Origin of the sequence: Aeromonas sp. s3 (assembly GCF_040907805.1) — a bacterium.
GTDB classification, from domain to species: Bacteria; Pseudomonadota; Gammaproteobacteria; order Enterobacterales; family Aeromonadaceae; genus Aeromonas; species Aeromonas dhakensis.
In genome coordinates this window covers 1-53,945 of sequence record NZ_JBFOCQ010000034.1, presented here as the reverse complement: position 1 = coordinate 53,945, position 53,945 = coordinate 1, and the positions used below count along the sequence as shown (strand labels likewise).

Annotated in this window: 59 protein-coding genes and 4 tRNA genes (1 of these 63 running past the window's edge); 38 read left to right on the top strand and 25 right to left on the bottom strand. The window is 61.2% G+C overall.

All coding sequences use genetic code 11. The features are described from left to right. The 11 genes from nudF to parC form a co-directional block, all read left to right on the top strand. Positions 1-350 carry the 3' portion of an ADP-ribose diphosphatase gene (nudF, locus tag AB5Y98_RS20985; protein ID WP_025201112.1) on the top strand. Its footprint begins 292 nt before the window's first position, so the window shows 350 of its 642 coding nt (coding positions 293-642); its start codon lies off the left edge, out of view; its stop codon occupies positions 348-350. 1 nt (position 351) lies between these two features. Continuing rightward, positions 352-798: a DUF1249 domain-containing protein gene (locus AB5Y98_RS20980; protein ID WP_368232858.1), complete on the top strand. Its 447-nt coding sequence runs from the start codon at positions 352-354 to the stop codon at positions 796-798. A 26-nt stretch (positions 799-824) separates the two neighbouring features. After that, positions 825-1,643, top strand: coding sequence for a 3',5'-cyclic-AMP phosphodiesterase (gene cpdA / locus AB5Y98_RS20975; protein WP_011707475.1), 819 nt, complete (start codon positions 825-827; stop codon positions 1,641-1,643). Positions 1,644-1,652: 9 nt separating this feature from the next. Beyond that, positions 1,653-2,240 (top strand): YqiA/YcfP family alpha/beta fold hydrolase, encoded by a 588-nt coding sequence (locus AB5Y98_RS20970; RefSeq protein WP_043164550.1) that lies wholly within the window; start codon positions 1,653-1,655, stop codon positions 2,238-2,240. A 2-nt stretch (positions 2,241-2,242) separates the two neighbouring features. Then, on the top strand, positions 2,243-2,866 hold the full coding sequence (locus tag AB5Y98_RS20965; RefSeq protein WP_368232856.1) for an NUDIX hydrolase N-terminal domain-containing protein: 624 nt from the start codon (positions 2,243-2,245) through the stop codon (positions 2,864-2,866). A gap of 37 nt (positions 2,867-2,903) precedes the next feature. Then, on the top strand, positions 2,904-3,305 hold the full coding sequence (locus AB5Y98_RS20960) for a GFA family protein (protein ID WP_043171324.1): 402 nt from the start codon (positions 2,904-2,906) through the stop codon (positions 3,303-3,305). 66 nt (positions 3,306-3,371) lie between these two features. Further along, positions 3,372-3,641: a DUF1656 domain-containing protein gene (locus tag AB5Y98_RS20955; RefSeq protein WP_051773537.1), complete on the top strand. Its 270-nt coding sequence runs from the start codon at positions 3,372-3,374 to the stop codon at positions 3,639-3,641. Further along, positions 3,634-4,500 carry an HlyD family secretion protein gene (locus AB5Y98_RS20950; RefSeq protein ID WP_350247843.1) on the top strand — a complete coding sequence of 289 codons (867 nt, stop codon included), beginning with the start codon at positions 3,634-3,636 and terminating at the stop codon, positions 4,498-4,500. Before AB5Y98_RS20955 ends, AB5Y98_RS20950 begins: the two co-directional genes overlap by 8 nt. 1 nt (position 4,501) lies before the next feature. Continuing rightward, positions 4,502-6,511, top strand: coding sequence for an FUSC family protein (locus AB5Y98_RS20945; RefSeq protein WP_368232854.1), 2,010 nt, complete (start codon positions 4,502-4,504; stop codon positions 6,509-6,511). A gap of 114 nt (positions 6,512-6,625) precedes the next feature. Continuing rightward, on the top strand, positions 6,626-8,524 hold the full coding sequence (gene parE, locus AB5Y98_RS20940; RefSeq protein ID WP_368232853.1) for a DNA topoisomerase IV subunit B: 1,899 nt from the start codon (positions 6,626-6,628) through the stop codon (positions 8,522-8,524). 109 nt (positions 8,525-8,633) lie between these two features. After that, on the top strand, positions 8,634-10,928 hold the full coding sequence (gene parC, locus AB5Y98_RS20935; protein ID WP_368232851.1) for a DNA topoisomerase IV subunit A: 2,295 nt from the start codon (positions 8,634-8,636) through the stop codon (positions 10,926-10,928). 91 nt (positions 10,929-11,019) lie between these two features. Here parC and AB5Y98_RS20930 read toward each other — a convergent pair whose 3' ends face one another. Beyond that, the gene (locus AB5Y98_RS20930) at positions 11,020-11,469 is read right to left on the bottom strand and encodes a hypothetical protein (protein ID WP_164465029.1); all 450 of its coding nucleotides are present in this window, start codon (positions 11,467-11,469) and stop codon (positions 11,020-11,022) included. Between the two features lie 117 nt (positions 11,470-11,586). Then, a complete protein-coding gene (locus AB5Y98_RS20925) occupies positions 11,587-12,504 on the bottom strand; it encodes a LysR family transcriptional regulator (RefSeq protein ID WP_368232849.1) in 918 nt (305 codons plus the stop codon). 87 nt (positions 12,505-12,591) lie between these two features. On the opposite strand from AB5Y98_RS20925, the gene AB5Y98_RS20920 reads away from it, so the two are divergent. Beyond that, positions 12,592-13,836: an MFS transporter gene (locus tag AB5Y98_RS20920; RefSeq protein ID WP_368232848.1), complete on the top strand. Its 1,245-nt coding sequence runs from the start codon at positions 12,592-12,594 to the stop codon at positions 13,834-13,836. Between the two features lie 156 nt (positions 13,837-13,992). Here AB5Y98_RS20920 and AB5Y98_RS20915 read toward each other — a convergent pair whose 3' ends face one another. The 3 genes from AB5Y98_RS20915 to AB5Y98_RS20905 all read right to left on the bottom strand — a co-directional run bounded on the left by AB5Y98_RS20915 (position 13,993) and on the right by AB5Y98_RS20905 (position 15,788). Continuing rightward, complete coding sequence (locus tag AB5Y98_RS20915; protein ID WP_368232846.1) at positions 13,993-14,568, bottom strand: disulfide bond formation protein B; 576 nt, start codon at positions 14,566-14,568, stop codon at positions 13,993-13,995. Positions 14,569-14,577: 9 nt separating this feature from the next. Continuing rightward, a complete protein-coding gene (locus AB5Y98_RS20910) occupies positions 14,578-14,736 on the bottom strand; it encodes a DUF5993 family protein (RefSeq protein ID WP_010636050.1) in 159 nt (52 codons plus the stop codon). Between the two features lie 128 nt (positions 14,737-14,864). Beyond that, complete coding sequence (locus AB5Y98_RS20905; protein WP_368232845.1) at positions 14,865-15,788, bottom strand: LysR family transcriptional regulator; 924 nt, start codon at positions 15,786-15,788, stop codon at positions 14,865-14,867. 152 nt (positions 15,789-15,940) lie between these two features. Here AB5Y98_RS20905 and AB5Y98_RS20900 point away from each other — a divergent pair, with 152 nt between their 5' ends. Then, positions 15,941-16,363, top strand: a complete 423-nt coding sequence (locus tag AB5Y98_RS20900; RefSeq protein ID WP_368232843.1) for an ester cyclase — start codon at positions 15,941-15,943, stop codon at positions 16,361-16,363. Positions 16,364-16,559: 196 nt separating this feature from the next. Then, entirely contained in the window at positions 16,560-16,772 is a 213-nt protein-coding gene (locus AB5Y98_RS20895; RefSeq protein WP_005305294.1) for a hypothetical protein, read from the top strand. Between the two features lie 128 nt (positions 16,773-16,900). On the opposite strand, the gene AB5Y98_RS20890 is transcribed toward AB5Y98_RS20895, so the two are convergent. The 6 genes from AB5Y98_RS20890 to AB5Y98_RS20865 all read right to left on the bottom strand — a co-directional run bounded on the left by AB5Y98_RS20890 (position 16,901) and on the right by AB5Y98_RS20865 (position 20,369). Next, the gene (locus AB5Y98_RS20890; RefSeq protein WP_279971676.1) at positions 16,901-17,275 is read right to left on the bottom strand and encodes a hypothetical protein; all 375 of its coding nucleotides are present in this window, start codon (positions 17,273-17,275) and stop codon (positions 16,901-16,903) included. A 59-nt stretch (positions 17,276-17,334) separates the two neighbouring features. Continuing rightward, a complete protein-coding gene (locus tag AB5Y98_RS20885; RefSeq protein WP_010636053.1) occupies positions 17,335-17,586 on the bottom strand; it encodes a hypothetical protein in 252 nt (83 codons plus the stop codon). A gap of 238 nt (positions 17,587-17,824) precedes the next feature. Further along, a complete protein-coding gene (locus AB5Y98_RS20880; protein ID WP_368232841.1) occupies positions 17,825-18,727 on the bottom strand; it encodes a hypothetical protein in 903 nt (300 codons plus the stop codon). Positions 18,728-18,738: 11 nt separating this feature from the next. After that, positions 18,739-19,506, bottom strand: coding sequence for a hypothetical protein (locus tag AB5Y98_RS20875; protein ID WP_005335887.1), 768 nt, complete (start codon positions 19,504-19,506; stop codon positions 18,739-18,741). Positions 19,507-19,518: 12 nt separating this feature from the next. Further along, positions 19,519-20,061 (bottom strand): hypothetical protein, encoded by a 543-nt coding sequence (locus AB5Y98_RS20870; protein WP_368232840.1) that lies wholly within the window; start codon positions 20,059-20,061, stop codon positions 19,519-19,521. A gap of 23 nt (positions 20,062-20,084) precedes the next feature. Further along, positions 20,085-20,369, bottom strand: a complete 285-nt coding sequence (locus AB5Y98_RS20865) for a DnaJ domain-containing protein (protein ID WP_024943298.1) — start codon at positions 20,367-20,369, stop codon at positions 20,085-20,087. A gap of 288 nt (positions 20,370-20,657) precedes the next feature. Between AB5Y98_RS20865 and AB5Y98_RS20860 the strand changes: the two genes are divergently transcribed. Next, entirely contained in the window at positions 20,658-21,086 is a 429-nt protein-coding gene (locus AB5Y98_RS20860) for an EF-hand domain-containing protein (RefSeq protein ID WP_279462381.1), read from the top strand. 75 nt (positions 21,087-21,161) lie between these two features. On the opposite strand, the gene AB5Y98_RS20855 is transcribed toward AB5Y98_RS20860, so the two are convergent. From AB5Y98_RS20855 to AB5Y98_RS20840, 4 genes are read right to left on the bottom strand one after another with little or no spacing between them, the layout of a single operon-like run. Then, positions 21,162-21,686, bottom strand: coding sequence for a thioredoxin domain-containing protein (locus AB5Y98_RS20855; protein WP_216988964.1), 525 nt, complete (start codon positions 21,684-21,686; stop codon positions 21,162-21,164). A gap of 3 nt (positions 21,687-21,689) precedes the next feature. Continuing rightward, positions 21,690-22,445: a DsbA family protein gene (locus AB5Y98_RS20850; RefSeq protein ID WP_019838984.1), complete on the bottom strand. Its 756-nt coding sequence runs from the start codon at positions 22,443-22,445 to the stop codon at positions 21,690-21,692. Between the two features lie 10 nt (positions 22,446-22,455). Beyond that, complete coding sequence (locus AB5Y98_RS20845; protein ID WP_368232837.1) at positions 22,456-24,510, bottom strand: protein-disulfide reductase DsbD family protein; 2,055 nt, start codon at positions 24,508-24,510, stop codon at positions 22,456-22,458. A 54-nt stretch (positions 24,511-24,564) separates the two neighbouring features. Continuing rightward, positions 24,565-24,945, bottom strand: a complete 381-nt coding sequence (locus AB5Y98_RS20840) for a hypothetical protein (protein ID WP_368232835.1) — start codon at positions 24,943-24,945, stop codon at positions 24,565-24,567. Between the two features lie 177 nt (positions 24,946-25,122). Between AB5Y98_RS20840 and AB5Y98_RS20835 the strand changes: the two genes are divergently transcribed. From AB5Y98_RS20835 to pspG, 4 genes are all read left to right on the top strand, one after another. Beyond that, positions 25,123-25,851, top strand: a complete 729-nt coding sequence (locus AB5Y98_RS20835) for a 1-acylglycerol-3-phosphate O-acyltransferase (RefSeq protein WP_211030297.1) — start codon at positions 25,123-25,125, stop codon at positions 25,849-25,851. 206 nt (positions 25,852-26,057) lie between these two features. Further along, on the top strand, positions 26,058-26,720 hold the full coding sequence (gene pspA, locus AB5Y98_RS20830; RefSeq protein WP_017765345.1) for a phage shock protein PspA: 663 nt from the start codon (positions 26,058-26,060) through the stop codon (positions 26,718-26,720). A gap of 2 nt (positions 26,721-26,722) precedes the next feature. Next, positions 26,723-26,929: a PspC domain-containing protein gene (locus AB5Y98_RS20825; protein ID WP_054543515.1), complete on the top strand. Its 207-nt coding sequence runs from the start codon at positions 26,723-26,725 to the stop codon at positions 26,927-26,929. Between the two features lie 42 nt (positions 26,930-26,971). Continuing rightward, a complete protein-coding gene (pspG, locus tag AB5Y98_RS20820; protein ID WP_010636066.1) occupies positions 26,972-27,190 on the top strand; it encodes an envelope stress response protein PspG in 219 nt (72 codons plus the stop codon). Here the strand turns inward: pspG and AB5Y98_RS20815 are convergent. Beyond that, positions 27,181-27,579 (bottom strand): GIY-YIG nuclease family protein, encoded by a 399-nt coding sequence (locus AB5Y98_RS20815; RefSeq protein WP_324040216.1) that lies wholly within the window; start codon positions 27,577-27,579, stop codon positions 27,181-27,183. The genes pspG and AB5Y98_RS20815 overlap by 10 nt on opposite strands. A 44-nt stretch (positions 27,580-27,623) precedes the next feature. On the opposite strand from AB5Y98_RS20815, the gene AB5Y98_RS20810 reads away from it, so the two are divergent. Next, a complete protein-coding gene (locus AB5Y98_RS20810; protein ID WP_017765343.1) occupies positions 27,624-28,358 on the top strand; it encodes an ABC transporter substrate-binding protein in 735 nt (244 codons plus the stop codon). Here AB5Y98_RS20810 and rarD read toward each other — a convergent pair. Beyond that, positions 28,340-29,248, bottom strand: coding sequence for an EamA family transporter RarD (gene rarD, locus AB5Y98_RS20805; RefSeq protein ID WP_043171301.1), 909 nt, complete (start codon positions 29,246-29,248; stop codon positions 28,340-28,342). The genes AB5Y98_RS20810 and rarD overlap by 19 nt on opposite strands. 102 nt (positions 29,249-29,350) lie before the next feature. Between rarD and AB5Y98_RS20800 the strand changes: the two genes are divergently transcribed. Continuing rightward, positions 29,351-29,932, top strand: coding sequence for a uracil-DNA glycosylase family protein (locus AB5Y98_RS20800; protein ID WP_201990318.1), 582 nt, complete (start codon positions 29,351-29,353; stop codon positions 29,930-29,932). 10 nt (positions 29,933-29,942) lie between these two features. Here AB5Y98_RS20800 and AB5Y98_RS20795 read toward each other — a convergent pair whose 3' ends face one another. After that, entirely contained in the window at positions 29,943-30,800 is an 858-nt protein-coding gene (locus tag AB5Y98_RS20795) for a DMT family transporter (RefSeq protein ID WP_005305226.1), read from the bottom strand. 91 nt (positions 30,801-30,891) lie between these two features. Here AB5Y98_RS20795 and AB5Y98_RS20790 point away from each other — a divergent pair, with 91 nt between their 5' ends. Then, entirely contained in the window at positions 30,892-31,782 is an 891-nt protein-coding gene (locus AB5Y98_RS20790; protein ID WP_117405547.1) for a LysR substrate-binding domain-containing protein, read from the top strand. Positions 31,783-31,891: 109 nt separating this feature from the next. Here AB5Y98_RS20790 and znuB read toward each other — a convergent pair whose 3' ends face one another. Both znuB and znuC read right to left on the bottom strand, forming a co-directional pair. Continuing rightward, positions 31,892-32,671 (bottom strand): zinc ABC transporter permease subunit ZnuB, encoded by a 780-nt coding sequence (znuB, locus tag AB5Y98_RS20785; protein ID WP_368232833.1) that lies wholly within the window; start codon positions 32,669-32,671, stop codon positions 31,892-31,894. A 21-nt stretch (positions 32,672-32,692) separates the two neighbouring features. Continuing rightward, positions 32,693-33,457, bottom strand: a complete 765-nt coding sequence (gene znuC, locus AB5Y98_RS20780; protein WP_010636073.1) for a zinc ABC transporter ATP-binding protein ZnuC — start codon at positions 33,455-33,457, stop codon at positions 32,693-32,695. Between the two features lie 94 nt (positions 33,458-33,551). On the opposite strand from znuC, the gene znuA reads away from it, so the two are divergent. Continuing rightward, positions 33,552-34,466 carry a zinc ABC transporter substrate-binding protein ZnuA gene (znuA, locus tag AB5Y98_RS20775; protein WP_216973423.1) on the top strand — a complete coding sequence of 305 codons (915 nt, stop codon included), beginning with the start codon at positions 33,552-33,554 and terminating at the stop codon, positions 34,464-34,466. An 85-nt stretch (positions 34,467-34,551) separates the two neighbouring features. Then, positions 34,552-35,226, top strand: coding sequence for a transglutaminase-like cysteine peptidase (locus tag AB5Y98_RS20770; RefSeq protein ID WP_017788145.1), 675 nt, complete (start codon positions 34,552-34,554; stop codon positions 35,224-35,226). Here the strand turns inward: AB5Y98_RS20770 and AB5Y98_RS20765 are convergent. Then, positions 35,221-36,162 carry a TAXI family TRAP transporter solute-binding subunit gene (locus tag AB5Y98_RS20765; protein WP_216973422.1) on the bottom strand — a complete coding sequence of 314 codons (942 nt, stop codon included), beginning with the start codon at positions 36,160-36,162 and terminating at the stop codon, positions 35,221-35,223. The genes AB5Y98_RS20770 and AB5Y98_RS20765 overlap by 6 nt on opposite strands. Beyond that, positions 36,162-37,454, bottom strand: coding sequence for a LapD/MoxY N-terminal periplasmic domain-containing protein (locus AB5Y98_RS20760; RefSeq protein WP_368232831.1), 1,293 nt, complete (start codon positions 37,452-37,454; stop codon positions 36,162-36,164). Before AB5Y98_RS20760 ends, AB5Y98_RS20765 begins: the two co-directional genes overlap by 1 nt. Positions 37,455-37,713: 259 nt before the next feature. On the opposite strand from AB5Y98_RS20760, the gene mepM reads away from it, so the two are divergent. After that, complete coding sequence (gene mepM / locus AB5Y98_RS20755) at positions 37,714-39,051, top strand: murein DD-endopeptidase MepM (protein ID WP_005305203.1); 1,338 nt, start codon at positions 37,714-37,716, stop codon at positions 39,049-39,051. A gap of 66 nt (positions 39,052-39,117) precedes the next feature. On the opposite strand, the gene AB5Y98_RS20750 is transcribed toward mepM, so the two are convergent. Then, positions 39,118-40,062, bottom strand: coding sequence for a D-2-hydroxyacid dehydrogenase (locus tag AB5Y98_RS20750; protein ID WP_017778336.1), 945 nt, complete (start codon positions 40,060-40,062; stop codon positions 39,118-39,120). A 162-nt stretch (positions 40,063-40,224) separates the two neighbouring features. Here AB5Y98_RS20750 and AB5Y98_RS20745 point away from each other — a divergent pair, with 162 nt between their 5' ends. After that, positions 40,225-40,806, top strand: coding sequence for a YjaG family protein (locus AB5Y98_RS20745; protein WP_005305197.1), 582 nt, complete (start codon positions 40,225-40,227; stop codon positions 40,804-40,806). Positions 40,807-40,854: 48 nt separating this feature from the next. Here AB5Y98_RS20745 and AB5Y98_RS20740 read toward each other — a convergent pair whose 3' ends face one another. Next, on the bottom strand, positions 40,855-41,334 hold the full coding sequence (locus AB5Y98_RS20740) for a MarR family winged helix-turn-helix transcriptional regulator (RefSeq protein WP_005305194.1): 480 nt from the start codon (positions 41,332-41,334) through the stop codon (positions 40,855-40,857). A gap of 164 nt (positions 41,335-41,498) precedes the next feature. Here AB5Y98_RS20740 and AB5Y98_RS20735 point away from each other — a divergent pair, with 164 nt between their 5' ends. Both AB5Y98_RS20735 and AB5Y98_RS20730 read left to right on the top strand, forming a co-directional pair. Beyond that, positions 41,499-42,026 (top strand): hypothetical protein, encoded by a 528-nt coding sequence (locus tag AB5Y98_RS20735; RefSeq protein ID WP_017765335.1) that lies wholly within the window; start codon positions 41,499-41,501, stop codon positions 42,024-42,026. Positions 42,027-42,035: 9 nt separating this feature from the next. Then, the gene (locus AB5Y98_RS20730) at positions 42,036-43,634 is read left to right on the top strand and encodes a BCCT family transporter (RefSeq protein WP_017778335.1); all 1,599 of its coding nucleotides are present in this window, start codon (positions 42,036-42,038) and stop codon (positions 43,632-43,634) included. 72 nt (positions 43,635-43,706) lie between these two features. Here the strand turns inward: AB5Y98_RS20730 and mutS are convergent, their stop codons facing one another. Then, on the bottom strand, positions 43,707-46,289 hold the full coding sequence (gene mutS / locus AB5Y98_RS20725) for a DNA mismatch repair protein MutS (protein ID WP_124249310.1): 2,583 nt from the start codon (positions 46,287-46,289) through the stop codon (positions 43,707-43,709). Between the two features lie 218 nt (positions 46,290-46,507). Between mutS and pncC the strand changes: the two genes are divergently transcribed. The 10 genes from pncC to AB5Y98_RS20675 all read left to right on the top strand — a co-directional run bounded on the left by pncC (position 46,508) and on the right by AB5Y98_RS20675 (position 53,930). Continuing rightward, positions 46,508-46,999 (top strand): nicotinamide-nucleotide amidase, encoded by a 492-nt coding sequence (gene pncC, locus AB5Y98_RS20720; protein WP_017778334.1) that lies wholly within the window; start codon positions 46,508-46,510, stop codon positions 46,997-46,999. Between the two features lie 80 nt (positions 47,000-47,079). Beyond that, positions 47,080-48,144, top strand: coding sequence for a recombinase RecA (gene recA / locus AB5Y98_RS20715; protein WP_005305178.1), 1,065 nt, complete (start codon positions 47,080-47,082; stop codon positions 48,142-48,144). Between the two features lie 41 nt (positions 48,145-48,185). Then, entirely contained in the window at positions 48,186-48,695 is a 510-nt protein-coding gene (locus AB5Y98_RS20710; protein ID WP_368232955.1) for a regulatory protein RecX, read from the top strand. Between the two features lie 397 nt (positions 48,696-49,092). Further along, positions 49,093-51,717 carry an alanine--tRNA ligase gene (alaS, locus tag AB5Y98_RS20705; protein ID WP_017778332.1) on the top strand — a complete coding sequence of 875 codons (2,625 nt, stop codon included), beginning with the start codon at positions 49,093-49,095 and terminating at the stop codon, positions 51,715-51,717. Between the two features lie 16 nt (positions 51,718-51,733). Next, the gene (locus AB5Y98_RS20700) at positions 51,734-52,981 is read left to right on the top strand and encodes an aspartate kinase (RefSeq protein WP_368232829.1); all 1,248 of its coding nucleotides are present in this window, start codon (positions 51,734-51,736) and stop codon (positions 52,979-52,981) included. A 93-nt stretch (positions 52,982-53,074) separates the two neighbouring features. Further along, positions 53,075-53,263: a carbon storage regulator CsrA gene (gene csrA / locus AB5Y98_RS20695; RefSeq protein WP_005305164.1), complete on the top strand. Its 189-nt coding sequence runs from the start codon at positions 53,075-53,077 to the stop codon at positions 53,261-53,263. Positions 53,264-53,477: 214 nt separating this feature from the next. Continuing rightward, positions 53,478-53,570 (top strand) — tRNA-Ser (locus AB5Y98_RS20690). Positions 53,571-53,573: 3 nt separating this feature from the next. Next, a tRNA-Arg gene (locus AB5Y98_RS20685) sits at positions 53,574-53,650 on the top strand. Between the two features lie 100 nt (positions 53,651-53,750). After that, a tRNA-Arg gene (locus AB5Y98_RS20680) sits at positions 53,751-53,827 on the top strand. 26 nt (positions 53,828-53,853) lie between these two features. After that, positions 53,854-53,930 (top strand) — tRNA-Arg (locus AB5Y98_RS20675). Positions 53,931-53,945 lie beyond the last annotated feature (15 nt).

Sequence of the window (53,945 nt, the reverse complement as noted above, 5' to 3'; positions counted from 1 at the left end):
GCATCATAGATGAAGGGGAGACCGCCGAGGCCGTGGTGCGGCGCGAAGCGGTGGAAGAGGCGGGCATCGAGGTCGGCCGCTGCGAGCACGCCATCAGCTATCTGGTGAGCCCGGGTGGCAGCACCGAACGGATCGAGGTCTACGTGGGCGAAGTGGATGCCAGCCAGGCCGAGGGGATCCACGGTCTGGCGGAAGAGGGGGAAGACATCCGGGTCCACGTGGTGAGCCGCGAGCAGGCCTATGCCTGGCTCAAAGAGGGGCGCATCGACAACGCCGCCTCGGTCATCGCCCTGCAGTGGCTGGCCCTCAACCACGGCGAGCTGCAGGCCCGCTGGCTGGCGGGGCGCTGAGGTGGCGCTCGTTCATACCCAGGCCAAGCGCTATGTGCCTGATTTGATGTCCTTGCAGCGTACCTGCGAGGTCAACTACATGACTTTGATGAAGCTGCTGCCACCAGGCGGCAGTGTCGGCGCCGTACGTCGTTATCAGGTAGGCAACGGCCTGCAGTTCCAGCTCACGGTGAGCGAGGAGAGCCGCTTCACCAGCCAGGTGATCCTGGCCCAGCACAACCCGGAATTGCCGAGTTATTTGCAGGCCCGGATAGAGATTCGTTTGTACCATGACGTGCGGATGGCGGAAGTGTGTGCGGCGCAACAGATTTCAAGGTTGCAACCACGTTATGATTATCCCAATAAAAATATGCACCAGCGGGATGAAAAGGAGCAGGTAAACCTGTTTCTGGCCGATTGGCTAAAATTTTGTCTCAGACATGGTACCAGCCTGATAAACATCCTCTAGTTGAACTCATAAAAAGAAGCGTGATTTTGGAAACAGAGCTACCCCAGGCGCAGGACGGCAGTGTGCGCCTGTTGCAAATTACCGACACCCACCTCTTCGCGAGTGCCGAGGGGCGGCTATTGGCCGTGCGCACTGCCGAGAGCCTGGCTGCCGTGCTGGAACGGGTGCAGGCCAATGACCACCCGTTCGATCTGATCCTCGCTACCGGGGATCTCTCCCAGGATCACAGCCCGGAGTCCTACCAGCGTTTCGCCTCCATGATGGCGCCGCTGGCACGCCCCATCTACTGGCTGCCCGGCAACCACGACGACGGTCCTTTGATGACCGAATACCTGCACGCGGCCGGCATCAGCGAGGCCAAGCAGCTGGTGGGCGAACACTGGCAGGTGATCCTGCTGGATACCCAGGTGCGCGGCAAACCCCACGGGGTACTGGGGGATCACCAGCTGGCGGCGCTGGATCAGGCGCTGCGCCAGCATCCCGAGCGCCATGCCTTGATCGCCCTGCATCATCAGGCGGTGCCGGTGGGTTGCGCCTGGCTCGATCAGCACAACCTCAAGAATGCCGACGACCTGTTTGCCGTGCTGGCCCGTCACCCGCAGCAGAAGACCATATTGTTCGGCCACGTCCACCAGGAGTTTGACGAGGTGCACCGCGGGGTGCGGCTGATCGCCAGCCCCTCCACCTGCATCCAGTTCAAACCGCTCTCTGATGGCTTCGCGCTGGACGAGTCCGGCCCGGGCTGGCGCTACCTCACCCTCTACCCGGATGGCCGCATCGCCAGCCAGGTATGGCGTCTGCCGGTGGGGCAGTTCGTGCCCGACCCCAATGCCACCGGTTATTGAGGAGTCGCGATGAAGCCCGTTCTCCTCTACCTGCACGGTTTCAACTCCTCGCCCGGTTCTGCCAAGGCGCAGCAGATGGCTGCCTGGGTGGCTGAGCACAGACCCGATATCGAGGTGGTGATCCCGGCCCAGCCCAACACCCCGGCGGCGGCCTGGGCGGCCATTGAGCAGACCATTGCCGATCTGCAGAGCCGTTATGGCAACGAATTCAAGCTTGGCGCCGTGGGCAGCTCCCTCGGCGGCTTTATGGCGACCCGGGTCAGCGAGCGCTACGGCTGCCACGCCGCCCTGATCAACCCGGCGGTGCGCCCGCACGAGCTACTCTGCGACTACCTCGGTCCCCAGACCAACCCCTACACGGGGGAGCAGTATCAACTGCTGCCTGAACACATGGATGAGCTGCGAGCGCTGGCGGTACCGGTGAGGGCCCCCGAGCGACTCTGGGTACTGCAACAGCAGGAGGACGAGGTGCTCGACTACCGCAAGGCGCTGGACGAATACCGTTTTGCCCGCCTCTCGCTGGAGTGCGGTGGCGACCACGCCTTCGTGGCGTTCGAGCGCTACCCCGCCCAGATCGTCCGTTTCCTCGGGCTCTAGCCATGCAGCCGCCGCTGGCCACCTTTCTGGAACAGGTGCTGGCCACGGCGCAGGCGGGCCTCACCTACTCCAACGATCCCTTCGATATCGGCCGCTTCGAGGCGCTGCGCGCGGCCACGGTGGCGCTCATCGCCAGCCAGAGCGAGCTGGCGCCAGAAGCCCTCAGCGACTGGATCGCCCTCGATCGCGGTTATCCCACCCCCAAGCTGGATGTGCGGGCCTTCATTCAGAACGATGCTGGCCATATCCTGCTGGTGCAGGAGCGCAGTGACGGCTGCTGGACGCTGCCGGGGGGCTGGTGCGATATCGGTGACTCGCCGGCGGAGGCCGTGGTGCGCGAAGTGGTGGAGGAAACCGGCCTCGAATGCCGGGCCGTGCAGCTGCTGGCGCTGTTCGACAAGCTCAAGCACCCTCATCCGCCCCAGCTGCCCCACGCTCACAAGGCTTTCTTTCTGTGCGAGGTAACTGGCGGCGCTCTGCTCACCGAAACCGATGAAACCAAAGGGGCGGGGTTCTTTCCCATCGACAACTTGCCCCCGCTCTCCCGCCATCGGGTGGTGGCGTCCCAGCTGCGCCCCCTTTATGACCATCTGCTGCAGGGGCGGCGAGATACCCTGTTTGATTGATTGGTTCGGAACCTGAACCCGTCTGCAAGGAGGCAGCATGATCAAGCGCATCGGCAATACCCCCATTCAGGAGCGGCACAAGGCCAGCTGCCACTGCGGTGCCGTGGTGCTGGAGCTGACCCTGCCGGATGGCGTGGTGGATCCGCGCCGCTGCGACTGCTCGCTCTGCCGGCGCCGGGGCGCCATCGTCGCCTCGGTGCCGCTGTCCGGCATCCGCATCCTGCAGGGGGAGGAGGTGCTGAGCTGCTACCAGTTCAATACCCGCACCGCCAAACACTACTTCTGCAGCATCTGCGGCATCTATACCCACCATCAGCGCCGCTCCAATCCGGCCCAGTATGGTTACAACCTCGCCTGCCTTGAAGGCGTCAACCCGTTCGAGCTGGGCGAGGTGCCGCTGCTCGACGGCATCAACCATCCGGCGGATCGGCTGGTCTGACCGACAGGGTCTCATCTGCTCCTGTAGCGCCCTGCGGGGCTGTGATAGTCTTGCCAGACCCGCCGCATGGCGGGCCTTGAGTCCGCATTATCTCGCTTGCCAACAGGGAGCCCGCTTGTGACAACTTCAGCACTGCCGGATCTGATCCTGGGCGCCTCTCTCTACTTTCCGCCCCTGTTCAAGGCGGTTCTGCTCGGCCTGCTGGGCTGGCTGCCGGTGCACCACCTGCTGCGCGACTGGCTCTACGGCGGGGATGTCTGGCATCCCCTGCTGATGGATCTCTCCCTGTTTATCCTCGCCGTCAGCGGCGCCCTATGGATATTGCTACATGGCTAAATCACCCCTCGCGACCCTCAAATACTTCTCTACCCTGCTGGTCTGCGCGCTGGCGCTGGCGGCGGGCTGGTGGCTGTGGAACTACTACATGCAGGGGCCCTGGACCCGGGATGGCAAGGTGCGGGCCGAGCTGGTCAGCATCACCCCCGAGGTGTCGGGCAAGATCGTCAAGATAGCGGTGAAGGACAACCAGCTGGTCAAGGCGGGGGAGGAGATCTTTACCCTGGATCCCGAGCCCTACCGGATCGCGCTGGACAACGCCCAGGCGGCGCTGGCCAAGGCCAAATCGGATCTCGACAAGGCAGAGCACGAAGCGAGCCGGCGCAGCGGCCTGTCGCGCAGCGTCATCTCCGCCGAGGCGGTGGACGAGGCCCGCCTCAATGCCCAGGCGATGAAGGCGGCCTACCAGGTGGCCCAGGCCAATCTGGAGCAGGCCAGATGGTCGCTGGCCAAGACCCGGGTTCATGCTGCGAGCGACGGCTACATCACCAACCTGCAGACCCGGGTCGGCAACTATGCCAGCGCCGGCGTGCCGCTGGTGGCGCTGGTAGACATCCACTCCTTCTACGTGCAGGGCTACTTCGAGGAGACCAAGCTCAGGCACATAGCGCCGGGCAAACCGGCCGAGGTGGTGCTCTACAGCGGGGAGCAGCGGCTGCGCGGCGAAGTGGAGAGCATAGGGCGCGCCATCCACGATCAGAGCGTGGAGGGGGCCGACAACCTGCTGCTGGACGTCAAACCCAATGTGCCCTGGGTGCGGCTGGCCCAGCGGGTGCCGGTGCGGATCAAGCTGCTGGAGGTGCCGCCCGAGCTGACGCTGATTGCAGGCACTACCTGCACCATCACCATAGGAGAGTAAGGTGGCCGCCTCGCTCTGGCGCCAGACCCCCTGGGGCAAGGCCAATGGCGGCCAGTGGCGCTACGCCCTGCGCAACAGCCTGGCGATGTGTCTGTCGCTCTGGCTGGCCTTCGTGCTGGAGCTGGATTCCCCCTACTGGGCGATGACCTCAGCGGCCGTGGTAAGCTTTCCCACCGTGGGCGGGGTCATCAGCAAGAGTCTGGGGCGGGTGGTGGGCAGCTTGATTGGCGCCATGGCGGCAGTGGTGATCACCGGCCTTGGCATCAGCGATCCCTGGCTGTTCAGCTTCCTCATCGCGCTCTGGCTGGCGCTGTGCACCTATATCTCCAACCACCATCAGAACAACGTCTCCTACGCCTTTGCGCTGGCGGGCTACACCGCCGCCATCATCGCCTTCTCCTGCGTCAACGTGACCGACCCGCAGCACATCTTCGACATCGCCCAGGCGCGGGTGAGCGAGGTGATCATCGGCATCCTCTGCGGTGGCCTGTTGATGATGATCCTGCCCAGCACCTCCGATGGCGAGACCCTGCTGCAGTCGCTGCACAAGACCCAGGCCCGCCTGCTGGAGCATGCCCAGCTGCTCTGGCTGGGGGAGGCTAGCCCGGAGGTGCGCACCGCCCACGAGGGGCTGATCGGCCAGATCCTCACCATGAACGTGCTGCGCATCCAGGCTGTCTGGAGTCACCATCGGCTGCGCCGCCACAACCGGTTGCTCAACTTCCTGCTGCACCGCCAGCTGCGGCTCATCAGCCTCATCTCCAGCCAGCGCCGCATGCTGCACAACTGGTCGGAGCAACCGGAGGGGCTGCAGGCGTTGCTGGAGCGGCTGCTGGTCGAGCTGGGCCAACCCGGCTGTGACAAGTACCGCATCGCCCGGCTGCTGGCCCCCTTGGTGCCGACGGCGGCCAGCGACTACCGGCTGCACACCTTCTGGCGACGGCTGCGCCACTTCTGCTGGAGCTATCTGGAGTGTCAGCGCTGGCTGGATCGGCTGGCCCATTACGACGATCAGGAGTGGCCGGCACCGCCGCGCCACTCTTCGCTCACCAGCCACACCGACACGCTGGAGGCGGCCTACAACGGCGGGCGCACCTTCCTCTGCGTGCTGCTCGGCTGCGCCTTCTGGATCCACAGCCAGTGGGATGCGGGCAGCTCGGCGCTGACCCTGCTCTCCATCTGCTGCGTGCTCTACTCGGCCACCCCGGCGCCTGCCAAGGGGGCCAACACCATGCTCAAGGCGATCCTGCTGCTGAGCCTCATCTGCTTCGCGGTCAAGTTCGGCCTGATGATCCGGCTCGACGACTTCTGGCTCTTCTGCGCCCTGCTGTTCCCCGTGCTCATCACCATGCAGCTGTTCAAGCAGCAACAGCCCAGGCAGGCGGTGCTGTGGGGCCAGCTTATCGTGCTGCTCGGCTCCTTTCTCGCCATCACCAATCCGCCGAGCTACGACTACTTGCAGTACATCAACGGCAGCCTAGGGCAGGCGCTGGGGGTGATGAGCGCCGGACTGGCGTTCCAGCTGCTGCGACCGAGCTCGGATCGGCGCAAGAGCCGCCGCCTCATCCGCTCCCTGCGCCGCCACTTCATGGATCAGCTGGAGCCGGCCCCGCGCCAGAGCGAGAGCCAGTTCGAATCGCTCATCTATCACTGCATCAGCCAGCTCAGCCAGAGCCAGGATCAGACCGCCCGCCTCTGGGTACTGCGCTGGGGCGTGGTGCTGCTCAACTGCAGTCACATCGTCTGGCAGCTGCGCCAGTGGCGCGGAGAGGATCAGCCCCTCTACCTGGTGCGCGACAACTGTATCCGCTCTCTGCAGGGGATCCTCACCGAGCAGGGGGTGCAGCACGCCTCTCTGGATCGCACCCTGGCCGAGCTGCAGCGGATCAGCGCGGCCCTGGCCAACCACAGGGAGCCGACGGCGCGGGAGCTGGCCGGCATGGTGTGGCGGCTGCACAGCTCGCTTTCCCAGTTGCAGCAGGCGCTGCCGGTGGCGGCTGAGGCGCGCTGAACGGGCCGGCGGGGCGACTTACCCCGTCCGGATCAAGCTTTGCCGCCGCCGGGTTTGTCCAATACCCTCCCAACGAGTAAGATTCTCCCCAAACGTCAATTCGCAAGGCCCTCCATGTCTACTCAATACAATGCGGATGCCATTGAGGTCCTCAATGGCCTTGAACCGGTGCGTCGCCGCCCCGGCATGTATACCGACACCACCCGGCCCAATCACCTCGGCCAGGAGGTCATCGACAACAGCGTCGACGAAGCGCTGGCGGGTCACGCCCGCACCCTGGAGGTGACCCTGTATGAAGACCAGTCCCTCGAGGTGATCGACGATGGTCGCGGCATGCCGGTCGACATCCACCCGGAGGAAGGGGTGTGCGGGGTGGAGCTGATCCTCTGCAAGCTGCACGCGGGCGGCAAGTTCTCCAACAAGAACTACCAGTTCTCCGGCGGTCTGCACGGGGTGGGTATCTCGGTGGTGAACGCCCTCTCCGAGCGGGTCGAGGTGACGGTGCGCCGCGATGGCCAGGTCTATGACATCGCCTTCGAGAAGGGCGAGAAGGTGCAGGAGCTGACCATCACCGGCACCTGCGGGCGCCGCAACACCGGCACCCGGGTGCGCTTCTGGCCGGAAGCCCACTACTTCGATTCGCCCCGTTTTTCGGTCTCCAAGCTGGAGCACCTGCTCAAGGCCAAGGCGGTACTCTGCCCGGGTCTCACCATCAAGTTTCTCGACAAGAACACCGGCATCAAGCTGGAGTGGTGCTATGAAGATGGCCTCAAGGATTACCTGGTCGATGCGGTCAAGCAGTTCACCTGCCTGCCGGAGCAGCCCTTCGTCGGCACCTTCAGCACCGAGCAGTCGGCGGTGGACTGGGCGCTGTGCTGGCTGCCGGAAGGGGGTGAATGCCTCGCCGAATCCTATGTGAACCTCATTCCCACCGCCCAGGGCGGAACCCACGTCAACGGTCTGCGCCAGGGCCTGCTCGACGCCATGCGCGAGTTCTGCGAGTTCCGCAACCTGCTGCCGCGCGGGGTCAAGCTGACCCCGGAAGACATCTGGGATCGCTGCGCCTACATCCTCTCCATCAAGATGCAGGATCCGCAGTTCGCCGGTCAGACCAAGGAGCGGCTCTCCTCCCGTCAGAGCTCGGCGTTTGTTTCCGGCGTGGTGAAGGATGCCTTCAGCCTTTACTTGAACAGCAACACCGAGCTGGCCGAACAGCTGGCGGAACTCTGCATCTCCAGCGCCCAGCGCCGGATGCGCGCCGCCAAGACGGTGGTGCGCAAGAAGATAACCCAGGGCCCGGCCCTGCCCGGCAAGCTCACCGACTGCGGCTGCGCCGACCCCATGCAGGGGGAGCTGTTCCTGGTGGAGGGTGACTCTGCGGGTGGTAGTGCCAAGCAGGCACGGGATCGGGAGTTTCAGGCCATCATGCCGCTGCGCGGCAAGATCCTGAACACCTGGGAGGTGGAGGCCGGTCAGGTACTCGCCTCGCAAGAAGTGCACGACATCTCGGTAGCCATCGGGCTCGACCCGGACTCCGACGATCTCTCCGGCCTGCGCTACGGCAAGGTATGCATTCTGGCGGATGCGGACTCGGACGGTCTGCATATCGCCACCCTGCTCTGCGCGCTCTTTGTGAAGCATTTCCGCGCGCTGGTGGAGAAGGGGCACGTCTACGTGGCCATGCCGCCGCTCTACCGGATCGATATCGGCAAGGAGGTCTACTACGCCCTCGACGAGGACGAGAAGAACGGCGTGCTGCAGCGGGTCGAAGCCGAGAAGAAGAAGGGCAAGGTGATGGTGACCCGATTCAAGGGCCTGGGTGAGATGAACCCGAAACAGCTGCGGGAAACCACCATGGATCCCAACACCCGCCGCCTGGTGCAACTCACCATGGGCGCGGAAGGGAACGAGGGGGATGAGACCCTGCAGCTGATGGACATGCTGCTGGCCAAGAAGCGCGCGAGCGATCGCCGCGAGTGGCTGGAAGAGAAGGGCAACCTGGCGATCATCTAGGTCAGCCCGCTCTCATCATCATCCAAGCCATCGGCTGGCCCGGACAGGGCCAGCAAGCATTTAGCCGGAGTCGCCCTGTGGCGGCTCCCGAACCGAAAGAGATAATCACATGAGTGATGCTATCGAGCTCAGTCTGGACGGGGTAGAGCGCCAGCCAATGCGCACCTTTACCGAACAGGCTTACTTGAACTACTCCATGTACGTCATCATGGATCGGGCCCTGCCGCATATCGGCGACGGCCTCAAGCCCGTGCAGCGGCGCATCATCTACGCCATGAGCGAGCTGGGTCTGTCGGCGCTGTCCAAGCACAAGAAGTCCGCCCGTACCGTGGGTGACGTGCTGGGCAAGTACCACCCCCACGGCGACAGCGCCTGTTACGAAGCCATGGTGCTGATGGCCCAGCCCTTCTCCTATCGTTACCCGCTGGTGGACGGTCAGGGCAACTGGGGGGCGCCGGACGATCCCAAATCCTTCGCCGCCATGCGTTATACCGAGGCGCGGCTGTCGCGCTTCTCCGAGCTGCTGCTCTCCGAGCTCGGCCAGGGCACGGTGGAGTGGACGCCGAACTTCGACGGCACCATGAAAGAGCCGGTGGTGCTGCCCGCCCGCCTGCCGCACATCCTGCTCAACGGGGTGACCGGCATCGCGGTGGGGATGGCGACCGATATCCCGCCCCACAACGCGCGGGAAGTGGCCCACGCCTGCGTGGAACTGCTGGACAACCCCAATGCCGGTCTGGATGCCCTGATGGCCCATGTGCAGGGGCCGGACTACCCGACCAACGCCGAGATCATCACCCCGCGCGACGACATCCGTAAAATCTACGAGACCGGCAAGGGCTCCATCAAGCAGCGGGCGGTGTGGAGCGAAGAGGATGGCGACATCGTCATCACGGCGCTGCCTCATCAGGCCTCCGGCGCCAAGATCATGGAGCAGATCGCTGCCCAGATGGTGGCCAAGAAGCTGCCCATGGTCACCGATCTGCGGGATGAGTCGGACCACGAAAACCCGACCCGCCTGGTGATAGTGCCGCGCTCCAACCGGGTGGATGTGGAGGGGCTGATGGCCCACCTGTTCGCCACCACGGACTTGGAGAAGAACTACCGGGTCAACCTCAACATCCTGGGTCTGGACAACCGTCCCCAGGTGAAAGATCTCAAGACCATCCTCACCGAGTGGCTGAGCTTTCGCCGCGAGACGGTGCGCCGCCGCCTGCAATATCGCCTCGACAAGGTGCTGGCCCGCCTGCACATCCTCGAAGGCTTGCTCATCGCCTACCTCAACATCGATGAGGTGATCGAGATCATCCGCACCGAGGAGGAGCCGGGCCGGGTGATGATGGAGCGTTTCAACATCAGCGAGACCCAGGCCGAGGCGATCCTCGAGCTCAAACTGCGCCACCTGGCCAAGCTCGAAGAGTTCAAGCTGCGCGCCGAACAGAACGAACTGGCGGAAGAGCGCGACAAGCTGGAACTGATCCTGGGTTCGGAGCGCCGTCTCAGTACATTGCTCAAGAAAGAGATCCTGGCGGACGCCGAGAAGTACGGCGACGATCGCCGCACCCCGCTGGTGGAGCGCGCCACCGCCGTGGCACTGACCGAGAAGGAGCTAACCCCGAGCGAACCGGTCACCGTGATCCTGTCCGACAAGGGCTGGGTGCGCGCCGCCAAGGGCCACGACGTGGACGTGGAGGGCCTCTCCTACAAGGCGGGGGACGGTTATCTGGCCCACGCCCATGGCCGCAGCAACCAGCAGGCGGTGTTCCTCTCCACCCTGGGGAGAACCTACTCGCTGGAGGCCCACACCCTGCCCTCCGCCCGCAGCCAGGGCGAGCCGCTCACCGGTCGCTTCGCGCTGGGGGCCGGTGAAGAGGTGCGTCATCTGGTGATGGGTAACGAGGGCGAGCCGTATCTGATCTGTTCCGACGCCGGTTACGGCTTCGTCTGCAAATATGACGACCTGATCGGCAAGAACAAGAACGGCAAGGCGCTGCTGACCGTGCCGGAAGGGGGCATCGTCATGGCTCCCCAGAAGATAGGCGCGCCGGACACGGATCTCTGCATGGCCATCTCCAACGAGGGTCGCATGTTGCTGTTCCCGCTGAGCACATTGCCGGTGCTCGGCAAGGGCAAGGGCAACAAGCTCATCAGCATTCCCTCTGCTCGCGTGAAGGCGCGGGAGGAGTTTGTGGTGATGGCCGCCGTCATCCCGCAGGGCCAGTCGGTTACCCTGTTTGCCGGCAAGCGCAAGCTCACTCTCAAGCCGTCCGATCTCGACTACTACCGTGGCGAGCGCGGCCGCCGCGGTGCCAAGCTGCCCCGCGGTTTGCAGCGGGTCGATCGTATCGAGATTGAACCCGTCGTCGGCGCCGAACCGGTAGCCGGGGAAAATCAGGAAGGGTAATTAATATAGAAGGGCGCGAAAGCGCCCTTCATTAATATAAGAAAAATATAAGGGGAGTTGATATGCTAGGAGTAGCATATCAATGAAAATTTCATTGAATATATAATACTATGTTCCTGATCATGAAGTCATCAACATCAGTTGTTCCGGTTGCATTTTTAGCTTCTATTGTAATGATGTTGCTTCCCTTGTTAAAGTATCGTCTGTCAATTACAAAAGAATACGGCTTCCATTCATTTTCGGATATGTTGTTAGGGTCTGTAAATTTTGCATAAAATTGATTATTTATATAAATGTGATTTCCATGGAGCCCATTTGTTGATGGTGATACTTGATAGGCATCAAAAGAAAGAATAATGTAATTATCTGGTTTTGGAGATAATTCAAAATCTAACTCTATATTTTTTCCTACGGGAGTAGGCGCATCCCATGACGCCATGTAATTATCACCTACATGTAATATGCTATCTGTTAGCTCTAATCTACCTGCACTTACGGAACTTGATATCATAAATAATGATAGTAATAGTGTTTTTCTCATGTTTGCTCTCCATTTATCATGGTGGTTTGATAGAAAAATAAATTGAATTATAAGTTTTATTTGGAGGGGTTCAATAGAGTATTGATTTTGTTTTCCTAAGTTGTGATGTGTGTCAACTTATAGTAGCTGTTTATAATTCACGATGTTTTTCCTTATGAAATCAATAAATACTCGTGATTTAGCCGGTAGATATTGGCGATTTGCATAAACAGCAAACAACTGCAATGGGGCGGCGGGTAACTCAAGTTCAATTTCGACCAAGCTGCCATTATCAATAAACTCTTGGCAAGATACCTTGGCCAGAATGGCAAACCCGACTCCGGCGAGCGCGGCTTTTAGCGCCAGCTCACCACTATTGACCCGATAGTGTTCGTTGACCTGAACGGTGGAAAATTCAGCGTCGGGACGAGCGAACTGCCACGGCATGCCTTTCAGGGCACTTACCGTGGTGATGCAGGGGAGATCCTTTAGCTGGGTCGTGTGGTTGGGCAGCCCGCATCGCTGAATAAGAGCAGGGGAACCAACTACGGTACAGGGAATGGTGGTCAGATGGCTGGCGATATAATCGCTGTCATCCAGCTTTCCTCTGTGAATGATGACGGCTATATCCAGATCTTCCCTTAATGTCTCAAATCCTGACAGGTTGGTAATGCAGCTGATCTTTATTTCGGGATGCTGGCAGGCAAAGTCCGCTATCGCAGTACCAAGCAGTCTGGGGCCGGCTTCATTGGGAATGCACAGGCGCAGTGGCCCTTTCAGCTGGATCTGCTGTGATGTCAATTCAGCTTCGGTTTGCTCCAGTGATTCCAGCAAGGGTTTTACTCGGGAATAGAGCAGCTGGCCCGCCTGGGTGAGTTTCATATGCCGAGTACTGCGTTCAATAAGCTGGAGTGACAGTCTATCTTCCAGCTGCGCAATACTCCTGCTGATGTTTGAAGTCGGTATTTCAAGGGTCTTGGATGCACCGATAAAACTGCCCTGTTCAACCACGGAAATAAATATTCTTGATGAGGTAAAGTCCAGGCCGGTGCGCATCCATTGTCCCTGATATGATAACAGTCTGTGCCATTCTAAAGGATAAAAATAGAGGATGGTAGTGGGTATGCTGTCTGCCTCCAAATATTGAGCGCGAACACTATGGCATCAGAAAAAAACAAATCAGGTAATAAACCTTATTCTAACGGTGCAGTGATGGATATGGGGTGCGTCTGGCTGGCCACCTTTATCCAATTGGTGAGTGCGTTGGACTTTATGATGATTATGCCGCTTGGGCCTGATTTATCTCGTGCGCTAGGTATCAGCCCAACCTATATAGGATATTTGGGGGGAGGGTATGCACTGGCCGCCGCATTATCATCCTTATTATGTGCCAGATATATTGATCGATTTGATAGAAAACAGGTGGCATTGCTCTCATTGCTGGGGGTCACCCTGTCCACCTGGGCATGCGCGCTGACGTGGAATATGGAAAGCCTGTTCTTTACCCGTTTGCTGGCCGGCATATTTGCCGGTCCGGCAACGTCGATAGCGATGGCGATCGTCGTGGATGCGACGCCAGTACCACAACGTGGTCGAGCGATGGCGATAGTGATGGGGGCTTTCTCGTTGTCAGCCATTGCCGGTGTCCCCCTGGGGCTGGAGCTGGCCATGTTGAAAGGGTGGAGCGCCCCCTTTTATGCCGTTGGCGGATTGGGCTTGTGCGTCAGCGTGCTGGTATCTATGCGGCTGCCGAATATGACTGCCCACCTGGGGCGAGAGCAGAAGGTCTTTTCAATCACGGAGATGTTGAAACGCGCCGTGGTGTGGCATGCATTCATGGCAATCGGGTTGGCTATTTTCAGTACCTTCTTGATTGTCCCGAACATGGCCACCTATTTTCAGTTCAACCTCGGTGTGCCTCGCGGCGATATGAGTCAGTACTATGTCATGGGCGGCGTGGTCAGCGTACTTGCGATGCAGTTGGGGGGCTATTGGATGGACCGGGTTGGCCCAATGCACATCACCATGTGGCTGGGGGGATTGATTATCGCCATTGTCTGGGATGGTTTCCTGGGTTCCCCCTTGTTGCCGACCATTGTTGTTTTTACCCTGTTCATGGTGGTGACGTCGACACGGACGATTACCGCTGCGGCGGTGACTAGCCAGGTTGCAGAGCCCGGGGAACGAGCAGGGTTCATGTCATTGCAGAATGTCTTCCAGCATATATTCAGCGGTTCGGCCGCCGTCGTCTCTTCGATGCTGTTGACGGATGTCGATGGTCACCTGGGCAATATGACTACCCTGGCCTGGCTGGTGATAGCGCTGACGCTGGTGCAGCCCATATTTCTCCATCGGCTGCTGAAACGGTTAAGTGTGGTGACCGAGTAACATCATGTTTTATTCATGACGAGGCAGCAGGGTCGCAGGCTTGATTGGCGAGGTATGAAGATTGCTAGTGAGTGCAATGCGCCGCGCTTGTTGTGCCTTTCGGCAAGATAAGACGGCCATAAAAAGTGGCGGACTGGCCGCCACCTTTGAGGGTTGTTAACGCTGGCTCAGCAGCTCATAGACGACCGGATTATCGGCGCACTGCCCTGCGCCGCACTCCAGTACGGTAGAGATCAGGTTTGCCGCAATCAGCAAGACAAACAGCAGGGAGGCCATGCGTCCCCAGCGTGCCAGAGCCAGTTTGGGCAGGGGAATAGCGAGCCCGTCCCGCACCATCAATATCAGGGCGACGGCCAATATGATCAGCAGGGCGCTGATCAGCGACCAGCTATAAAAGTGCAGCCCGAGAAAGGTGGAACCATAGCCGGGATCTCCGGGCAGAATATGCAGCAGCACCTGCCGGGCGCCGATCATGGCGGTGGTCAGCGCGCCGACAATCACGACGCCGTAGTGGGCCCCTTTTGCGCCAAATTGCAGGTTGAACATAAAGCCGAAACCGGCGACCACAAGGCCTACCCGCTGCAATAAACACAGGGGGCAGGGCAGCTCGGCCAGATAGAGCTGGTAATAGAAGGCGACGATCAGGGTCAGGCAGATGCCGGCCAGCCCCAGCGTATCGAGCAGTTGGGGCAGGTCACTCTTCGCGGCTGTTGAGGAGGTCGAAAGGCTCATGGCGGGCTCCTAGAACGAGAGGGTGAGCGGGTCGGTCACATGGTGCATAAAGGAGAGCAGGGTCACTACCAGCAACAGGGCCCAGAGCAGATAGGAGGCTCCTCGCTTGTTCATCAAGATGCTGATCCCCGTTATCAGTGCCAGCAGGAAGGGTAAAAACATATACATGTCATCTCTCCTTATCGTGGTGAGCCGGGCTCACAAAGCCTTGAGTATATAGTGAGCGGACGGTTTCCAGATAGCGCCCACCGAGACCGGATAACCGGTAATAAGCCATTATGGGGAGGACAACAGGGTCAGCAAGATAATGCCTCGCGCCAGCACTGTTCATAATCGAACTGTTGAAACTCCTCCTTGATAAATTCGATAAATACCCTGGTCTTGGACGGGATAAAGAGTCTATTCGCATAAGCCATGCCGATGGATAGATCGGCTAATCGCCAGTCGGTGAGCACAGGTTTAAGACGCTGGCTGCGTAGCTCGTCATAAATGGCATAAACGGGCTGTGCCAGGATCCCCATTCCGTTTCTGGCATTGGCGAGCAGGATTTGGGCATCGTTGGACTCAATGGTAGGGGTGGTTGGCACCCGTAATTTTATCGAGCCATTCATCATGGTCAGCTCTTTGGGATTGTGGTGGCTGTAGAGCAACAGCTGATGTTTTGTCAGATCGTGCGGCGTCTGCGGGTCGCCATAACGCTCAATATATTCGGGAGAGGCCGCCAGAATACGTGGTGCTACTGCCAATGGCTGAATAACAAGACTGGAGTCCGGCTCTACCTCTCGTGAGCGAATACTGATATCAATATTGTTTTCGATAATATCCAGATAGCGATTATTGGCGATCAGCTCGACCTGAATGCCGGGATATTTAGCCATGAATTTGGGGATCAAGGGGGAGATGACATTCAGCATCAGTGACAGCGAGGCCGTCAATTTCAAGATCCCGGTTGGCATTCCTGTTTTGATGTTGACTTCATCAATGGCTTCTCGCATCTCATTCAGCGCTGTTTTGCAGCGGGTATAGAAGTGCTCTCCTATTTCGGTGACAAACAGGCGTCGGGTCGTTCGCTCGACAAGCCGTGCATTGAGTCGCTGCTCCAGCGCAGCCAGATGCCTGCTGGCGGCAGGGTTGGACAAACCCAGTGTATCGGCGGCCTTACTGATGCTCCCCAATTCGACAACCTGCACAAAGACCTCGTATTCAGTCCATTTATCCATGGATTATTCCTGATTTTATAAAAGAGATTTCCTGTTATTGCATTTATCATCACTTGCCATGTTTGTAGTATGGCGGCCTGGCAGTCACAGATATTCTATGCATCATATTTCTTAGTTAAATTAAAAGTCAATTAATAAGGTTGGAATCATTTATGAACAAGAACGTCGACACAGTTATCAACTATTTCAAATATTGCGTGGATGGCAAGGATGTTGCGAGAGTGAGTGAGTATTTTTCGGATGATTTATGTATATTCAGGCCTGACTGTGCAGAGCCAATTAAAACACTTGAGCAATTCAAAGAGTCATTGTCCGCCTGTGTGGTCGATCGGTATGAGTCCATTGAGACCACCTTTCAAAAAATAATGAGCTCGGAAGATGAGGTATTCGTTGCATTGACCCACGTAGCGAAAGACTCAAATACCTGGAAAGGGTTTGATGTCACCGGTAAGGATGTGACCTGGAGTGCCTTGACCTATTTCAGGTTCAATGCTGAGGGCAAGGTAGTGGAGGAGATCGTTGAGCGCAACGAGCTGGCTATGGCCAAACAGCTGGGAATCGTTGATTTTGCGTGAAGCAGGCGAGATTGCTGATGTCAGATGTGAACTATCAGGGATAGCTGTCTTCAGGGCCAGAATCTGACTAGCGCAGTATGGTCATCTATGGGTGAAAACAGGCTACCACGGTGCTTCTGACAAATGTCGATAGCGTCGCGCTCATCGCTCTGCTCGCTAAGCTTGAAGGGTGTAGCACAATGCCGGGAGGCCAATCATGGAAACAGAGAAAGCCATCGGGCTGATCGAGGCCCACGGAGTCTTTCACGGGGATCACTACAGCTTCAACAGCGGCGAGTTCGTGCAGTGGTGCCAGGAAGATGTCCACCAGACCCTCAGCCTGGAGCAGGCCAATCACGAGTTGGCGCCCTTCTGCATCCGGGTCGGTTTCGCCGAACCGGTCCGGTCGTGGCGTTACTATCTCACCTGAACTACCTCACCTGAGATGTGACGCAGAGGGAGGGACGATCCGAGCGATGCGGTGAGTCAGTGAAAAAGGAGCCGACAAGGCTCCTTTCTTGTGATGGGCTGGGCGCCGGGCGAAGGCGGGGAGTAGCCCTAGTTGTCGAAATTCCACTGTATGGGCAGCTCAAGATCGAAGACGAGCTGATCCCCGTCGAGGGTAAAGGCCACGCTGGTCTGGTGCTGGTCGTATTCGTCGATAAGCCGGCAGCTCTCGGAAAAGTTGGATTCGTAGCTGAGGCGGGCAGTGCCGCCGGTGCGAGCCTCGTCGAGTTCCACCCCCAGCACCCGCAGCGGCTCTTTCTGGCTGAGCTTGACCCGGCTGTCACCCACATCCACCAGCCGCTCCAGCAGGGGGAAGAAGTCCTGCTTGTGGGCCTCAATGGTCCGGGCGATGGCCTGCTCCAGCTCGGCGCGGCTGGCAAGGGGGCCATCCAGCGTGTAGCGGGTCTGTATCCTCTCCTGGGTCATGAACGGTTCCTCTTTGGGGGTTGCCGGCGGGAGCTTCTTCCTTGGCTGCGATGTGGCGCTCAGGCGGGGATGCGGCCATTGCGCACCAGGGCCCGGCGGATGTTTTTGCACAGCTTGCCGAAGCGCTGGATCTCGTCGAAGGAGGGCGGGATGCCGCGATCGATCTGATATTGCCAGTAGCAGAGGTCCGTATCCACCAGCTCCATCAGCTTCTTGGGGCAGCCGATGCAGGTGTTGTCAGGCCCGCACTTGAAGGTATCCGGTTGGTAGAGCGGAAACTCCGCCTTCACGGCGTCGATGATCTGCTGCATCGCGGTGATCCTGTCGGGCTTTCTGCTCACTGCCTTGCCCCCCTGCGGCTTGTATGGGGGAGTCATTATATCCCTGTCAAAAATGGGGCCAATGACGCTTACGGGGTAGTTTTCTGCCGAGCTCGCTGTTCACGGCCAGGGCTTGTGCTGAAAATGGGACGCTGGATAGCACAACGCCCGGCAAGCCGGGCGTTGTGGGAGGAGAGGCAAGAGCCGTCCTGCAAGGGTGCATGGCCCCTTAGAAGTCGTGATAGAGCGGCCAGCCGAGCAATGGGTGCTTGAGACCGGCGCGCATCTCCATGTTGTCGAGCTTCTCCGGGGAGGCGTCCTCTTTTTGCAGCTGCTGGTACTGGCGTACAAACCCAAGGGTGTGCAGCAGGTTCGGCACAAAGCCCGGGCTCAGCTCCTGGCGCAGGGCGGCGGCCATGTCGGCGGGCAGCGCGCTCAGCATCAGGGTGAGCTGGGCGGCGAGGTAGTCGGTGTCGTACCAGTCCTCATCGAGGACAATCTCTCGCGCAAGTCGGCGCTTGAGATCCTGCTTCACCTTGAGCGGGGCCGCGCCACTGCCCTTGCCACAGAGGATGCGGTAGAGCAGGGCTTCGGCCAGCTTGTCCTCCATGGTGGGGTGGTCGCTCTCGCAGGCGAAGAAGTGCTGGTCGATGAGCTCCATCAGGCGGCTCTTGTTGTGCTCGGTCAGCGCCTTCTCGTACTCCTGCCACCCTTGCCACTCTTCCACGTCCGGCGGGCTCGAGATCTTGTCCAGCAGGCGGGCATCCACGTCACCGTAGAGGCTGTTGCCAGCCTGCTTGGGACTGACGGTGATGAGCATCGACCAGCCCTTCTGGAACGGCTTGATGGGGCCTTCCGGCGCCTGCAGCAACGCCAGCGCCTTGGCCGGATCCCGCGCCGAGAGCTCCTGCAGGCCGAGGCTCACCACGCCGATGACGTCGTGGGCGGCCTGCTCCAGCAGGTGCATCTTGTACTTGTTGTAGTACTTGTCGGCGAATTTCAGGCTCATCAGCACCGCCTTGCCCTTGATGGCGGCCAGCTGTTGTTCGGTCAAACGTTCATTGTCGCGGCCAAAGCGCAGCACCTGGGTCAGAAAGGGGCCCTGGTTAGCATCGCGAATGACTAACTGCATGAATGGGCTCCTTAATCCAGAAAGCTGAACATGTCGTCGACGTCGCCGTACTCGTCTTCCTCGACCTTGTTCTTCTCTTTGGCCTGCATCACCAGTTCGGCGGCAAACTTGTTGATGATGCCGTCCCAGGTGGAGTGCTCATTGCGCAGCAGCGCCTTGATGGCTTTCTCCACCTCGGGGGCCAGCTCGCGAATTAGCATCAACAGGCTGCGCGGGTCGTCCAGCGCGTAGTCGTGGACATCCTCGCTCTGCTGGCGCTCGCTGTAGCGCAGGGACTCTTCGAGATCTTCCTCTTCGGCGTGCAGCACGTCGCGATAGCCTTCGTCCTCTTCATAGCGATCGCCGCGATAGAACTCGATAAAGGGGATGGCGAGGTAGAAGAGACCGGCCGGATCCTCGGCCACGCACTCGAGGATCTCGCGCTGCTTGGCTTCGCTATCCTGGGTGCGGATCAGGTAGTTGAGGAAGTCGAAGGTGTGCTGCTGCAGCTCGTCGGCGTTGTTCTTGATCGCCTCTTCCCAGTAGAGCGGCTGCTGGCAGACGATGTCGCGGATCCGCTCCGGGGTCATCAGCTCGGAGATGATGGAGGGGAAGGAGATGTCGTGCTGGCCGTTAATCTGGGTCAGAGTAACGATATCAATGTTTTCAATCACTTCTGCCAGCTGGTCGTCAGACATGGTCTTGGCGATCAGCTCGAACTTCTCGCTGGCCTGCTTCGGCTCGATAACGGCCAGCTCTTTGATCTCGATGGCGGTAATTTCTATCAGACTGTTGCTCATGCCTTGCCCCAATTAGAAACGGACTTCGTCGTACATATCCTGCTCGCCGTCGTCATCGCCATAGCGGTCATTGCCGCCATGGTAGTCGGCGTCGGCATCTTCCCCGTCTTCATCTTCTTCGTCGCGCAGATCAACGTCGTCATCGCCGCGGTGGCTGCCGCGCGGCAGCGGGTTGTCGAGCAGGAACAGCACGGCGCAGGCTTCCATCAGCTGATCTTCGCTCTGGGCCCGCACCGCCTTGACCAGCGGCAGGGCGGCGTTGTTGAAGCCGACGCTTACCTTGAACTCGTCCCAGCTCGGCTGCTCGCCGCTGGTGAGCCACTTGTTCCACTGCCCCTTGGCCTTGGGGGGGAACTGCACCCGGCCATAGAGGGCCAGCGGCAGGTATTCGGGCATGAATTCCAGCATGCTCATGTCGGCCAGCAGCAGGGCTTTCATCTGGTCGGTGAACTGCTCGAGCCCCTTGGGGTCATCCTGATCCCGGTAGGATTCGATATTCTCGCTGGCATCGCTTTGCAGGGCCTTGAGCCGTGCCTGGTCCCATTTTTTTTGCATAGTCGCTCTTCTTGCCTGGTGGCTCAGGGGTAGAACTGGTCCCACATCTCCTGCATGGCAGCAGCGGGATCGGTCACGATGACGTTGTTGAAATCCTTGATGAAGGCGGCCCGCTGTTTCGGATCGGACAGCACTTCATAAGCCTGCTTTACCTGGTGCAGCCGGGCGGCTGCCTGCTCTTTCTCTTCTTCGCTCGCCCCGTGCAGCTTGTCGGGGTGGTACTGGTTCGACAGCCGACGATAGGCTTTTTTGATGTCGTTTTCACTGGCATTGGACTTGACGCCCAACACCCGGAAGTAGTTGTTCATGACGGATCCTGCCTCACTGGCATCGTGGAATTGACCCTGCGCTGGCCTGGCGGCGGGGATCTTGGCAAACCAGGCTCGGCAAAAACCCGACATTTTAACGCAAACAGGCGGCCATCGCCATGAATAGGAAGAAAAGTAACCAGGGGGAAGCGCGGTCGGTGCACCTTGCGATCTGCCTCCCGGTAGGGGGTGGTACCGGGGCTACACTACAGGAGGCGCCGGGCGTTGCCCTGGCGATCTTCAGCAGGCCTCGGTCGGGCCGAGACCCTTACTAAGGAATGGACAGCCATGCTCAAATTTTATCTTCTGCCAATGGTACTGCTGGGCGGCCTTGCCATCGCCGCCGATGAGAGCAGCGACGAGCCCTTGATGTTCATCAAGGGGGACATCACCAAGGCCCAGTTTATGGAAAGAGCCGAGCAGCGTTTTGCCCGGCAGGACACCGACAAGGATGGCACCCTGTCGGTGGCCGAGAGAGAGGCCGCCATGGCCAAGATGCACGAGGCGATGCAGCAGTCCGGCCAGGCCATGCCGGGCAAGATGGGAAACATGGGCAACATGAGGCCGATGCAGGACACGACCAAGGCGCAGTTCATGGCGCGCCATGAGGCCCTCTTCACCCGGATGGACAAGAACGGGGACGGGGTACTCGACGAGGCCGAGCGGGCCAGCGCCAGGGGGCGGCTCGGTCAGGGCGCCATGGCGCCCACGAAATAGGCTTGTCAGCTTTCAGATGAAAAAGAGCCCGGTCGTGATACCGGGCTCTTTGCATACATTGCTGGGCTGACTGGATTACCAGCCGGCCCACAGCAGGCGGGCCTTGAGCCCGAGCCACGAGCTCCAGCCGGTGGTGCTGCTCACCAGCGTCCCATCCTTGATGACGAGGAAGGTGGGGGTGACCCCCACCTGCCAGCGGGCGGCCAGATCTCCCCGCTCATCGTTGTGGGTGGGAAAGGCGAGCCCCTTCTTCGCCATCCCGGCGCGCAACTGCTCATCGCTGCCGGAGCGCAGCGCCACCGTCAGCACGTTCTCTCCCTCCTGCCACAGGCTCTCCACGGTCGGCGTGGTGAAGCGGCACACCCCGCACCAGCTGGCCCAGTAGTAGACCAGCAGCGGCTTGCCGCGGCTCTGCTCGGCCAGACTGGTGATGGTGCCATCCTGCAGGGTGAAGGGGGCCTCCATGGCCCCCGCCGGCAGGGTTGGGCTGCGCCACAGATCCAGCAGGGTGGAGATGACCAGCGCCATCAGCAGCAGCCAGAGCGCCTCCTTGCCCCAACGGCGCCAGCGGGGTGCCTTTACGACTGCATCCTCCGCCATGGCTTAGCTCCGCTTGGCCAGCTCGGCCTTCACCAGCTGCTCCAGCTCGTCATAGGGGAGGGCGCCCGGCACCAGCTGGTTGCCGATGAGCGTCGCCGGGGTGCCCTGCACGCCAAGGAGCGTGCCGATGCGCAGGCTGTTGCGCAGCTCCTCGGTGGCCTTGGCATCGGGCTTGAGGGCCGTGTTGCCGGTGGCCGCCAGCGCCTTGTTGATGTCCGCCTCGGTCAGCATCCCCTGCTTGCTCATCAGCTTGTCGTGCAGGGCGAGGAAGCGGGCCGGATCCTGTTGCCACAGGGTGAGGCTGTACTGGGCCGCCTTGGCCGAGCTCTGCCCCTTGAACGGCAGCAGCTTGACCACCAGCCCCAGATCGTCGGGATAGGCCTCGAGCAGCTTGGTCAGGCGGGGATCGAACTGCTTGCAGTAGGGGCAGTTGTAGTCGGTGAACAGCACCAGGGTCAGCTTGGGATTCTTGGCGCCCAGGCGCGGGCTGGTGGCACTGTTGAACAGCACATCCTGATTGCCCTTGATGAAGTTGCCGAGCTGGGCCTCCTGGGCCGCGGCGTTCTGCTTCTCCCAGGATTCGGCCGCCTCGTCGAGGATCTTGGGGTTGGCGACCAGGGTCTCGCGAATGAGCTCCTTGATGCGCGCCTCCTGCTCCGGGGTGAAGGGGGCCGCCTGCAACAAGGGGGCACTCAGGGTGCCGGCAAGCAGGGCGGTGCAGAGGGTCAGGGTGCGCAGTTTCAGAGTACGCAGGGTCATGGGATTCTCCTTAAAAATGAGGGGCATCGGCCTGGACGAGGCCGGCCTGATGCAACACGTCGAGCAAGTCGGCCTTGTCCAGCAGGGGTGAGAGGATCTCTCCCTCTGGCAGGCCGGGCCCGTAGATCTGGTTGAAGGGCACGGCGGCCGCGCCGCGCTGGCGCAGGAAGGCAGAGATGGCATCGCTCGGCCGGCTCCAGTCGCCACGCAGGGCCACCACGTCCGGAGCCGTCAGGGCGCTCTGCACCTCGTCACGCAGCAGCACGTTGTACTTGTTGGCCTTGCAGGTGACGCACCAGTCGGCGGTGACGTCGACGAAGACCCGCTTGCGCTGGGCCAGCGCATCGACGATGGCCTGCTCGGAGAGCGGTTGCCAGGCGATGCGATCGACCCTGCCCGACCCCTGCGCCGTGAGGGCGCCCCCCAACAGCAGGGCGCCGCCGATGAGGGCCGAGAGGGAGAGGGCCAGCGTGAAACCGCGCATGCCATAACGCCAGATGATGCCAATCAGCAGCACCAGCAGCATGGCGGCCATCAGCCAGCCGGTGGCCGTGCTGCCCAGATGGTTGCCGAGCAGGCTCGCCAGCCAGAGGCTGGAGCCCAGCATCATCAGCCCGAGCAGGATGCGCAGCCGCCCCATCCAGCGGCCCGGTTTGGGCAGCCAGAGGGCGAGGCGCGGCAGGGCCGCCACCAGCAGCCAGGGCAGGCTCATGCCAAGGCCGAGCGCCGTGAAGATGAGCCAGAGCTGGGCGAGGGGTGCCGCCAGCGCAAAGGCCACCGCGGTGCCGAGGAAGGGGGCCGAGCAGGGGGTGGCCAACAGGGTGGCGAAGCTCCCCTGCAGGAAGTGGCCACCGAGCCCCTTGCCGCCGCTGGTGGCGAGGCGAGTGTTGAGATTGCTGGGCAACCTTATCTCGAACAAGCCCAACAGGTTGGCGCAAAACAGCAGGGTCACCGCCACCATGAAGCCGATGAATCCGGCGCTCTGGAACTGGATCCCCCAGCCGACCGCGCCACTCATTCCAAAACTAGGGGCGCGCAGCAGGCTGCTCATGGCCGCCAGCACCCAGAAGGAGGCCATGATCCCGGCACTGGCGGCGAGGAACTGCTTGCGTACCTGTCGCTGTTCGCGCTCCTGCTGCTGCAGCACGGTACCCAGTTTCAGGGCCAGCACCGGCAGCACGCAGGGCATCAGGTTGAGGATGAGGCCGCCGAGCAGCGCCGCCCCCAGCAGCCAGATGAGTGGCTGGCCTGGGGCCGGCAGGGCGAGAGGTCCGGCGATGGTGGCGCTGGTCTGCCAGGCTTCATCGCCGCTGCCGAGCAGCAGGCCGAGGGATTGGCCACGCAAGTCAGGCGCATCCCCCTGCCAGCCGTCGCTGACCGGCACCCGGGCGATCAGGGTGTTGCCGCTCACCTCGAGCGCCGGCTTGCCGAACTCGGCCCCCTCCAGGGCATCGATGAAGAGCGCTGGCTCCTGCCAGCCCTCTGCCCGCTCGGCGCGCAGCTGCAGCTGGTTGTGCTGGTAGCCGAGCTCGACCCGGGTATCGGCGGGCAGCGTTTGCGGCAGGGTGCTCATGGCCTGGGCCCAGGCGAAGTCGAAACCGGCCGGCGCCTGCCCATCCACCGCCAGGGTGAAGGGGTAGTCGGTCAGGATGCAGACGTTGCTGCAGGTGGAGAGGCGCAAGGTGCCCTTGAGCGGCTGCCCAGCGGGGTAGTTCAGGCTCAGGGGGAAGCGCACCTGTTGCTGATAGCCCTGGGTGCTGAGCCCGGCCACCTCGAAGGGTCGCGGTGTAGGCCAGTGCCACTGGAAGTTGCCGACCGGCTGCTCCCACAGGATCTGGGGCGCTATGCCCCCTTCACCCGGGCTGCGCCAGTAGGTTTTCCAGCCGGACTCGAGGGCCACCTCGAGCAGGATGCGGGTCTGGTCAGGGGCGCTGCGGTCGGCTTGCAGCCTGACCTTGGCGTGATCGTTCTGGGGGCTGGTGAGCCAGCCCGTATCGCTGGCCAATCCAGTGGATTGCCACAGCAGGCAGCCCAGCAGCAGGCTCGCCTTGAAGAGAGTTGACATAGATGTTGTCTCGCAAAAAATGAATGACAGCAGGCTGAAAAAGCGCGGCTGAACTCATTCCCGCCAGACACAGAGGGTGAGGTGAAGTCGTCGTTCGGGAGGCGAAACGGCCCGTGGCGGCGGCAGTGGCGGCGTGTAGCGCCAGAGCGGGGCCAGCAGCGCGATGAGCAGGGCCACCGTAAAGAACAGCTGCTCGAGGCAGAGCAGGGTGGTGGCGCTCAGCCACTTGCCGTTGAGCTGGCAGCTGTTGGGCTGCGGGCTGGCGGGCGTGCCCTTGTCGGCCTGGTCGTCGGCTGAGGCGAACTGGGGCAGGGCCTGACAGCTGATGGCGTGATCGAGCAGGGCCAGCCGGGCCAGCGGCTGGGCAGCGCAATTGAGCACCAGCAGGCAGACCAGCAGCAGGAGTCGTTTCGCCACGCGTTGTTGGTGAATCATGCTCGCCCCGTTCATCAAGATGGCCACATCCTAACGGCCAATGCCGGGTGGGGCAAGCCGCCGTCCGTTTTATGGCTCAGGGGCGAGTGGCGAAGGGTGGTCGGTTCTGTCTGGCGAACGCTTGTTCGCTAAAAGGGGGACCAGTATACTGCGCCGAGTCAAAATCCGAGGTGTTCGATGCTCAAAATTGCCCGTGTGCTGCTGCTTGGTCTGCTGCTCATTTTCTGGTTCCTGTTCGGTCTGCTGCTGTGCCTGGTGCGTCCGCGCCATCCCAACAACGTCTATGTCTTTGCCCGCATGTATCACGCTGTCTGTCCGCTCATCGGCCTCAAGGTCCGGGTGACGGTGGCCGACGAGGTGAAGTCGGTGGGGCCGGCCGTCTACGTCTGCAACCACCAGAGCAACTACGACATCTTCACCGTGACCGGCGCGGTGCAGCCCGGCGTGGTGGCGGTGGGCAAGAAGAGCCTGCTGTGGCTGCCCTTCTTCGGCCTCATCTTCTGGCTCTCCGGCAACGTGCTGATCGACCGCTCCAACCGCTCCCGTGCCATCGGCACCATAGGCCAGGTGGTGGATCGCATCAAGGCGCGTGGCACCTCCATCTGGATGTTCCCGGAGGGAACCCGTTCCAAGGGGCGCGGACTGCTGCCATTCAAGGCGGGTGCCTTCCATACCGCGGTGCAGGCAGAGGTGCCGGTGGTGCCCATCGTCTGCTCCAGCTACTTCGGCCAGATCGATCTCAACCGCTGGGACAACGGCGAGGTGCTGCTGGAAGTGATGGCCCCTGTCTGCAGCAAGGAGCATGGCGCCGCCGGCATCCGCGAGCTGTCCGAGATCTGCCGCAGCCGGATGGAGGCCAAGCTGGTCGAATTGGACAGCAAGCTCGGTCATCCCCGGGCCGCCTGAGTACAGCGCTGATTGCATGAGGGAGCCGTTGGCTCCCTTTTTTATTGGTGAAAATCGCCACCAGATCGGCATTTTTCGCCACCAAGACGGTGTTGAAAATACCTGATAAAACCTCATCTATATGTAAGTAAAGGAAAAATTATCTTGGCACGGCTCTTGTAATGTCATGGGAAGAGATTGTCATCCCATCAACAAGGAGCCAGACCATGAGCGTATTTAGCCGCCTGACCGACGTGATCAATGCCAACCTGCACAGCCTGCTCGACAAGAGCGAAGAGCCGGAGAAGATGCTGCGGCTGATGATTGAGGAGATGGAGCAGGTCCAGGTCGAGATGAGAACCCAGGCCGCCCGCGTCATCGCCGAACAGAAGCAGCTGGAGCGCCATCAGCAGGCGTTGCAACACCAGATCCTGGAGTGGTCGGCCAAGGCCGAGCTCGCCATCCAGAAGGGGCGCGAGGATCTGGCCCGGGCCGCGCTGACCGAGAAGCTGGCCGAGGTCAAAAAGTGTGAACAGCTGGAGCAGGACAAGGCGCGGGTCGCCGAGGTGCTGGCCCAGCTCACCGCCGATAGCGAGCGGCTGGCCGCCAAGCTGACCGAGGCGCGGGAGAAGCAGAAGATGCTGACCCTGCGCGAGCAGACCGCCCACAGCCGGCTGCGGGCCCGTGCCCAGGTGGACAACCAGCGCATGCACGAGCTGATGGCCCGTTTTGACGGCTTTCAGGGGCGGGTCGATCAGCTGGAAGCTCAGCTGGAGGCGGCAACCCTGGGGCAGAACCCCTCGCTGGAGGCCCAGTTCCGCGAGCTGGAGCTGAACGACGAGATTGAACGGGAACTGGCCCGCCTCAAGGGTCAAAAGGTGGAGGCATAACCATGACGCCCTGGCCGAAGGATCTTGCCCATCGCAAGCTGACCGGAGTCTGTGCCGGCATCGCCAATGGACTGGGGCTCTCCAGGGTGACGGTGCGGGTCGCGGCCCTGATGGCGCTGATCCTGATGCCGCCCCTGGCCCTGGCCATTTATCTGCTGGCGGTGCTCGTCATGCCGCCCCGTCGTGAATTGAAGCGTTGGCTGGATTGACCCCGGGTCATCTGGCCGCATCAACCCAGTGAGGAGCACAACATGCTGGAATTTATCGTCTTGATGCTGGTACTGGTCGGCATGGCACTGGCCGGGTTCACCGTGCTGGCCATGCTGCTGGTGAGCGGCGTCTTCGTGCTGTTTGGCGCGTTGGCCGGCATGTTTGCCCTCATCATCAAGCTGGCGCCCTGGTTGCTGGTGCTGCTGGTGGTGTGCTGGTTCATCAGCAGCAGGCGCAAGCAAGCCAATACCTACCGTTGACACTCCCTGTTATCGGATCCTTCCTTGGTCGCTGCATGCAGCGGCCTTTTTTGTGGCCGGGCGGCCAGCCATGATTCGCTGCAGGCGAGCCAGCGCTCCGGCTGGCTGATCAGCTGCTCTTTGAAAGCTTTGCTCTGCTGCTTGAGCCGGTATTCGAGGCGCAGCGCCGCCCCTTTCTCGCCGACGGCCTGCTGCCACGCCAGGGTCAGCGGCCCCTTGCCACGCAGGGCGCGGGACCCCTTGCCGCTCTGATGCTGGCGCAGGCGGCGGACGGGGTCCGTGCTGATCCCGGTATAGAGCAGGCCGCCGGCGGTGCGCACCATGTAGATGAACCAGTGGCTGACGGTTGGACTGGCAGCCGGTTCGGCGCCGCTAGGGGGTTTTCTCATTCGATCTCTCTGTGCCACACTCAAGAGCAGCCCAAGGAGGTGCGATGCGAGCATGGTGGTGGTTGTGGTGTCTGCTGTCGATATCGGCTCATGGCGAGACGCTGCGTCTCTACGACTATCATCAGCACCCCCCCTTCATGACCGGGGAGCAGAGCGGTCTGAGCCGGGATCTGGTCAAGTATCTCAATGAAAAGCTTGGCGGAGAACCCAAGCTGGAACTTTGGCTGGTGAATCGGGCCAGACTGGCGCTGGAGATGTCGGATCCCGGCTTTGATGGTCTGGTGGCCTGGGTCAATCCCGCCTGGGTGGGGGATCCCCAGCGCGAGCGCTACCTCTGGACCTTTCCCATCATGCGCGATACCAACGAGCTCATCTCGAGTGCCGACAGACCGGTCACCTATCGCGGGCCCGATTCGCTCAAGGGGATGACCTTCGGCGGCATCGAGGGGTACCACTATCAGGGGATCGACGAGGCGTCGGCCAGAGGCGATCTGGTGCGGGTGGATGCCAAGAAGGTCAAGACCAACTTCAGCCTGCTGGTGCGCGGCCGCATCGACGTGACCCTGGTGCCGGGCTCGGCGCTCACCTTCTTTACTCACGACCCCGCCTTCGAGGGCAAGCTGTTCGTCTCGCCCTTCGCCCAGTCCAGCTATACCCGCCACATACTGTTGCCCAAATCCCGCAGCGAGCTGCATGACAGGCTGAATGACATCGCCGAGCAGATGGACCGGGATCCCAAGTGGCACGCCATCCTGGAGTCCTACCGCGGCAGACCCTGAGCGCCGGCGCTGCGGCGCAGATGGCGCCCAAGCTTGTGCAGCGGCAGCAGGCTCACCAGCAGGCCGGCCCAGACGAAGGCAAATCCCACCGATTTCACCGGATCCGGCGTCTCGCCAAACCAGAAGATGGCGAGCAGGAAAGCGAGGCTGGGCTCGATATATTGCAGCAGGCCCACCGTGCTCATGCGGGTGCGCATCATGCCGTAGCAGAACAAGCCCACCGGCAGCAGGGTCGCGGGGGCGCTGCCCATCAGCAGCAGTCGCTCGGTCCAGTCACCGGCCACGAACTGGCTGGCGCCGCTCACCGCCAGAGCGCCGATGATCAGCAGGGCGATGGGCAACTGCACCAGCGCCTCGAGGTAGAGACTGACGCCAGCGTCATAGTGCACCTTCTTCTTGAGCAGGCCATAGAGGGCGAAGTTGGCCCCCATGACCAGGGAGAACCAGGGCAGCTGGCCGTAAGAAAAGAGCATGTAGGCCAGCCCCGCCAGGGCTAGCGCCACCGCCAGGTGTTTTTGCGGGGTGAGCTTCTCTTTGAGGAACAACACGGCGAAGACGATGTTGAACAGTGGCGTCATGAAGAAGGCGAGGCTGGTGGCCAGCACCTGACCGGTGGTGAGGCACCAGGTGAACATACACCAGCTGATGGACATGACGGGGCCGGCCAGCAGGATGAGGCCGAGCTGGCGCGGTTCGCTGCGCAGCCGCGCCCAGGGCACCCGGTAGCCGACGAGGAGGAACAGGATCCCCAGCAGCACCGCCGACCAGAGTACCCGGTGGGAGAGCAGCTCCCACATGTTGACCGCAGGCATGAACTGGTAATAGAGGGGCAGCATGCCCCACAGCACGAATGAGAGGGCCGCGCTGCCGGTGCCCATCCAGTTCTTCATCTCGCTCCGTTTATTAAATTAAACAAATGTGGCTGCATAATAAGTATCTGCTGAATCTTTCACAAGCAGGATCCGGCGGAAAACTCTGCTACTATCGGGCCCATGAACCGACTCGACCGTTTGTTTGCACAGATCCGTGCCTGCCGCCTGTGCGAGGCACACTTGCCGCTCGGGCCCAGACCGGTGATCCGTGGCAGCGAGCACGCTCGCCTGCTGATCATCGGCCAGGCGCCAGGCACCCGGGTGCATGCCAGCGGCATCCCCTGGGACGACCCCTCCGGCGATCGCCTGCGCCAGTGGCTCGGAGTGGACAAGGCCACCTTCTACGATGAATCCCGCATCGCCATCATGCCGATGGGGCTTTGTTACCCCGGCAAGGGCAAGTCGGGGGATCTGCCGCCACGCCCCGAATGTGCCCCCACCTGGCACGACAAGGTATTGATGCTGCTGCCCAACATCGAGCTGACCCTGCTCATCGGCCAGTATGCGCAAGGCCACTACCTGCGGGATGCGGCGAAAGGGTCGCTGACCGAGACGGTGCGCAGCTGGACGGACTACGGCCCTGCCTGGTTGCCGCTGCCGCACCCGTCACCGCGCAACACCGTGTGGCTCAAGAAGAATCCCTGGTTCGAGCAGGATGTGATCCCCCATCTGCAACAAAGGGTCGCCCCGCTGCTGGGGTGACCCTGGTTGGCTAGAGCGCCGGTTCGGCCTGTGGCTTGGGCTTGCTGCGGGCCATGGCGATGAGCGGCAGTATGATGCACAGGCACCCCAGCAGCAGCGGCAGGCCCGGCTGCTCATCGAACAGCCATACCCCGATGGCGACCGCCATCAGCAGGCCGGTGTACTCCGCGGAGGCTATTTTGCTCGCCTCCGCCTTGCGATAGGCCACCACGCACAACCCTGCATAGACCATGATCAGCGCCGAAGAGCCAAAGGCGGGCCACCACATCTGCCACTGCCAGTCGCCTCCTTCCCACCAGGCCAGCGCCAGGATGAAGGGCATGCTTAGCACGTTGGTAAAGAACAGGGTCTGGGCGATGGGCTGCTGGAGCGGGATCCGCTTGATCAGCAGATTGTTGAGCGCCATGGAGAGCGCTACCCCGAGTGCGGCCAGCGCCGCCCAGTTCACCTCGGTGGGGCGCAGCACGATCAGCACCCCGACAAAGCCGATGAAGGCGGTCAGCACCTTCTGGCGCGAGATGGCTTCCCCCGCCAGCCACACCGCCAGCGGCACCATCATCAGAGGCGCCGCATAGAAGAGGGCGTTGGCGGTGGCCAGCGGCAGCCGGGTGAGGGCGATCACCATCAGGCAGACGCCGATGGCCCAGATATGGGCGCGCAGCAGGTGCCACTTGAGCGCCACCGGCGGGTTGCGACGCCATGACCAGAGCAGCCAGGGGGTCAGCAGGATGGCGGCGGAGAGCTGGCGGAAGAAGACAAACTGAAATACCGGCTGATCCGGTTCCAGCACCTTGACCAGCGCGTCGGAAAAGACCGCCACCATATTGCCCAGCACCAGATAAAGGATGCCGATCCCCACTGCATTCATGCTACCTCCTGCGTCAGATGAGGGAAGGGTAGCCCGCGCTTCGTTATCCAGTAAAATGATAAAAAATCACCATGCATGAGAATTTTGGATAATGAAGCTACCTCCCCTGCGCGCCGTTCAATACTTCGAAGTGGTTGCCCGCCTGCTCAGCTTTTCCCGCGCTGCCCTTGAGCTGAACGTCAGTCAGAGCGCGGTCAGCCATCAGATCCGCCTGCTGGAGGATTTTCTGGGGGAACGGCTGCTGCTGCGTCAGGGGCGGCTGCTGTCGCTGACGGCGCAGGGCGAGGTCTATTTCGAGGGGATCTCCGCCGGGCTCGGCCAGATTGCCCAGAGCAGCGAGCAACTGCGCGGCGGCGGCGAGATGCGGCTGCGGCTGGCAGTCTACAGCTCGTTTGCGGTGAAGTGGCTGATCCCGCGTCTGGCTGGGCTGCGCCAGCTCTATCCCGAGCTGGATCTCAGCCTGGAGATGGTGGCGGAGGATCCTGAACTCTCCGATCGGGTGGCGGACTGCTTCATCACCGTCTCGCCCCATGGTCGGGGCTATTGTCATGATCTCATCTACCGGGAGCGGCTCTTCCCGGTCTGCAGTCGCCGCTTGCTGCAGCAGGTGGAGGGGGAGTGGCCGGACGCAATCTGGCAACTGCCGTTGCTGTCGGTGCAGTCCATCTACAAGGCGCGGGGAGAGGATTGGCAGCGTTGGGCCAAGGCCGGGGGATTGGTGATACCGGCGGAGGCGCGGATGCACCACTTCAGCCATGTGTTGCTGGCGATGGAGGCTGCGGCCTGGGATCAGGGGGTGGCATTCGTGAACGACTACATGCTGCGACCGGATGATCCCCAGCTGGTGGCCTTGCCGGTACACCAGTTGGAGACGGGGGATGCTTTCTACTTTACCTGCAAGCGCTCGCGGGCCCATGAGCCTGCCATCGGCCGGCTGCGCCAATGGCTGATGATGGAGACACGCCAGAGCATGCCTCTCTAGGCTCAGGCTTTCTTGAACTGGCTCAGCACAAACAGGCTGGTGGCACAGACCACCACCGACGGGCTGGGATGTGGAGTGACCTGATTACAAGGGTCAGGCCACTTTAGGCTCAGGCTTTCTTGAACTGGCTCAATACGAACAGGCTGGTGGCGCAGACCACGACAGACGGGCCGGCCGGCGTGTCCTGGTACCAGGAGAGCAGCAGTCCGCCGAGTACGGCAAGGCAGCCGATGAGCGCGGCGAAGCCGGCCATCTGCTCCGGCGTGCGGCTGAAGCGGCGGGCGGTTGCCGCAGGGATGATCAACAAGGAGGTGATGATCAGCGCCCCGACGAACTTCATCGCCACCGCGATCACCAATCCGATCAGCAGCATCAGCACGCAGCGCAGCACATCGACCCTGATCCCTTCCACCCGGGCCAGCTCTTCCGAGATGGTCATGGAGAGCAGGGGATCCCACAGCCGCCACAGGGTGAGCAGCACCAGGGCGCCACCGCCGTAGATCCAGAGCAAGTCCATCGGCTGTACCGAGAGCAGGTCGCCAAACAGGTAGGCCATCAGATCCACCCGCACGTTGTCCATGAAGCTCAGGGTGACCAGACCGAGCGACAGGGCGCTATGGGCCAGGATGCCGAGCAGGGTATCGGTGGCCACCTGCTGGTTGCGGCTCATGATCACCAGCAGCATGGCCATGGCGAGGCAGCAGACCACCACCGCAAGGGTGAGATCCACCTGCAGCAGGATGCCGAGTGCGATGCCGAACAGGCAGGCGTGGGAGAGGGTGTCGCCAAAATAGGCCATCTTGCGCCACACCACGAAACTGCCGAGGGGGCCGGCCAGCAGGGCGATGCCGAGGCCGGCCGCGAGGGCGTATAACAGAAAGCTGTCCACTTGATGATCCTGTCGGGTACGTTATTGATTGCGGGAGGGCAGGCGAATGACGGGAGCCTGCGGTTCATGATGATGGTGTTCGCCATCGCAGTGGTGATGGTGGGTGTAGACCGCCAGCACCTCCTGCTCCGGTCGGCCGAACAGGCGGGCAAACTCGGGGTGGCGCGCCACGCTCTCCGGTTCGCCGTGACAGCAGACGTGGCGATTGAGACAGATCACCTCGTGGGTGCTGGCCATCACCAGATGCAGGTCGTGGGAGACCATCAGCACGGCGCAGTTGAACTCGGCGGCCAGCTGACTGATGAGGGCGTAGAGCTCGATCTGGCCGTTGATGTCCACCCCTTGCACCGGCTCGTCCAGCACCAGCAGCTCGGGCTTGACCAGCAGGGCGCGGGCCAGCAGCACCCGCTGCATTTCGCCGCCGGAGAGTTTCTGCATCCGGTTGTCCAACAGGTCTTCCGCGCCGACCCGGCTTAGTGCCTCCTCGATGGATAGGCGGCCATTCTTGCCAAGCTGCAGGAAGCGACGCACCGTCAGCGGCAGGGTGGGATCCAGATAGAGGCGCTGGGGCACATAGCCGACCCGCAGGTCGCGGCTGCGGGTGATTTGGCCTGAATCTGGCGTGAGCAGACCCAGCACCAGCTTGCTCAGGGTGCTCTTGCCCGCCCCGTTGGGGCCGACCAGGGTAGTGATTTTGCCTTTGTTCAGGGTAAAGGAGACCTTGTCGAGCACGAGTCGTCCATCAAATGAAAGACAGACCTCTTTCAGCTCCACCAGTTGGGTCATGACAGCTCCGGGGTTTACAGCCTGTGAGAGTTATAATATAACAATAACGTTGGTTTGTTATATTATCACACACACACTTCCTGACGAGATCTCTATGCGAATTCTTGCCCTAGTCACTGCCCTGCTGGCGGTGAGTCTGCCTGTCCGCGCCCTCGAGGTGCTGACCACCATCAAGCCGCTGGGTTTCATCGCCGCCGCCATCACCGACGGCGTGAGCGAGCCCAAGGTGCTGCTGCCGACCGGCGCTTCGCCCCACGATTTCTCCCTGCGCCCCTCCGATATTCGCAGCATCAACGAGGCCGATCTGGTGGTGTGGGTCGGCCCCGAGCTGGAAGGTTTCATGGCCAAGCTGCTGGCCAAACATCCCCATGTGCTGACCCTGACCCGGGTGGAAGGGATGCCGCTGTTTGATTACAGCAAGCAGGCCGGTCATGAAGAGCACGCCGACGAGGCGCATGAAGGCCATGACCACGACGGTCATGAGGGGCACCACCACGAGGGCGTCGACCCCCACATCTGGCTGGGTCCGACCCAGGCGCTGGTCATCGCCAATGCCCTGAGCGAAACCCTGAGCGCTCAGGATCCGGCCAACGCCGAGCGTTATCGCGCCAACCTGTTGGCGTTCAAGGCCAAGGTGGAGGCCAAGGACAAGGTGATTGCCGAGCAGATGAAGGCGGTGAACCAGAAGGGCTACTTCGTGTTTCATGAAGCCTATGGCTACTGGGAGCGCCACTATGGCATGAGCTCCAAGGGCCACTTTACCGTGAGCCCGGAGCGACGCCCCGGCGCCAAGACCCTGGTGGAGATCCGCAAGGCGCTGGAAGAGAAAAAAGCGAGCTGCATCTATGCCGAGCCGCAGTTCTCGCCGGCGGTGATCGAGTCGGTCGCCCGCAATACCGGCGCCAAGGTGCTGTTGCTGGACGAAGTCGGTGAACAGGTGCCGCTCGGTCCGGATGGCTATCCCCGCTTCATGCAGCAGTTGGCCGACGCCTTCGCCGAATGCCGTTGACCGCGTCGAAGCGCCCGCGTGCCCGCCACTGGGGCAGCCAGGGGCAACTATACTGACCTCCAGCATCTTGCAGGGAGTGTCTGGTATGAAATGGCTGCTCGTTCCCACCTGCACGTTGGCGCTCTGCTGTGCCAGCGTGCAGGCTTCCCGTCTCTCCGAATACATGGCCAGCCCTGCACTGCAGGCAAAATTGCAGGAGGTCTATGGCGGTCGAGCCCTCCAGCGGGCGGAGGCCTTTTCGCGCCTGCTGACGCCAAGGGCCGGCACCACGGATCAGCAGAAGATCGAGCTGGTCAACAACTACTTCAACAACCTGACCTACAGCGATGACCCCAGATTGTGGGGAGAAACGGATTACTGGGCCAACCCACTGGAGTTTATCGGTGCCCGTGGTGGCGACTGCGAGGATTACAGCATCTCCAAGTACTACACATTGATGGAGCTTGGGGTGGACGAGAAGAAGCTGCGACTGGCTTACGTCAAGGCAGTCAAGTACAACCAGTTCCACATGGTGACGCTCTACTTCGCGACCCCCAAGTCGGATCCGATGGTGCTCGACAACATCAACAACCGGATCCTGCCCGGCAGCAAGCGGACCGATCTCATCCCCGTCTACAGTTTTGATGCCAAGAGCATCTGGATCATGAAGTCACGCCGGGAAGGGACCCTGGCGGGCAGTGCCGACAGGTTGGCGCAGTGGACTTCGATGAAGACCCGTTTTTCCAGCGAGCAGTTGCGCTCCCCCCGCCGTCAGCTATAGCTTGCCCGCCGCTTTCAACTCCTCGAAATATTTTGCCGCGCCCGGATGCTGTTCGATGCTCAGCACCGGGCCGGTTTTATTGCGCGACTGGTGAAACAGGTTGGCGTAACCGTAGGTTTGCTCATTGAACTTGGTTTGCTGGGCCAGCATGGCCCGGGTCAGGCGGTAAACGTCGGCCAGTGGCGTGCTGGCGGTGGTTACCAGGGTGGCGGCGATGGCAAAGGTCGGCGTCGCCTTGAGGTTGCCCGGATAGATACGCGCAGGGATCTGGCTGCGCTGGTAATACTTGACCCCCTTGAGCAGCTGATCCCGGATTGCCCCCTCGATCGGCAGGAAACGTATGGCGCAGCGTTTGGCTGTATCCAGCACGATGCGGTTGGGGTGACCCATCACCAGGCCATAGGCGTCGATCTGTTTGCTGCACAGGGACTCGGCCAGATTGGCCACGCTCTTGAGATCGAGATCCTGCTCCTTGGCGCCCAGCACGTTGAACAGGGCGAGCGCCGTCTGGCGGGTACCTGAGCTCTTGAGCCCCATGTCGATGGGGGCCAGCTTGAGTTGCTCCAGGCTGGTGATGTCGCCGTCGGCCCTTACCACTATGGTAAAGGGCTCGGCGTGAGTGGCGAAGATGGCCCTGAGCTCTGGTTGCGGCTGATTGGCATACGGACCCAGGCCATTGCTGGCCTGGTAGAGCCAGTCCGACTGCACCAGCGCATAGCTTGTCTCGCCGCTTTTCAGTTGGCGCAGATTTTCGATGGAGCCCGAGGTCGCCTGCGGCTTGCACTGCAGTCCGGCATCGCTTTTGTTGGCGAGCCGGCAGAACTCTTTGGCGATCTGGTGATAGATCCCCTGTTCACCGCCGGTGGCTATGGTGGTGGGGTTGGCCAGCAGCGGCAGTGGCCACAGCAGGGCGAGCAACAATCCAGTCCTGTTCATCATGCCTCCTTGCCGGCGTAGCCATCGATGCCCCAGTTGCGCAGGGTGTCGATATCCTGAATGTCGCCGGCCTCCGCCAGCAGGGTGTAGCCCGCGCTGTGCAGGCACTGGGCCACCAGATTCCAGTAGAGAGGGGCCTGGGTCGGCTGGCAGCTGATGAAGACAGGATTGATGGGGTCGAGCTGATTGAAGGTCTCGTTGGTCATCGGTATGGCGCTGAAGGCCATCTCTACCCCTTGTTCCTGCAAGGCGGCCAGCCGCTCCTGGGCAAGGGGTGGCACATGTTCCTGATCCCAGCGCCAATCGAGGGTTTTGCCTCTGCCCTTGGCCAGCAGAGGTGCAAATTGTGCCCAGTCGGGGTGGCCGAGCAGGCTGAGCGGCAGCTGCAGCCCCTCGACTGCATGGTGCAGCCAGAGATCGAGCAGATGCCGGATCTCGTCCGGTGAACTGTTCAGTGACGGGGTGACTTCCGGAATGAGGCGGCTGTAGAGACGAATACTGCCCTGGGTCGAGAAGAAGTGTTGCTGCAACAGCCCCTCTCCTGCGCAGGTCAGGGTTTGCAGCGGCTCATTGACCATGGGGAGTTGTTTGCCGAGCTGGCTTATCTTGAGCCGTTGCTGCAGCAGATCCCGCTTGCGTTCGGACACCAGCTGGTTGACCGAGCCGGCCAGCTCCTTGAGATCCTGCAGCCAGGGAGCGTCCAGGGTGCCACTGAACTGGCGCTTGCGGATCTTCACCAATTGCAGATTGATCTGCTCGAGCGGGCGCAGCAGCCGTTTGCAGACCCAGGAGATCACCAGGGTGAACACCAGCAGACCTGCCAGCAGGGCCGTGCCGGTACGGCTGATCGCATTCCACAGATGCTGGTAGGCATAGCCCGTGTGCCCTTCCAGGGTGAGGGTGCCCAGCATGCGCCAGCCATCGGTCAGCTCCTGCTCAATTTTTACTGGCGGCATGTCGATAACAGAGGGGAGCCAGGTCGGCACGTTCTGTTGCGCGGTGTGGAAGACCTTCTGAAACAGCACCTGACCATCCGGATCCAGCAGGGTGACCACGCTGACGAAGCCGCCATCGAACATGGCGTTGACTATGGTCTCGGCCAGTACCTTGTCATCGTTGAGAAGGGTGCCTTGCAGCACCAGCCCGAGGGCGGTGATGGCGGTTTCCAGATTGGCGGACATCTGATCGAGGATGGATTGCCGTACCGTGGTGACTTCCAGCATGAACAGCAGGACGGCGCCAATCAGGAACAAAATCAGGATGATTCGATTTAACAGTTTCGCTAACGACATATCCACTCCATGGAAAAGTTATCGCAACATGTTGAAACCTGGGGTCGGAGGTGAGCTGACCCGGCTCTTAAAAATAGGAAAAAATGGTTAAAAAAGACGATCATTTCTGCCCATGAAGGAATGTTATGCATAAAATGTGAGGTTCATGCAGATTGCTATGAACTAATTGTGAGTATTTAGGTCAAACAATCAGTTTTATACGGTTTCATAACAAACAGACTGACCACTAACACCCTTGGATCTAATGACAGGATAGCGGATGAAACGTCTCCGTCCCTTGGTAGCGCAGGCCGCCAATTGGGAACCCCCGGTTCCCCGCAAACATTTTTACGCCATGCTACTGCTGACGGCCATGACGCTGTCGGCGGTAGCCATATTGCCAGCCCCGGGTGACATCCTGGAGCGGCCGCTGCGACTGGAGTTGCCGATCGCCACCAATGGCACCGCAACCAACGAAGACAATACGGACTTCAACGACATCCCGGATCACGAGCTGGTAGAAGCCGCGACGCCGGAAGATGACATCCCGGCCGACGCCACCCCCCAGTGGCAGGATTACCGGGTTCGCAATGGCGAGAATCTGACCACCATCTTCAACAACCTGGGTCTTTCCACCACCACCCTCTACAAGGTGCTGGATGCCGACACCAAGAACAATCTGGCACGGCTCAAGCCGGGCCAGACCATCGAGCTGCTGATCGATCAGGACAACATACTGCAGCAGATGAAGATCCGCCTGAACATCAAGCAGACCCTGGTGCTGGAGCGTACCGACGACACTTACAGCGCCAACATGCTCAATGAAGAGGTGGAGTGGCAGAAGAAGAGCTATGACGGCGTCATTAATGGCAGCTTCTACGTGAGTGCCCGCAATGCGGGGATCCCGGCCAACCATATCCAGAAAATTGCCAACCTGTTCCAGTGGCGGCTCAACTTCGCCAAGGATCTGAAAAAGGGCGACAAGTTCAAGGTGCTGGTGCGTCAGGAGACGGTCGAAGGCAAGAGCACAGGCAACACCCAGCTGCTCGGGGTGGAAGTGTTCAGTCAGGGTCAGAACGTCTCCGCCTGGCTGTCCGAAGATGGCAACTACTACGATGGGCAGGGCAACAGCCTGGAGCGCGGTTTCCGCCGTTACCCGACCCACAGCCGTTACCGGGTCAGCTCCAGCTTCAACCCGAATCGCCGTCACCCGATCACCGGCCAGGTGCGGCCTCACGAGGGCACCGACTTTGCCCTGCCGGTCGGCACCCCCGTGATGGCGACCGGTGACGGTGTCGTGCTAAAGGCGACCAGCCACCCGCTGGCCGGCACCTATGTGGTGATCAAACACGGTCGCACCCTGATGACCCGTTACCTGCACCTGAGCAAGCTGCTGGTCAAACCTGGCCAGAAGGTGAAGATGGGTGACAAGATTGCCCTCTCCGGCAACACGGGTCGCTCCACCGGCGCTCACCTGCACTACGAGGTGCGGATCAACAACCGCCCGGTGGATGCCATGAAGGTCAAGCTGCCGATGGCGGAGCCGCTCTCCGGCAAGGAGAAACGCCAGTTCCTCGCCAAGGTGAAGAGCTATCGCAAGGAGATGGAGGCCGGTTGATGCCTCTCTCGCCGACATAAAAAGGCCCCGCCACGCTGGCGGGGCCTTTTTGTTGGCTGGCGGCCATCAATAGCCCTTATCGAAGTCGATCTTGCCGTCCAGCGGTTGGCCATCGATGAAGCGGATGTAGTTGCGCACGAAGATCTGGGCCACGTCCTCGGGGAAGCTGTAAGCGCTGTTGTGCGGCGTGACGATGAGGTTGGGCTGGCCCCAGAGCGGGCTGTCGGCGGGCAGCGGCTCCTGCGCGAATACGTCCAGCACCGCCATCCCCAGCTTGCCGGTGCGCAGTGCCGTGAGCAGGTCCCCTTCGTGGATGGCGTTGCCGCGCCCCACGTTGAACAAGATGGCGCCCGGCTTGCAGTGCTCGAAACGGGCGGCGGTGAAGAGGTGATGGGTCTCGCGGGTGGCGGGCAGCACGCTGACGATGACGTCGGCCTGCGCCAGCATCTTGTTGAGGGCGGGCAGCTGATATACCTGGTCGAAACCAGCCCGTTCGCGACCACCGCGGCTGACGCCGAGCACCTTCATGCCGAAGTGCTTGCCGGTGTGGGCGATGTGCTGGCCTATGCTGCCGGTGCCCAGGATCAGCAAGGTGCGTCCCTTGAGACCGTGATAGGGGTGGCTCTGCCACAGCCGCTGCTTCTGCTGTTCCCTGTAGAGGGGGATCTGGCGCATCAGGCTGAGCAGATGACCGAACACGTACTCGCTCATCAGCGGGCCGAAGATGCCGCGCACATTGGTGAGCTGGTAGTCACGGCGGCAGCTGGCATCCAGCAGCACGTCGACCCCGGCGTAGGTGGATTGCAGCCAGCTGAGTTTGCCGGCCTTGGCCAGCAGCGGCTTGGCCCGCGCCGGTTCGGCCATCAGGATGTGGGCCTCGCCGATCACTTTCTCGGCGTCGCTCTGGTTGTCGGCTCTCAGAATGCGCAGATGAGGGAGGTGGGCCGCCTTGAGCAGGCGCTCGTAGTGAGCATTGTCCTGGCTGAGCAAAAGAAGGGTACGTTGACTCATACTCTTGTTCCTTATCAGATTTGCGGCGCGGGAGAGAGGCCGCTCTGCCTTCATCTTACCCGAGTTGACCGGCCAACATAGCCGACCAGGCCGCTTTTTCGTTTTCGCGCGGCCCCTCGTGGGCTACAATCTGCCCCACATTTTGCAAAGGATCCGACTCCAGTGTTTGGTGACAAGTTTTATAAGCGACTGGCCGAGCTACAGCCTTGGCAACAGACGGTCTACACCCTGGCGCTGGCAGAGCGCATGTACCCCAACTATGCGCTGTTTTCCCAGGCCTCCGGTTTCGGGGATGCGAAGGCATTTCGTCACGCCCTGGATCAGATGTGGAACTACCTGACGGTGAAAGGATCCCGGGTCAATCTGGGGGCGATTCTGGAAGCGTTCGAAGTCTACATTCCGGAACCCAGCAAGTTCGAATCCTACGGTGCCTATCCGGCGCTGGATGCCTGTGTCGCCTTGGGCTGCGCCTACAACTCGGTGATCTGCCGGGTAGGGGAAGAGGCCAACGACGCCAGCCATGCCTCGGTCGGTACGGTCGCCGGTTTCATCGAGATGTTGGAAGAGCGCGACCTCACCGACGAAGAGCTCTACGAGCACGAATACATGGAGGCCGAGCTGGAGTTCCAGGTCGAGCTGCTCAAGCGGGTTGCCCACGAGCGTGACAGCGACCGCATCCTGGCCGTGCGTGCCTTCGCCGCCCAGGACGGCGTCTCCAATATCGGCATCAGCCTGGAAGAGTGATCCCGCTCGTCTCGGCCCATAAAAAAAGCTCCCGTTCGGGAGCTTTTTTTATGCCCGCTCTTCGGTGAGGGGCCGGACGCTCAGCACCGGGGCCGCGTCTATCTCATCGGCATTCATCATGGTGGAGATACGCTGCAAAGAGGAGAGCAGCAGGGTCTGCTCCCAAGTCTCAAGTGCTTGAAAACGCTGAATGAAGCGCTCCTGCAGCGGGGTCGGCGCCTGGGCCAGCAGGGCTCGGCCTGCGTCAGTCAGTGTCGCATGCACCTTGCGCTTGTCGGTTTCGCTGCGGATGCGTTGCACCAGCTGGCGGCTCTCGAGGCGGTCCATGATGGTGGTGGCGGTGGCCTGGCTCATGTTGGTGTGATCCGCCAGCTGACGCATGGAGATCTGACCCAGCTCGTCGATCCCCTTGAGCAGCAAGAGCTGGGGCGAGGTCAGGCCTGCCTCCTTGATCAAGCGCTTGGAGTGCATGTCGATGGCACGAATGATCTGGCGCAGGGCGACCAACACTTCATCATGTTTTTCCATGGGGTATGAAATCGTCGAGGGGTGATTGGGAGGCGCAAAATTCTCCGCCTAATTCGTCACAAGGTCAATATGGTTTTTACTGTAATCTTTTCTGCTCTAATTATTTTGTGTTAGGGTAATGAGCTTTCCCCCTATTTTCCCCTGCTGTTTCGAGGAGCAAGATGATGAGTGACGAACTGGACATCAAAGCGCTGGTGGCCGACCTTCGAGTGGTCAGAGTCCGCTATGAACTGCCTGATACCTCGGCTTTCGTGCGTTACCAGCCCGCCTATGACGAAGATCCCAACAACCTCAAGGTGCATCACTACGACGGTGAGTTGCCGCTCTCCTGCAGTGAGACTGGTTCTTTCAACCTAAAGGAGTTGGTGAACGAATTGCGCTATGCCTATGTACTGGTGCACCTCTTCCCGGACGAGAGCGCCATGAACTTCTACCTGACCGGCCTCGATACCGGGCTGGCCCAGCTGGAGTTCATCGGCGGCTCCTACGACTTCAACCGGCTCTGGATCACCAGCGGCATCTCCAACCTGGGCGTGCCCATGGCCATCTTCCTCGGCAAGCGCCACGCGGTGAACGGTCAGCCCTCCGTCAGCTTGGTGGACCACAGAGCGCAGACGGCCGGCAAGCTGGTCTACCGCGCCATCGGCGGCGCCGGTGATCACGTGGGTGAAGACTTTTTCAACAACGACTAAGGAGGCCAGATGAGAGCAAACAAAGGGCTGTTCAAAGGACTCAACCCGACCATGGCCATGACGGCGCTCACCGTCATCACCCTGTTCCTGCTGTTCGGGATGTTCGTCCCCGAAACCGCCGCCACCTGGTTCGTGGGGGCCAAGGACAAGATCATCGCCGGGTTCAAGTGGTACTACATCCTGGTGGTCGCCCTGTTCCTGTTCTTCGCCATCTATCTGATGTTCAGCCGCTTCGGCAGCATCCGGCTGGGTGACGACGACCAGGTACCGGAATTCGGCTACTTCGCCTGGTTCGCCATGCTGTTCAGCGCCGGCATGGGGATAGGGCTGGTGTTCTGGAGCATCGCCGAGCCCATGTACCACCTGCAGGGCAACCCCTTCGTCACCGAAGGGATGACCCCGGAGGCGGCCCAGATCGCCATGCGTCTCACCTTCTTCCACTGGGGCCTGCACCCCTGGGCCATCTACGTGATCGTCGGCCTGTCGCTCGCCTTCTTCAGCTACCGGCGCAAGCTGCCGCTGGCCATCCGTTCCGTGCTCTATCCGCTGCTCGGCGATCGCATCTACGGCTTCTGGGGTCACGCCGCCGATGTGCTGGCGGTGTTTGGTACCGTGTTCGGGGTGGCGACCTCCCTTGGCCTGGGGGTCTCCCAGATGAATACCGGCCTCAACCAGATGTTCGGCATGGAAGTATCGCAGGCGAACCAGCTCTGGCTCATCGGCGGCATCAGCCTGATCGCCACCCTGTCGGCGGTCTCCGGCGTCGGACGCGGGGTGAAGATCCTCTCCGAGCTCAATATCTGGTTGAGCGTGTTCGTGCTGGGCCTGTTCCTGGTGCTGGGGCCGACCACCTACATCCTCAACGCCTATGTGCAGAACATAGGTGACTACCTGCAGAACATCGTCAAGCTGAGCTTCTGGACCAATACCGAGGCCAACGGCACCTCGGCCTGGCAGTCGAGCTGGACCGCCTTCTACTGGGGCTGGTGGATTGCGTGGGCGCCCTTTGTCGGCATGTTCATCGCCCGTATCTCCAAGGGGCGTACCATCCGCGAGTTCGTGCTCGGTGTCTTGCTGGTGCCCTCCCTGCTCGGCATGTTCTGGCTCACCGTGTTCGGCGGTACTGCCATGAATCTGGAGCTGTTCGGCAGTGGTGGCGTGGTGGCCGCGGTCAATCAGGATGTCACCCTGGCGCTCTACAAGACGGTGGAGCTGCTGCACTGGGAGACCTTCGGCTGGATCGCCAAGGGGGTGCTGACCCTGCTCATCTGCACCTACTTCATCACCTCCAGCGACTCGGGCACCCTGGTCATTACGACCCTGCTCTCCATCGGGGATCAGGATCCCCCCGTGCTGCACCGCGCCGTCTGGGGGCTGGGTCAGGGGCTGGTGGCCGCCATTCTGCTGGTCTCCGGCGGACTGGCCGCCCTGCAGGCCGCCAGCATCATAGCCGCGCTGCCCTTCTCGGTGATCATGCTGGCCATGTGCTATTCCCTGATGCTGGGCCTCAAGCAGGAGAGTCAGCACCAGTTCGAGTATCGCCAGAAGCTCAAGCGCCACGAGGGCTCCAGCCACATGAGCCTGATGGACAGGATAGGGCCGGCCTGACGACAGGCCGAACCATGAAAACGAAAAGGGGAACCTCACGGTTCCCCTTTTTATTGCTGTGTTGGTGACGGTTTACAGCATCTGCTTGAGGCGATAGAGCAGGTCAAGCGCCTGGCGCGGGGTCAGCTCGTCCGGGCGCACCGCTTCCAGCTCATCAACTACCGGATGGCTCTGGGGCGGCAGGGCGACCGGGGCCGGGCGCACTTCGCCGGCGGCCACCGGGGTGGCGCTCTCCAGCTCGTGCAGCTTGTGACGGGCCTGCTGGATCACCGATTTCGGCACCCCCGCCAGCGCCGCTACCTGCAGACCGTAGGATCGGCTGGCCGCCCCCTCCTGTACAGCGTGCATGAAGGCGATGGTGTCGCCGTGCTCCACCGCATCCAGATGGACGTTGGCTAGCCCGCTCATCAGCTCCGGCAGCCGGGTCAGCTCGAAGTAGTGGGTGGCAAACAGGGTGTAGGCGCCAATCTTGCTCGCCAGCTGTTCGGCGCAGGCCCACGCCAGCGAGAGGCCGTCGTAGGTGCTGGTGCCGCGGCCGATCTCGTCCATCAGCACCAGACTGCGGGCGGTGGCGTTGTTGAGGATATTGGCGGTCTCGGTCATCTCCACCATGAAGGTGGAGCGGCCGGAGGCGAGATCATCCGATGCCCCGATGCGGGTGAAGATGCGGTCGATGGGGCCGATGCGGGCGCTGTCGGCCGGCACGAAGGCGCCGATATGGGCCAGCAGCACGATCAGCGCAGTCTGGCGCATGTAGGTCGATTTACCGCCCATGTTGGGGCCGGTGATGATCAGCATCCGCCGCTCCCGCTCCAGCCGGATGGGGTTGGCGATAAAGGGGTCGGTCATCACCTGCTCCACCACCGGATGGCGGCCCGCCTCGATCAGGATCTGATCCTCGTCGATCAAGGTGGGGCAGCGGTAGTCGAGGGTCTCGGCCCGCTCGGCCAGGTTGGCCAGCACGTCCAGCTCCGCCAGCGCGGCAGCGGACTCCTGCAGATCGCCGAGGTGTGGCAGCAGGGCATCGAGCAGTTCTTCGTAGAGGCGTTTCTCCAGCGCCAGCGCCTGGGCCTGGGCGGTGAGTACCTTGTCCTCGTACTTCTTCAGCTCGTCGATGATGTAGCGTTCGTTGTTCTTGAGGGTCTGGCGGCGGATGTAGTGAGCCGGCACCAGGTGGCTGTTGGCACGGCTCACCTCGATATAGAAGCCGTGCACCTTGTTGTAACCTACCTTGAGGGTGTTGATGCCGGTCAGCAGCCGCTCGCGCTCCTCGATGCGGGCCAGGCTGGCGGTGGCGCCGTTGGCCAGATCCCGCAGCTCGTCCAGCTCCTGGTTGAACCCTTCGCGGATGACGCCGCCATCGCGAATGAGCACAGGCGGCACCTCCATCACGGCGCGCTCCAGCAGGTCGAACAGCTCGGGGAAGGTGCTGGCCCGCTCGCGCAGCTGCTGCACCGCCTCGTGCTCGCTGCCCGCAAGCAAGCGCTGCAGTTCCGGCAGCTGGGCGAAGGCCTGGCGCAGCCGGGTGAGGTCACGCGGACGGGCAGAGCGCAGGGCCAGGCGCGCCAGCACCCGCTCCACGTCGCCGACCTGACGCAGCAAACCGCCCAGCTCGTCGTAAAGGTTCTGCTCGATGAGCTCCTTGATGGTGCTCTGGCGTCCTTTGAGGATCACCCGGTCGCGGATCGGCTGGTGGATCCAGCGCTTGAGCAGCCGGCTTCCCATAGGAGTGGCGGTGCAGTCCAGCACGGCGGAGAGGGTGTTGTCATGGCCGCCGGCCAGATTCTGGGTCAGCTCCAGATTGCGGCGGGTGGCGGCATCCATGATGACCGCATGATCGGGCTGCTCGAGGCGCACGCTGCGAATGTGGGGCAGGGCGGTGCGCTGGGTGTCTTTCACGTACTGCATCAGGCAGCCGGCAGCGCACAGGGCGGTCTCGCTCTGCTCGACCCCGAAGCCCACCAGATCCTGGGTGCCGAACTGCTGGCATAAGAGCTTGCGGGCGGTACCGAGCTCGAATTCCCACTCCGGGCGGCGGCGCAGACCGCGGCGACCCTCGACGTGGTGCAGGAAGGCGAACGATTCGGGGTAGAGCAGCTCGGCCGGGTTGGTGCGCTGCAGCTCCGCCAGCAGGGTCTCTTCTTTCTCGAACTGGTTGATGAAGAAGCGGCCGGAGCCGATGTCCATGGTGCCGTAGCCGAAGCGGCGACCATCGTGGTAGACGGCGGCGATCAGGTTGTCCTGCCGCTCGCTGAGCAGCGCCTCGTCAGAGACGGTGCCAGGGGTGATGATGCGAATGACCTTGCGCTCCACCGGCCCCTTGCTGGTGGCGGGATCCCCCACCTGTTCACAGATGGCGGCCGATTCGCCGAGTTGCACCAGCTTGGCGAGATACCCTTCGATGGCGTGATAGGGCACTCCTGCCATCGGAATGGGGCTGCCGGCCGACTGGCCACGCTTGGTCAGGGAGATGTCGAGCAGCTGGGAGGCCTTGCGGGCATCGTCATAGAACAGCTCGTAGAAGTCGCCCATCCGGTAGAACAGCAGGATCTCCGGGTTCTCGGCCTTGAGGGTCAGATACTGCTGCATCATGGGCGTGTGGGCGCTGAGGTTGGCGCCTGGCGTGGCGCCGGTGGCTTGGTGTTGTGCGGTCATGTGCTATTCCAGAAGGGGCCTCTGCGGGCCTGTGTCTGCGGTGATGAGCCTTGAGCTTGATGGCGCCATTCTACACATAAGCGGCGTGGCGGGGGAGGTCGGGGATCACGACCCTCCGTGTAGGCAGAGGCATCAGCCTGGTGAGTGGCGTTCAGTTGCGGCAGGCGGCGGTGGGATCGCATAATGTGCCTCTTGCACGCATCAGAGAGGGAGTCGCGATGAAACTGGACGCAGAGATAGAGCACCTCGCCATCGAGCTGGGGCGAGCCCTTGGCCAGCGCGGCTGGCTGGCGGCGACTGCCGAGTCCTGCACCGGCGGCGGGGTGGCGAGCGCCATCACCGACATCGCGGGCAGCTCCGGCTGGTTTGATCGCGGCTTTGTCACCTACACCAACGAGGCCAAGCAGCAGATGCTGGGGGTGAGCGACGAGAGCCTTGAGCGGCATGGCGCCGTGAGCGAGGCGGTAGTGCTGGAGATGGCCCGCGGCGCCTTGGCCCACTCGTCTGCCTCCATCAGTGTGGCCATCAGCGGCATCGCCGGCCCCGGCGGCGCTACCGAAGGCAAGCCGGTCGGTACCGTCTGGTTTGCCTGGGCGGATAGCTCGGGACGTCATCACTCCCTGCTTGCCCGCTTCGACGGCGACCGCCGGCAGGTGCGCCAGCAGGCGGTGAGACAGGCCTTGTCGGGTCTGTTGGCCCTGCTCAGATAAATTGGGCTTGATACTGTATGAATAGACAGTATACTTAGCCCAACTTCACTTCTTACTCACGATTTCCAGCGGAGATTGGCATGGATCAGAACAAACAGAAGGCACTGGCGGCTGCGCTGGGTCAGATCGAAAAGCAGTTTGGCAAAGGCTCCATCATGCGTCTGGGCGACAGCAAGACCATGGACATCGAAGCCATCTCCACCGGCTCCCTCTCTCTGGACGTTGCGCTGGGGATCGGTGGTCTGCCGTGCGGTCGTATCGTCGAGATCTACGGCCCGGAATCTTCCGGTAAAACCACGCTGACCCTACAGGTGATTGCCGAAGCCCAGAAGAAGGGCAAGACCTGTGCCTTCGTCGATGCGGAGCACGCACTCGACCCCATCTATGCTGCCAAGCTGGGCGTCAACGTCGACGACCTGCTCATCTCCCAGCCGGATACCGGTGAACAGGCGCTGGAGATCTGCGACATGCTGGTGCGTTCCAACGCGGTTGACGTCATCATCGTCGACTCCGTGGCGGCCCTGACTCCGAAAGCGGAAATCGAAGGCGAGATGGGTGACTCCCACGTTGGCCTGCAGGCTCGTCTGATGTCCCAGGCGCTGCGCAAGCTGACCGCCAACATCAAGAACGCCAACTGCCTGTGCATCTTCATCAACCAGATCCGGATGAAGATTGGCGTCATGTTCGGCAGCCCGGAGACCACTACCGGTGGTAACGCGCTCAAGTTCTACGCCTCCGTGCGTCTGGATATCCGCCGTACCGGCGCTATCAAGGAAGGTGACGAAGTGGTCGGTAACGAGACCCGCGTCAAGGTAGTGAAGAACAAGGTGGCCCCTCCCTTCAAGCAGGCCGAATTCCAGATCTTCTACGGTGCCGGCATCTCCAAAGAGGGCGAGCTGGTGGATCTCGGCGTCAAGCACAAGCTGATCGACAAGGCCGGTGCCTGGTACAGCTACAACGGCGAGAAGATCGGTCAGGGCAAGGCCAACGTCATGAAGCTGTTCGCCGAGAACAAGGCGCTGGCTGGCGAAGTGGAAGCCAAACTGCGCGAGTTGCTGCTCTCCGGTGCCGCGCCGGTGGAGGAGAAGCCCTCCGCTGCCGAGTACGACGAGTTTGAAGCCGAAAACGAACAAGAGTTCGAATAAGAGCGAAAGGAAGGCCGGGTTGATACCCGGCCTTGTCATTTATGGTCGATGAATCCGTTACCGAACCGGTTGAGCCCGCCGAGCCGACCTTTGCAGAGCAGCTGGCGGCCGCCCGTGCCTACGCCATGCGCAGCCTGGCCCGTCGCGAAAGTGCCGAGTCGGAGCTGGCCAGACGACTGCGCCAGCAGGGCTATCAGGAAGAGGTGATCGAGGCGGTAGTCGACTACTGCCGCGGTTACAACTGGGTCAATGACGAGCGCTATGGTGCCATGGCGGTACGGGCGGGCGCCGCCAAGGGGCATGGCCCGCTCAAGATCCGTTTCGACCTGCGCCGCAAGGGGCTGGACGATGGCCAGATCGATGCCGCCTTCGAGCAACCCGAGCTGGACTGGTTCGAACTCGCCTTCGAGCTGTTGGAACGACGGGCCAACCTAGCCGACCTGGCCGACTTCAAGCTGCGGATGAAGTGGCTCAAGTATCTGCTGGGGCGCGGCTTTAGCCAGGATCAGGCCCGTTATGCCATCTCTGTCCTGCAGGAGCGGGAGGAGTAGAACGGCGATGTTTGTGCTGGGATCTTGAGATGATTCGAGAGACGAGAGCCCCATCGCCGTACACTCGCTCTCTTCATTTCCGGTTTGCCGGCGCCTGGTCGCCGGTTTCCACCTGCCGACCAGGCCATTATGACGCCTGTGCAAGATTTTTCCTGCCTGTTCATAGGCTTGTCAGCTCAGATTGATGAAAGCCGGGTTCTCCCTGTCTTGACCCTCTTTTCATGCCGCTTTTTCTCCTGTTGATGGTGAAAAAAGCCGCGGTTGGCTGCGGGGCGCTTTTCCGGCCCGTTTATGTGCGCTTTTTCGCCCGTGGCGGCCCTGTCCGTTTTACTTTACCCCGCAGAAAACTTACATTAATGCGGTTAAAAGTCCGTATTCGAATCAAGCAGGATTTTCCATGTATATGTCCACGTCTGAGATACGCGCTGCGTTTCTCGAGTATTTCCGTTCCCAGGGGCACCAGGTTGTCTCCTCCAGCTCGCTGGTACCGCATAACGACCCGACCCTGTTGTTTACCAACGCGGGTATGAACCAGTTCAAGGACGTGTTCCTTGGCGCAGACAAGCGTGCCTACAACCGCGCGACGACCTCCCAGCGTTGCGTGCGTGCCGGTGGTAAGCACAACGATCTGGAAAACGTCGGCTATACCGCTCGTCACCACACCTTCTTCGAGATGCTGGGCAACTTCAGCTTCGGCGACTACTTCAAGCAGGATGCCATCAAGTTTGCATGGGGCTTCCTGACCGAGGTGCTGCAACTGCCGAAAGAGCGCCTGCTGGTGACCGTCTACGCGACTGACGATGAAGCCTTCGACATCTGGGAAAAAGAGGTCGGTGTGCCGGCCGATCGCATCGTGCGCATCGGTGACAACAAGGGCGCCCCGTACGCTTCCGACAACTTCTGGGCCATGGGCGATACCGGCCCGTGCGGTCCCTGCACCGAGATCTTCTATGACCACGGCGATCACATCTGGGGTGGCCGTCCCGGCTCACCGGAAGAGGATGGCGACCGTTTCATCGAGATCTGGAACGTGGTGTTCATGCAGTTCAACCGTCAGGCTGATGGCACCATGGAGCCGCTGCCGCGTCCGTCCGTGGATACCGGCATGGGTCTGGAGCGTATCTCCGCCATCATGCAGGGGGTTCACTCCAACTACGAGATCGACATCTTCCAGGCGCTGATCAAGAAAGCGGCCGAGATCGTCGGCACCACCGATCTGAGCAACCAGTCCCTGCGCGTCATCGCGGACCACATCCGCTCCTGCGCCTTCCTGGTGGCTGACGGCGTCATGCCGTCCAATGAAGGTCGTGGCTATGTGCTGCGCCGCATCATCCGCCGCGCCGTGCGTCACGGTCGCAAGCTGGGCGCCACCGACGTCTTCTTCTACAAGCTGGCCGCCGAGCTGGCAGCCCAGATGAAGGATGTCGCTGCCGAGCTGATCGCCCAGCTGCCGCTGGTCGAGCGTGTGCTGCGCATCGAAGAGGAACAGTTCGTCCGCACCCTGGATCGCGGTCTGCTGCTGCTGGAAGACGCTCTAGCCAACCTGGGCGACGCCAAGGTCATTCCGGGCGAAGTGGTGTTCAAGCTGTATGACACCTATGGCTTCCCGGCCGACCTGACGGCCGACGTGGTGCGCGAGCGCGAGATCGGCATCGACGAAGAGGGCTTCAAGGCCGAGATGGAGAAGCAGCGTGCTCGTGCCAAAGAAGCATCCAGCTTCGGCGTGAACTACAACGAGATGCTCAAACTCGACTTCGAGACCCCCTTCACCGGTTACAAGACTCTGACCGAGCGCACCCGTGTGGTCGGCATCTACAAGGGCGTGGACGAGGTAAGCGGTCTCATCGCCGGTGACGAAGCTGTCATCGTGCTGGAGCAGACCCCCTTCTACGCCGAATCCGGCGGCCAGATCGGCGACAGCGGCACCCTGAAAGTGGATGACGGCATCTTTGCCGTGACCGATACCGTCAAAGCGGGCAAGGCGATCATCCACAAGGGCTACATGGAGCTGGGCACCCTGGAGAAAGGGGCCGAGGTCGAGGCTGTGGTCGATGGCGAGCGTCGTCAGGCCATAGCCCTGAACCACTCGGTGACTCACCTTCTGCACGCGGCCCTGCGTCAGGCGCTGGGTGAGCACGTGACCCAGAAAGGCTCTCTGGTGGGTGCCGAGCGCATGCGCTTTGACTTCTCCCACTTCGAGGGGATGACCATGGCGACCATTCGCCGGGTCGAGGAGCTGGTCAACAACCAGATCCGCGCCAACCATGAAATCATCACCCAGCTGATGGGCCTGGAAGAGGCCAAGTCGGCCGGCGCCATGGCGCTGTTCGGTGAAAAATACGAAGACGACGTGCGCGTGGTGCGCATGGGCGACTACTCCACCGAGCTGTGCGGCGGTACCCACGCCAAGCGCACCGGTGACATCGGCTTCTTCAAGATCATCGCCGAGAGCGGCATCGCCGCCGGCGTGCGCCGCATCGAAGCGGTGACCGGCAAGGCCGCCATCGACTTCATGCATCAGGTCGGTGAGCAGATCGAAGAGGCTGCCGCGCTGGTGAAGGGCGATCAGTTCAGCATCGCTGACAAGGTTCGCCAGGTGCTGGACAAGGCCAAGATGATGGAACGCGAGCTGGAGCAGCTCAAGGCCAAGCTGGCCGCCCAGGCCGGTAACGACCTGCTGGGTCAGGTCATCGAGATCAAGGGCCAGAAGGTGCTGGTTGCAGCGCTGGAAGGGGCCGATCCGAAATCCCTGCGCGGCATGCTGGACGAACTGAAGAACCAGATGAAGTCTGGCGTGGTGCTGCTGGCCACCAGCGGCGAGGGCAAGGTCAACCTGATCGCGGGTGTCACCAACGACCTGACCGGCAAGGTCAAGGCCGGTGAGCTGGTCAATCTGGTGGCCCAGCAGGTGGGTGGCAAGGGCGGTGGTCGTCCCGACATGGCCCAGGCGGGTGGTACCCAGCCTGAGGCAGTGCCGGCGGCCCTGCAATCCGTACACTCCTGGCTGGAAGAGCGCCTGTAATCGGGCGAGGTGATCTGTGGCACTCTATGTACAGAAGTACGGCGGCACCTCGGTCGGCACGCTGGAGCGGATCGAGGCGGTAGCTGAGCGGGTCGAACAGACCCGCGCCCAGGGACATGACGTGGTGGTGGTTGTTTCCGCCATGTCGGGCGAAACCAACCGGTTGCTGGGCATGGCCCAGCAGCTGGATCCTGATGCCAACCGGCGCGAGATGGATGTGCTGGTCTCCACCGGTGAACAGGTCACCATAGCGCTGCTGGCCATCGCGTTGAACAAACGCGGTTGCCCCGCGGTCTCGATGACCGGTGATCAGGTTCGCATTCACACCGATTCCGCCTATGGCAAGGCCCGCATCACCCACATCGACACCGACCGGGTTCAGGCTGAACTGGGCGCGGGCAAGGTGGTGGTGATCGCGGGCTTCCAGGGTCGTGACGAGCACAATGCCATCACCACCCTGGGGCGCGGTGGCTCCGACACCACGGCGGTCGCCGTGGCGGCGGCCATCAAGGCCGATGAGTGCCAGATCTTTACCGACGTGGACGGGGTCTATACCACGGATCCGCGCATCGAGCCCAAGGCGCGTCGTCTCGATACCATCACCTTCGAGGAGATGCTGGAGATGGCCAGCCTGGGCGCCAAGGTGCTGCAGATCCGTTCGGTGGAGTTCGCGGGCAAGTACCGCGTGCCGCTGCGGGTGCTGTCGAGCTTTGTCGAGGGAGAGGGAACGTTAATCACATATGGAGGTGAGAGGATGGAAGCTCCCCTGGTATCCGGGATAGCGTTCAATCGCAACGAAGCCAGCCTGACCATTCTGGGTGTGCCGGACCGGCCCACCGTGGCAGCGCAGATCCTGAATCCGATCAGCGACGCCAACATTGATGTCGACATGATAGTGCAGAACACGCTGGGCGATGGCACCGCCGATTTCACCTTCACGGTGAATCGCGATGACTATCGCCGGGCGCGCGCCCTGCTGGAGGAGACCGCCAGCGATCTGGGGGCCGCCTGCGTACAGGGCAACGGTGAGATCGCCAAGGTTTCCATCGTCGGAGTCGGGATGTGGAACCATCCTGGCGTCGCCCGCACCATGTTCAAGGTATTGGGCGAGGAGGGGATCAACATGCAGTTGATTTCCACCTCTGAAATCAAGATATCCGTGGTGATTGACGAGAAGTACCTGGAGCTGGCAGTGCGTGCCTTGCACTCCGCTTTTGGGCTGGATCAGGAGCCTCATGAGCAGCCCTTGGGAAACAATCCCTGATTGATTTAGTTTCAACCATTTACCATATCGGTATCTTTGTAAGATAATGTCGCATATCGATATAAATACAAAACAGGATACAGGAGCAAGCGAATGCTTATTTTGACTCGTCGTGTAGGGGAAACCCTGATGATTGGTGACGAAGTGACTGTCACCGTGCTGGGCGTGAAAGGCAACCAGGTTCGTATCGGCGTGAACGCACCGAAAGAAGTTTCCGTGCACCGCGAAGAGATCTATCAGCGCATCCAGGCCGAGAAAGTTCCGGGCCAATCCGGCTTCTAAGCGGCATCAATGGCTGTGACAAGGCGACACCTCATGTGTCGCCTTTTGTTTTTCTGGGGTGCTGAAAATCGTGCTGTAGGGAGCAAAAGAGCGGGATAAGTGTCGATATTGCTTGAATATTCCACGCTTTGGCCAAATGCTGAGCGAACGCGCTTTTTTCTCCAAAAAAGTGTTTGACTAAAAATCCCTGTGAAGTATTATCAGCCCCGCAAACGGAGAGGTGGCCGAGAGGCTGAAGGCGCTCCCCTGCTAAGGGAGTATGCGGCTTATACCCGCATCGGGGGTTCGAATCCCCCCTTCTCCGCCATTTGCGCCCGTAGCTCAGCTGGATAGAGTACCTGGCTACGAACCAGGTGGTCAGAGGTTCGAATCCTCTCGGGCGCACCATATTAGACTCACGATGAGTCATGTACTGGCAATCAGCAAGCCGGTACAACTGAAAAAAGGCTTACTGTTGAGTAAGCTTTTTTTATCGCTTTAAATCAGGGCGCCCGTAGCTCAGCTGGATAGAGTACCTGGCTACGAACCAGGTGGTCAGAGGTTCGAATCCTCTCGGGCGCACCATTTAAAGCAAAATCAAAAGTTTATGAGCGCCCGTAGCTCAGCTGGATAGAGTACCTGGCTACGAACCAGGTGGTCAGAGGTTCGAATCCTCTCGGGCGCACCATTTTGAAAGCAGTAC

Coding starts and splice junctions, on each gene's coding strand:
- AB5Y98_RS20970 (WP_043164550.1), top strand. CDS start 1,653: ATGAAGCCCGTTCTCCTCTACCTGCACGGTTTCAACTCCTCGCCCGGT.
- AB5Y98_RS20965 (WP_368232856.1), top strand. CDS start 2,243: ATGCAGCCGCCGCTGGCCACCTTTCTGGAACAGGTGCTGGCCACGGCG.
- AB5Y98_RS20960 (WP_043171324.1), top strand. CDS start 2,904: ATGATCAAGCGCATCGGCAATACCCCCATTCAGGAGCGGCACAAGGCC.
- AB5Y98_RS20955 (WP_051773537.1), top strand. CDS start 3,372: ATGGCGGGCCTTGAGTCCGCATTATCTCGCTTGCCAACAGGGAGCCCG.
- AB5Y98_RS20950 (WP_350247843.1), top strand. CDS start 3,634: ATGGCTAAATCACCCCTCGCGACCCTCAAATACTTCTCTACCCTGCTG.
- parE (WP_368232853.1), top strand. CDS start 6,626: ATGTCTACTCAATACAATGCGGATGCCATTGAGGTCCTCAATGGCCTT.
- parC (WP_368232851.1), top strand. CDS start 8,634: ATGAGTGATGCTATCGAGCTCAGTCTGGACGGGGTAGAGCGCCAGCCA.
- AB5Y98_RS20930 (WP_164465029.1), bottom strand. CDS start 11,469: ATGAGAAAAACACTATTACTATCATTATTTATGATATCAAGTTCCGTA.
- AB5Y98_RS20925 (WP_368232849.1), bottom strand. CDS start 12,504: ATGCGCACCGGCCTGGACTTTACCTCATCAAGAATATTTATTTCCGTG.
- AB5Y98_RS20915 (WP_368232846.1), bottom strand. CDS start 14,568: ATGAGCCTTTCGACCTCCTCAACAGCCGCGAAGAGTGACCTGCCCCAA.
- AB5Y98_RS20910 (WP_010636050.1), bottom strand. CDS start 14,736: ATGTATATGTTTTTACCCTTCCTGCTGGCACTGATAACGGGGATCAGC.
- AB5Y98_RS20905 (WP_368232845.1), bottom strand. CDS start 15,788: ATGGATAAATGGACTGAATACGAGGTCTTTGTGCAGGTTGTCGAATTG.
- AB5Y98_RS20900 (WP_368232843.1), top strand. CDS start 15,941: ATGAACAAGAACGTCGACACAGTTATCAACTATTTCAAATATTGCGTG.
- AB5Y98_RS20895 (WP_005305294.1), top strand. CDS start 16,560: ATGGAAACAGAGAAAGCCATCGGGCTGATCGAGGCCCACGGAGTCTTT.
- AB5Y98_RS20890 (WP_279971676.1), bottom strand. CDS start 17,275: ATGACCCAGGAGAGGATACAGACCCGCTACACGCTGGATGGCCCCCTT.
- AB5Y98_RS20885 (WP_010636053.1), bottom strand. CDS start 17,586: ATGCAGCAGATCATCGACGCCGTGAAGGCGGAGTTTCCGCTCTACCAA.
- AB5Y98_RS20880 (WP_368232841.1), bottom strand. CDS start 18,727: ATGCAGTTAGTCATTCGCGATGCTAACCAGGGCCCCTTTCTGACCCAG.
- AB5Y98_RS20875 (WP_005335887.1), bottom strand. CDS start 19,506: ATGAGCAACAGTCTGATAGAAATTACCGCCATCGAGATCAAAGAGCTG.
- AB5Y98_RS20870 (WP_368232840.1), bottom strand. CDS start 20,061: ATGCAAAAAAAATGGGACCAGGCACGGCTCAAGGCCCTGCAAAGCGAT.
- AB5Y98_RS20865 (WP_024943298.1), bottom strand. CDS start 20,369: ATGAACAACTACTTCCGGGTGTTGGGCGTCAAGTCCAATGCCAGTGAA.
- AB5Y98_RS20860 (WP_279462381.1), top strand. CDS start 20,658: ATGCTCAAATTTTATCTTCTGCCAATGGTACTGCTGGGCGGCCTTGCC.
- AB5Y98_RS20855 (WP_216988964.1), bottom strand. CDS start 21,686: ATGGCGGAGGATGCAGTCGTAAAGGCACCCCGCTGGCGCCGTTGGGGC.
- AB5Y98_RS20850 (WP_019838984.1), bottom strand. CDS start 22,445: ATGACCCTGCGTACTCTGAAACTGCGCACCCTGACCCTCTGCACCGCC.
- AB5Y98_RS20845 (WP_368232837.1), bottom strand. CDS start 24,510: ATGTCAACTCTCTTCAAGGCGAGCCTGCTGCTGGGCTGCCTGCTGTGG.
- AB5Y98_RS20840 (WP_368232835.1), bottom strand. CDS start 24,945: ATGATTCACCAACAACGCGTGGCGAAACGACTCCTGCTGCTGGTCTGC.
- AB5Y98_RS20835 (WP_211030297.1), top strand. CDS start 25,123: ATGCTCAAAATTGCCCGTGTGCTGCTGCTTGGTCTGCTGCTCATTTTC.
- pspA (WP_017765345.1), top strand. CDS start 26,058: ATGAGCGTATTTAGCCGCCTGACCGACGTGATCAATGCCAACCTGCAC.
- AB5Y98_RS20825 (WP_054543515.1), top strand. CDS start 26,723: ATGACGCCCTGGCCGAAGGATCTTGCCCATCGCAAGCTGACCGGAGTC.
- pspG (WP_010636066.1), top strand. CDS start 26,972: ATGCTGGAATTTATCGTCTTGATGCTGGTACTGGTCGGCATGGCACTG.
- AB5Y98_RS20815 (WP_324040216.1), bottom strand. CDS start 27,579: ATGAGAAAACCCCCTAGCGGCGCCGAACCGGCTGCCAGTCCAACCGTC.
- AB5Y98_RS20810 (WP_017765343.1), top strand. CDS start 27,624: ATGCGAGCATGGTGGTGGTTGTGGTGTCTGCTGTCGATATCGGCTCAT.
- rarD (WP_043171301.1), bottom strand. CDS start 29,248: ATGAAGAACTGGATGGGCACCGGCAGCGCGGCCCTCTCATTCGTGCTG.
- AB5Y98_RS20800 (WP_201990318.1), top strand. CDS start 29,351: ATGAACCGACTCGACCGTTTGTTTGCACAGATCCGTGCCTGCCGCCTG.
- AB5Y98_RS20795 (WP_005305226.1), bottom strand. CDS start 30,800: ATGAATGCAGTGGGGATCGGCATCCTTTATCTGGTGCTGGGCAATATG.
- AB5Y98_RS20790 (WP_117405547.1), top strand. CDS start 30,892: ATGAAGCTACCTCCCCTGCGCGCCGTTCAATACTTCGAAGTGGTTGCC.
- znuC (WP_010636073.1), bottom strand. CDS start 33,457: ATGACCCAACTGGTGGAGCTGAAAGAGGTCTGTCTTTCATTTGATGGA.
- znuA (WP_216973423.1), top strand. CDS start 33,552: ATGCGAATTCTTGCCCTAGTCACTGCCCTGCTGGCGGTGAGTCTGCCT.
- AB5Y98_RS20770 (WP_017788145.1), top strand. CDS start 34,552: ATGAAATGGCTGCTCGTTCCCACCTGCACGTTGGCGCTCTGCTGTGCC.
- AB5Y98_RS20765 (WP_216973422.1), bottom strand. CDS start 36,162: ATGAACAGGACTGGATTGTTGCTCGCCCTGCTGTGGCCACTGCCGCTG.
- AB5Y98_RS20760 (WP_368232831.1), bottom strand. CDS start 37,454: ATGTCGTTAGCGAAACTGTTAAATCGAATCATCCTGATTTTGTTCCTG.
- mepM (WP_005305203.1), top strand. CDS start 37,714: ATGAAACGTCTCCGTCCCTTGGTAGCGCAGGCCGCCAATTGGGAACCC.
- AB5Y98_RS20750 (WP_017778336.1), bottom strand. CDS start 40,062: ATGAGTCAACGTACCCTTCTTTTGCTCAGCCAGGACAATGCTCACTAC.
- AB5Y98_RS20740 (WP_005305194.1), bottom strand. CDS start 41,334: ATGGAAAAACATGATGAAGTGTTGGTCGCCCTGCGCCAGATCATTCGT.
- AB5Y98_RS20735 (WP_017765335.1), top strand. CDS start 41,499: ATGAGTGACGAACTGGACATCAAAGCGCTGGTGGCCGACCTTCGAGTG.
- AB5Y98_RS20730 (WP_017778335.1), top strand. CDS start 42,036: ATGAGAGCAAACAAAGGGCTGTTCAAAGGACTCAACCCGACCATGGCC.
- mutS (WP_124249310.1), bottom strand. CDS start 46,289: ATGACCGCACAACACCAAGCCACCGGCGCCACGCCAGGCGCCAACCTC.
- pncC (WP_017778334.1), top strand. CDS start 46,508: ATGAAACTGGACGCAGAGATAGAGCACCTCGCCATCGAGCTGGGGCGA.
- recA (WP_005305178.1), top strand. CDS start 47,080: ATGGATCAGAACAAACAGAAGGCACTGGCGGCTGCGCTGGGTCAGATC.
- AB5Y98_RS20710 (WP_368232955.1), top strand. CDS start 48,186: ATGGTCGATGAATCCGTTACCGAACCGGTTGAGCCCGCCGAGCCGACC.
- alaS (WP_017778332.1), top strand. CDS start 49,093: ATGTATATGTCCACGTCTGAGATACGCGCTGCGTTTCTCGAGTATTTC.
- csrA (WP_005305164.1), top strand. CDS start 53,075: ATGCTTATTTTGACTCGTCGTGTAGGGGAAACCCTGATGATTGGTGAC.